The sequence below is a fragment of the Limnochorda sp. genome (assembly GCF_047459355.1).
In the GTDB taxonomy this organism is placed as follows: Bacteria; Bacillota; Limnochordia; order Limnochordales; family Limnochordaceae; genus Limnochorda.
Genome location: NZ_VSCV01000018.1, coordinates 1 through 48,839, shown reverse-complemented (window position 1 = coordinate 48,839; position 48,839 = coordinate 1). Strand labels below are relative to the sequence as shown.

General features: G+C 69.6%; 40 protein-coding genes, 1 tRNA gene and 1 pseudogene. 31 read left to right on the top strand and 11 right to left on the bottom strand.

Annotated elements, in window-relative coordinates:
• The 6 genes from FWJ67_RS07655 to FWJ67_RS07630 form a co-directional block, all read right to left on the bottom strand.
• The coding region (locus FWJ67_RS07655) for a TolC family protein (protein WP_414482678.1) at window positions 1-1,015 on the bottom strand (1,015 nt) is incomplete at its 3' end.
• A 107-nt stretch (window positions 1,016-1,122) separates the two neighbouring features.
• Complete coding sequence (locus FWJ67_RS07650) at window positions 1,123-2,289, bottom strand: TolC family protein (protein WP_414482679.1); 1,167 nt, start codon at window positions 2,287-2,289, stop codon at window positions 1,123-1,125.
• The gene (locus FWJ67_RS07645) at window positions 2,289-5,420 is read right to left on the bottom strand and encodes an efflux RND transporter permease subunit (RefSeq protein ID WP_414482677.1); all 3,132 of its coding nucleotides are present in this window, start codon (window positions 5,418-5,420) and stop codon (window positions 2,289-2,291) included. Before FWJ67_RS07645 ends, FWJ67_RS07650 begins: the two co-directional genes overlap by 1 nt.
• A gap of 6 nt (window positions 5,421-5,426) precedes the next feature.
• Window positions 5,427-6,746 (bottom strand): efflux RND transporter periplasmic adaptor subunit, encoded by a 1,320-nt coding sequence (locus FWJ67_RS07640; RefSeq protein ID WP_304172664.1) that lies wholly within the window; start codon window positions 6,744-6,746, stop codon window positions 5,427-5,429.
• Window positions 6,747-6,970: 224 nt separating this feature from the next.
• The gene (locus FWJ67_RS07635; protein ID WP_304172665.1) at window positions 6,971-8,095 is read right to left on the bottom strand and encodes a rhomboid family intramembrane serine protease; all 1,125 of its coding nucleotides are present in this window, start codon (window positions 8,093-8,095) and stop codon (window positions 6,971-6,973) included.
• Between the two features lie 178 nt (window positions 8,096-8,273).
• Window positions 8,274-9,494, bottom strand: coding sequence for an S-layer homology domain-containing protein (locus FWJ67_RS07630; protein ID WP_304172666.1), 1,221 nt, complete (start codon window positions 9,492-9,494; stop codon window positions 8,274-8,276).
• A gap of 323 nt (window positions 9,495-9,817) precedes the next feature.
• Here FWJ67_RS07630 and polA point away from each other — a divergent pair, with 323 nt between their 5' ends.
• From polA to FWJ67_RS07490, 28 genes and pseudogenes are all read left to right on the top strand, one after another.
• Window positions 9,818-12,580 (top strand): DNA polymerase I, encoded by a 2,763-nt coding sequence (gene polA, locus FWJ67_RS07625; RefSeq protein ID WP_414482676.1) that lies wholly within the window; start codon window positions 9,818-9,820, stop codon window positions 12,578-12,580.
• Window positions 12,581-12,590: 10 nt separating this feature from the next.
• Entirely contained in the window at window positions 12,591-13,400 is an 810-nt protein-coding gene (gene mutM / locus FWJ67_RS07620; protein ID WP_304172668.1) for a bifunctional DNA-formamidopyrimidine glycosylase/DNA-(apurinic or apyrimidinic site) lyase, read from the top strand.
• A gap of 38 nt (window positions 13,401-13,438) precedes the next feature.
• On the top strand, window positions 13,439-14,062 hold the full coding sequence (coaE, locus tag FWJ67_RS07615) for a dephospho-CoA kinase (RefSeq protein WP_304172669.1): 624 nt from the start codon (window positions 13,439-13,441) through the stop codon (window positions 14,060-14,062).
• A pseudogene (locus FWJ67_RS07610) lies at window positions 14,034-14,381 on the top strand (methylglyoxal synthase); the annotation flags it as partial. The gene coaE and the pseudogene FWJ67_RS07610, both read left to right, overlap by 29 nt.
• A gap of 118 nt (window positions 14,382-14,499) precedes the next feature.
• Window positions 14,500-15,114: a lytic transglycosylase domain-containing protein gene (locus FWJ67_RS07605; RefSeq protein WP_304172671.1), complete on the top strand. Its 615-nt coding sequence runs from the start codon at window positions 14,500-14,502 to the stop codon at window positions 15,112-15,114.
• Window positions 15,107-16,144: a nicotinate phosphoribosyltransferase gene (locus FWJ67_RS07600; RefSeq protein ID WP_304172672.1), complete on the top strand. Its 1,038-nt coding sequence runs from the start codon at window positions 15,107-15,109 to the stop codon at window positions 16,142-16,144. The genes FWJ67_RS07605 and FWJ67_RS07600 overlap by 8 nt, the downstream gene beginning before the upstream one ends.
• Window positions 16,145-16,378: 234 nt before the next feature.
• Entirely contained in the window at window positions 16,379-18,052 is a 1,674-nt protein-coding gene (locus FWJ67_RS07595) for an ABC transporter substrate-binding protein (RefSeq protein WP_414482675.1), read from the top strand.
• Window positions 18,053-18,197: 145 nt separating this feature from the next.
• Window positions 18,198-19,124, top strand: coding sequence for an ABC transporter permease (locus FWJ67_RS07590; protein ID WP_304172674.1), 927 nt, complete (start codon window positions 18,198-18,200; stop codon window positions 19,122-19,124).
• 12 nt (window positions 19,125-19,136) lie between these two features.
• On the top strand, window positions 19,137-20,057 hold the full coding sequence (locus tag FWJ67_RS07585; protein ID WP_304172675.1) for an ABC transporter permease: 921 nt from the start codon (window positions 19,137-19,139) through the stop codon (window positions 20,055-20,057).
• 116 nt (window positions 20,058-20,173) lie between these two features.
• The gene (locus tag FWJ67_RS07580; protein WP_304172676.1) at window positions 20,174-21,178 is read left to right on the top strand and encodes an ABC transporter ATP-binding protein; all 1,005 of its coding nucleotides are present in this window, start codon (window positions 20,174-20,176) and stop codon (window positions 21,176-21,178) included.
• A gap of 1 nt (window position 21,179) precedes the next feature.
• Window positions 21,180-22,268, top strand: coding sequence for an ABC transporter ATP-binding protein (locus tag FWJ67_RS07575; protein ID WP_304172677.1), 1,089 nt, complete (start codon window positions 21,180-21,182; stop codon window positions 22,266-22,268).
• Window positions 22,269-22,289: 21 nt separating this feature from the next.
• Window positions 22,290-22,697 carry a YkvA family protein gene (locus FWJ67_RS07570; RefSeq protein ID WP_304172678.1) on the top strand — a complete coding sequence of 136 codons (408 nt, stop codon included), beginning with the start codon at window positions 22,290-22,292 and terminating at the stop codon, window positions 22,695-22,697.
• A gap of 203 nt (window positions 22,698-22,900) precedes the next feature.
• The gene (gene extP / locus FWJ67_RS07565) at window positions 22,901-23,671 is read left to right on the top strand and encodes a selenite/tellurite reduction operon b-type cytochrome ExtP (RefSeq protein WP_304172679.1); all 771 of its coding nucleotides are present in this window, start codon (window positions 22,901-22,903) and stop codon (window positions 23,669-23,671) included.
• 63 nt (window positions 23,672-23,734) lie between these two features.
• Window positions 23,735-24,523, top strand: a complete 789-nt coding sequence (locus FWJ67_RS07560) for a hypothetical protein (RefSeq protein ID WP_304172680.1) — start codon at window positions 23,735-23,737, stop codon at window positions 24,521-24,523.
• A 78-nt stretch (window positions 24,524-24,601) separates the two neighbouring features.
• Window positions 24,602-25,150, top strand: coding sequence for a ubiquinol-cytochrome c reductase iron-sulfur subunit (locus FWJ67_RS07555; RefSeq protein WP_304172681.1), 549 nt, complete (start codon window positions 24,602-24,604; stop codon window positions 25,148-25,150).
• A 24-nt stretch (window positions 25,151-25,174) separates the two neighbouring features.
• Complete coding sequence (locus FWJ67_RS07550) at window positions 25,175-25,297, top strand: hypothetical protein (protein ID WP_304172682.1); 123 nt, start codon at window positions 25,175-25,177, stop codon at window positions 25,295-25,297.
• A gap of 54 nt (window positions 25,298-25,351) precedes the next feature.
• Complete coding sequence (locus FWJ67_RS07545) at window positions 25,352-26,182, top strand: c-type cytochrome (protein WP_304172683.1); 831 nt, start codon at window positions 25,352-25,354, stop codon at window positions 26,180-26,182.
• Window positions 26,183-26,213: 31 nt separating this feature from the next.
• The gene (locus FWJ67_RS07540) at window positions 26,214-26,912 is read left to right on the top strand and encodes a hypothetical protein (RefSeq protein ID WP_304172684.1); all 699 of its coding nucleotides are present in this window, start codon (window positions 26,214-26,216) and stop codon (window positions 26,910-26,912) included.
• Window positions 26,913-26,972: 60 nt separating this feature from the next.
• Complete coding sequence (locus FWJ67_RS07535) at window positions 26,973-27,398, top strand: 4Fe-4S binding protein (protein WP_414482674.1); 426 nt, start codon at window positions 26,973-26,975, stop codon at window positions 27,396-27,398.
• Window positions 27,399-27,470: 72 nt separating this feature from the next.
• A tRNA-Leu gene (locus FWJ67_RS07530) sits at window positions 27,471-27,554 on the top strand.
• A 781-nt stretch (window positions 27,555-28,335) separates the two neighbouring features.
• Window positions 28,336-30,078 (top strand): flagellar assembly protein A, encoded by a 1,743-nt coding sequence (locus tag FWJ67_RS07525; protein ID WP_414481890.1) that lies wholly within the window; start codon window positions 28,336-28,338, stop codon window positions 30,076-30,078.
• 202 nt (window positions 30,079-30,280) lie between these two features.
• The gene (locus FWJ67_RS07520) at window positions 30,281-31,543 is read left to right on the top strand and encodes an ROK family protein (RefSeq protein WP_304172687.1); all 1,263 of its coding nucleotides are present in this window, start codon (window positions 30,281-30,283) and stop codon (window positions 31,541-31,543) included.
• A gap of 70 nt (window positions 31,544-31,613) precedes the next feature.
• Window positions 31,614-32,885 carry a hypothetical protein gene (locus tag FWJ67_RS07515; RefSeq protein WP_304172688.1) on the top strand — a complete coding sequence of 424 codons (1,272 nt, stop codon included), beginning with the start codon at window positions 31,614-31,616 and terminating at the stop codon, window positions 32,883-32,885.
• 131 nt (window positions 32,886-33,016) lie between these two features.
• Complete coding sequence (locus FWJ67_RS07510; RefSeq protein WP_304172689.1) at window positions 33,017-35,185, top strand: hydantoinase/oxoprolinase family protein; 2,169 nt, start codon at window positions 33,017-33,019, stop codon at window positions 35,183-35,185.
• Between the two features lie 28 nt (window positions 35,186-35,213).
• On the top strand, window positions 35,214-35,900 hold the full coding sequence (locus FWJ67_RS07505) for a hypothetical protein (protein ID WP_304172690.1): 687 nt from the start codon (window positions 35,214-35,216) through the stop codon (window positions 35,898-35,900).
• Between the two features lie 14 nt (window positions 35,901-35,914).
• The gene (locus FWJ67_RS07500; RefSeq protein WP_304172691.1) at window positions 35,915-37,291 is read left to right on the top strand and encodes an FAD-dependent oxidoreductase; all 1,377 of its coding nucleotides are present in this window, start codon (window positions 35,915-35,917) and stop codon (window positions 37,289-37,291) included.
• A 54-nt stretch (window positions 37,292-37,345) separates the two neighbouring features.
• Entirely contained in the window at window positions 37,346-38,035 is a 690-nt protein-coding gene (locus FWJ67_RS07495) for a hypothetical protein (RefSeq protein WP_304172692.1), read from the top strand.
• A gap of 32 nt (window positions 38,036-38,067) precedes the next feature.
• Window positions 38,068-38,760, top strand: coding sequence for a hypothetical protein (locus FWJ67_RS07490; protein WP_304172693.1), 693 nt, complete (start codon window positions 38,068-38,070; stop codon window positions 38,758-38,760).
• A 22-nt stretch (window positions 38,761-38,782) separates the two neighbouring features.
• Here the strand turns inward: FWJ67_RS07490 and FWJ67_RS07485 are convergent, their stop codons facing one another.
• From FWJ67_RS07485 to FWJ67_RS07475, 3 genes are read right to left on the bottom strand one after another with little or no spacing between them, the layout of a single operon-like run.
• Window positions 38,783-41,929, bottom strand: a complete 3,147-nt coding sequence (locus FWJ67_RS07485) for a DNA polymerase III subunit alpha (protein ID WP_304172694.1) — start codon at window positions 41,927-41,929, stop codon at window positions 38,783-38,785.
• Between the two features lie 20 nt (window positions 41,930-41,949).
• A complete protein-coding gene (locus tag FWJ67_RS07480) occupies window positions 41,950-42,249 on the bottom strand; it encodes a DUF6504 family protein (RefSeq protein WP_414482673.1) in 300 nt (99 codons plus the stop codon).
• Window positions 42,234-43,472 carry a hypothetical protein gene (locus FWJ67_RS07475; RefSeq protein ID WP_304172696.1) on the bottom strand — a complete coding sequence of 413 codons (1,239 nt, stop codon included), beginning with the start codon at window positions 43,470-43,472 and terminating at the stop codon, window positions 42,234-42,236. The genes FWJ67_RS07480 and FWJ67_RS07475 overlap by 16 nt, the downstream gene beginning before the upstream one ends.
• A 150-nt stretch (window positions 43,473-43,622) precedes the next feature.
• Here FWJ67_RS07475 and FWJ67_RS07470 point away from each other — a divergent pair, with 150 nt between their 5' ends.
• Complete coding sequence (locus FWJ67_RS07470) at window positions 43,623-44,498, top strand: DUF72 domain-containing protein (protein ID WP_414482672.1); 876 nt, start codon at window positions 43,623-43,625, stop codon at window positions 44,496-44,498.
• Between the two features lie 164 nt (window positions 44,499-44,662).
• Here FWJ67_RS07470 and FWJ67_RS07465 read toward each other — a convergent pair whose 3' ends face one another.
• Complete coding sequence (locus FWJ67_RS07465) at window positions 44,663-46,006, bottom strand: NCS2 family permease (RefSeq protein WP_414481892.1); 1,344 nt, start codon at window positions 46,004-46,006, stop codon at window positions 44,663-44,665.
• A 120-nt stretch (window positions 46,007-46,126) separates the two neighbouring features.
• Window positions 46,127-47,068 carry a carbamate kinase gene (locus FWJ67_RS07460; RefSeq protein WP_414481893.1) on the bottom strand — a complete coding sequence of 314 codons (942 nt, stop codon included), beginning with the start codon at window positions 47,066-47,068 and terminating at the stop codon, window positions 46,127-46,129.
• Between the two features lie 237 nt (window positions 47,069-47,305).
• On the opposite strand from FWJ67_RS07460, the gene groES reads away from it, so the two are divergent.
• Together groES and groL are read left to right on the top strand one after the other, a co-directional pair.
• On the top strand, window positions 47,306-47,596 hold the full coding sequence (gene groES, locus FWJ67_RS07455; RefSeq protein ID WP_304172700.1) for a co-chaperone GroES: 291 nt from the start codon (window positions 47,306-47,308) through the stop codon (window positions 47,594-47,596).
• A gap of 51 nt (window positions 47,597-47,647) precedes the next feature.
• The coding region (groL, locus tag FWJ67_RS07450) for a chaperonin GroEL (protein ID WP_414482671.1) at window positions 47,648-48,839 on the top strand (1,192 nt) is incomplete at its 3' end.

The window sequence follows — 48,839 nt, the reverse complement described above, 5'->3', positions numbered from 1 at the left end:
GCTCGACCTCGGACTCCACCCGGGTGAGGGTGGCTTGGAGGAGGGCTCGGTCATCCAAGGACAGGCTGAGGGAGTTCTCGGCTCCCTCGGGCGTGTAGCTCGCCTCCAGGGAGAGGCGGGGCCGCTTCTGGATCCGGGCCTGCTCCACCTGCAGCCGGCTCTGCTCCAGCCCCAGCCGGGCTTGGACCAGCTCGGGCCGGCCCGCCCGGGCCTGGGCCTTCAGCGCCTCCGGGTCCAGGCCTGCCAGGAGCGCGTCGGCCGGCAGCTGGCTCAGGGGCTCCAGGGCAGGAAGCTGCTCCGGCCGGGGCACGCCCATGATCTGGTAGAGGGCCTCCCAAGCCAGCTCCAGCCCGTCCTCTGCCGCCTGGCGGGCCTGCCGGGCCTGGAGCGCGCCCGCCTCCGCGGCCAGCCTGTCCAGCTCGGTGGCCACCCCCAGCTCCACCCGGTCCTGCACCACCCGGAGGGCCTCTTGGGCGTTCCGCTCGAGGAGCCGGGCCCACTCCAAGGTGGCCTGGGCCTCCAGCACGCTCAGGTACGCGTTCTCCACGTCCCGCAGGAGCTGGGCCCGCTCCAGGGCCTCCTGAGCCCGGGCCACCTCGGGCGCGAGGCGGGCCTGCTCCAGCTGGATGCGGCTCTCCCCCAGAGGCCAGATGAGCTGGGTGTAGCTCATTCCGACGGCTCCAGAGGTTACGGAGTCGCCGTGTGTTGCCAGCGAGTGGCTGGCGAGGTTGGGGTCCTTGCCTCCCAGGCCCGCGGGGAGGTCGCTGGTGGTCTGCTCTGAGATGGTCCCAAACACATCAACCCGCGGCTTCAGGAGGCTCTCCGCCTGGTCCACCTGGGCCAGGGCCTGGCGGGCGCGGCTCTGGGCAATGCCGAGGCGGGGGCTGTGCTCCAAGGCCAGCTCCAGGCTCTCGGCCAGGGTCAGGACCGGGGTCGCCTCGGGCTGGCTGGCCGCCGCCGGGCTCACCGAGAGAAGGCCCGCCAGGACCACCAGAAGGGCGGTGCACACCGCCACCAGGGCAAGCGGCCTGCCCGCAGGCCACAGCCGCCGCGCCCGGGGGCGAGCGTGTCCACCCCGTCCGACGAAGCGGGGCATCACAGGCGCCTCCATTGGTCCGGTCCTCATCGCTCAGACCCACCCTCGGCCAGGGCCCGGGCCACCGCGTGGGCGTACCGCACCTGGGCCTCCCGGTGATCGAAGCGGGCGTTGACCAGGTTGGTCTTGGCCTGGATGAAGGCCGTTTGGGCGCTGAGGAGCTCCAGGTCCGTGGCCACCCCCGCCTCGTACATCGCCTCGGTGATCCGCAAGCTCTCCTCCGCGGCGGCGACAGCCTGCTCCAGCACCTCCACCTGGCGCTCCGCGTCGAGGAGGGTCTGGTAGAGCTGGCGGATCTCCAGGGTGATGCCATCCCGCACCTGCTGGAGGGCCAGCTCCGCCTTGCGCAGGCCCACCCGGGCCCGCTCGTGGCTGAGGCCGGGGGTGTAGTCGTTGTCCGTCAGTTCCACCGACGTGCGGGCCGCCTCAATGCCCGCCAGGGCCTGGAGGACCTCCACCCGGTTCTCCAGGGCGAAGGCCAGGTCTGCCTCCAGGTCGATGGGGATGGGCTCCACCTCCACCGGCTGGCTGGCGGGGCGGATGGGCGTGTCCAGGTCCACGCCCAGGGTCTGGCGGAAGGCGAGGAGGGCCAGCTGGACCGCCCCCTCCACCTGGAGGAGCTGGGCCCGGGCCGAGGAGAGCTGGCTTTCGGCCCGGATGGCATCCACCGGCGCGGCCGCGCCGGCCGCGACCCGATCCTGGGCCACCGCCAGCTGTCGCTCCGCCAGGGCCACCCCTTCCCGGGCCACTTCCGCCAGGTTCTCCGCCCGCAGGACCCCGTAGAAGGCCTGCTCCACGCTGAGGCGCACCTGGCTCCGGGTGAGGATCAGGTTGCGGCGGGCCAGCTCATACCCCGTCTCGGCCTGCAGGAGGGTGACGGGGTTGGGCTGCATCAGGTGCCGGGCCCGGGTCTCCTCCAAGACCAGCCGGGCCTCTTCCAGGTCGGCCTCCGCCTGGCGGATCTGGGCGTTCCGCTCCAGGGCCAGGGCGACGGCCTCCTCCAGGGTCAGCTCCCGCAAGGCGCCGGCCCCAGCGTCGGGGCTCCCGGCGGAAGCCGGGCTGGGGGCGCCCGCCTGGCTGGCCGCCGGCTGGGCGGCCAGGCCCAGGGCCAGGAGGACCGCCAGCAGGGTCCAAAGGGTCGTCCCGCCTCGACGACCAGCGTACCAACGAGCCATCCCATGCCAGCGACGCATCACGCTCTCGACTCCTCTCCAACAGTCTGGTGGCCACCAGGCACGGGCCCGGGCAGCTCCCGCTGCGGCTTCCGGCGGGAGAACCGCCGGCCCAGGTCGTCGGTCCACTGGTAGGCCAGCGGGATGATGAACAGGGTGAGGAAGGTGGCGAAGGTGAGACCGAAGACCACCGCCACCGCCAGCGGCGCCTGGATCTCCGCGCCCTCGCCGATCCCCAGGGCCAGGGGCAACATGCCCAGGATGGTGGTGAGGGCCGTCATGAGGATGGGGCGCAAGCGGGTGCGGCCCGCCTCAATGAGGGCCTCCTCCCGGGCCATCCCTTCTCGCCGCAGGAGGTTGACGTAATCCACCAGGACGATGGCGTTGTTCACCACGATGCCCGCCAGCAGGATGATGCCGATGAGGGAGGGCACGTTGATGGTGTGGCCCGTCACCCACAGGCCGAAGAGGACACCGATGACGGCCAAGGGCATGGTGAACATGACCGCCAGGGGATGACGGAGCGACTCGAACTGGGAGGCCATGATGGCGTAGACCAGGAAGACGGCCAGGATCAGGGCCAGGCCCAGCTGCTCGAAGGCCTCGGCCATCAGCTCCACCTGGCCGGTGTAGTCCACCTGGATGCTGGCGGGAATGTTCATCGCCTCAATCTCCCGCTGGACTTCCTGCATGACGCTCCCCAGGTCCCGGCCCACCACCTGGCCCGTCACCGAGATGACCCGGGCCTGGTTGCTCCGGTTCAAGGAGAGGGGGGCGCTGGTCAGGGTGAGGGTGGCCGCCTCGCTCAAGGGGATCATCCCCGCCACGGGCGAGGCGATGGGGATCCGGCTCAGGGCGTCCAGGTTCTGCCGGGCCTCGGGCACCAGCCGGACCAGCACGTCCACCTCCTCGCCGCCGCCCCGGAAGCGGGTGGCCACCTTGCCGTCCACGGCCGTCTGCACCGCGGAGGCGATCTGGGGGGCGGTGAGGCCCAGCTCCCCGGCCCGCTCCCGCCGGATCTGGACGGTGTACTCGGGCCGCTGGGTGTCGATGCTCGTCTCCACCTCCCGGGTGCCGGGGATGGCCCGGATCCGGGCGGCCAGCTCCTCGGCCACGGCCATGAGCTGCACCTCGTTCTCGCCCCGAAGCTCGATGGAGATGGGGCTGCCGCCCAGGCTGACCATCATGTTTGCGGCGGAGACCGAGTACTCGATGCCCGGCACCCGGCTGGCCAGCATGCGGATCTCCTCGGCCACCTCGGTGCTGGAGCGGGAGCGTTCATCCAAGGGGACCAGGGTGATCTGGAGGGTGGCCTGGTCGCCGCCCGTCCCGCCGCCGAGGCTGAAGCCCAGGTTGCTCGAGCCGCTCCCCATGGTGCTGTAGACAGTGGCCACCTCCGGGATGGCCCGGATCTCCGCCTCCAGCCGCTCCATCACCTGGGAGGTCTCCGCCAGGGGCGTGCCCACGGGCATGGTGACCGTCATGGTGATGATCCCCTGGTCCGTTTCGGGAATGAACTCGGCGCCGATGCGGGGCACCAGGGAGAGGCTGCCCACCACGGCCAGGGTGGTGAGGAGGGCCACCAAGCGCCGGTGGCGCAAGGTCCAGGCCAAAGCCCGGCCGTAGACGTCCTTGATCCGCTCCAGGGGCGTCCGGGTGGCGGGGGGCTTGGCCACCGAGGGGTCCGCCAGCATCCGGCTGGAGAGGAGAGGCACCAGCGTCACCGCCACCACCAAGGAGGCGGTCAGGGAGAAGGCGACGGTCAAGGCCAGATCCCGGAAGATCTGGGAGGCGATCCCCTCGATGAAGAGCACGGGGACGAAGACGGCGACGGTGGTGAGAGTGGAGGCGGTGATGGCCATGGCCACCTCCCGCGCGCCCACGTCGGCCGCCTCCCGGGCGGGCTTGCCCTCGGTCCGGTGGCGGAAGATGCTCTCCAGCACCACGATGCTGTTGTCCACCAGCATCCCCACGCCCAGGGCCAGGCCGCCCAGAGAGATGATGTTGAGGCTGATCCCGGCGAAGTAGACCAAGACGAAGGTGGCGATGACGGAGATGGGGATGGAGAGCACCACCACCAACGTCGCCCGCAGGTTGCGCAAGAAGAGAAGCAGGACCAGCCCCGCCAAGACGGCCCCCACCAGGGCGTTCTCCACCAGCTGCTGGATGGAAAGCTCGATAAACTCCGCCTGGTCGAAGACGGTGAGGAGCCGATACCCCGGCCCCAGGTCCGCCTCGATCCGCTCGATCTCCGCCCGGACCCGCCGGGCCACCTCGACGGTGTTGGCCTGGGCCTCCTTCTGGATGGAGAGCCCCACGCTGGGATTGCCGTTCAGGCGGGTGATCTCGGTGACATCCGCGAAGGTGTCCTCTACCCGGGCCAGGTCCCGCAGGGCCACCTGGGCGCCGGTGGCGGTGGGGATCCGCAAGGCCGCGATCTCCTCCACCGACTGGAACTCGCCTGAGGTCCGGAGGAGGTACTCCCGCCCGCCTTCAACCACCGAGCCCCCCGGCAGGTTGATGTTCTCCGCGGCCAGGAGCTGGGCGATCTGCTCCAAGGTCACCCCATAGGCCTGGAGCGCGCTGGGCCGGGCCAGCACCTGGATCTGCCGCTCCTGGCCGCCAGCGGTGCCCACGGAGGCCACGCCCTCCAACCGCTCCAGCCGGGGCGCCACCACGTCGACGGCCAGCTCCCGCAGGCGCTGGGGAGAGGCGTCGCCCTCCAGGACCAGGGCCATGACGGGGATCTGGGCGGGATCGAAGGTGACCACCATGGGCTTGTCGGCCTCATCGGGCAGGAAGCCGGAGACCAGGTCGATCCGCTCCCGCATCTCCAGGGTGGCGAAGTCCATGTTGGTCCCCCAGTTGAACTCCACCACGACGATGGACTGGCCTCTGGAGGAGGTGGAGTAGATGTTGGTCACGTTGCCCACCGTGGCCAGAGCCTGCTCGATGGGCCGGGTGACCAGGTTCTCCACCTCCCGCGGTCCCGCGCCCGAGTAGGACGTGATCACCGCGGCGACGGGGAACTCCAGGGACGGCAGGAGGTCCAGGGGCAGGCCCCGGAAAGCGACGAAGCCCAGGGCCAGGACCACCGCGGTGAGCATCAGGACGGTGATGGGCCGGTTAATGGACAAGCGGGGGAGATTCACGCGCCGTCACCTCCCGGTTCCGGTGCTGGCCGAGGTCGTGGCCGGCTCCTGGGCCAGCTGGAGGCGGACCCGCTGCCCCGGCTCCAAGAACTCCACACCGGCCGTCACCACGATGGCGCCCTCGTTCAGGCCCGAGCGGGCCTCCACCCAATCGCCGTCCCGGAGGCCCACCTCGATGGGCTGGAAGCGGACCACGTCCTCTTCCACCACGTAGACGCCCCGCTGCTGGTTCCAGGTGACCACCGCCCGGGCGGGCACGGCCAAGGCCTCCTCCACCTGGCGCAAGGGGAGCTCCACCGTCGCCGTCAGCCCGGCCCGCAAGCGCTGGTCCTCATTGGGCAGCCGGACCTCCACGCCGAAGAGGTTGGTTTGGGGGTCGGCGACGGGGTTGATCCGGTGCACCCGCCCGGTGAAGGCGCCTTCCAGGCCTTCCACCCGGATGCGAGCCGGGGCGCCGGGGGTGAGGGCGAGGACCTCCCGGCCCGGCACCCGGAGCAAGATCTTCAGCTCCTCCAGATCCACCAGGGTGAACGCGGGGGCCCCGGGCGAGAGGAGCGCGCCCACTTCCGCCGACCTCTGGCTCACCACGCCGGAGAAAGGCGCCTCCAGGAGGGCATTGGCCAGCTGGGTCCGGGCCAGCTCGAGGCCGGCCTCGGCCTGGCGCAGCTGGGCCTGGGCCGCGCGCACGTCTTCCTCCCGGGCGCCGGCCTCCACCGCCTGCAGGCGGGCTTCCGCGGAGCGGAGGGCGGCCTCGGCCAGGGCTGCCTGGGTGCGGGCGTTCTCATAGGCCTGGGCCGAGACCCCGCCCTTCGCGTAGAGGGATTCCACCCGGGCCAGCTCTGCCTGGGCCTGCTCCAGCTGGAGGGCGGCCTGCCGGACCGCGGCCTGGATCTGCTCCAGCTCCTCTTCTGTCGCCCCGGCCAGCAGCCGGTCCAGCTGGGCCCGGGCGGCGGCCACCGCCGCCTCGGCCTGGCGGGCCTGGACTTCCGCTTCCGTGGTCTCCAGCCTGAGGAGGACCTGGCCCGCCTCCACCCGGTCGCCCACGTCGGCCTCGATGGCCGCCACCCGGCCCGCGGCCTTGGGCGTCAGGGTGACCATCCGCAGCGGCTGGAGGGTGCCGTGGTAGGTGGCCCGTTCCACCAGGGGGCGGGCCTCCACCCGGACGCCCTCAACCAGCATGGGCTGGGTCTCCTGCGCGAGGAGGCGGGGTTGGGACGGACCTGACGCCGGAACCGCCTCTTCCGGCGGGGGTGATGACTGCAGCGCGATGACGCCCGCCGCCACCACCAGGACCGCGACGAGGGCTAGCCAAGGCCAACGCTTCACGTGAACCCCTCCTGCGTCGTCAAACCCATGGTCCTGCCCCCAGGGGCAGAGGCCTCAGAACTGACCGGTCAGCCACTGCGATTATACGTGGGAATGACTGGCGAAACAAGGGAAGGTTTCCTGAGCACCGGTGAGAACCGCTTCCCGGCCACCGTGCACGCAGCGGCTTTGGCCGCGGCGAAGGCGGCTCGAAAGGCACCGTCCCACCCTCGATACGGACGGTCTCAGAAGAGGGCCCGCAAGGCAGGGTTGACCGCGATCCAGAGGAAGCCCCCCATCACCACCGTGGCCAGGACGGCCAACCCCAAGGGGCCCGGGCGGCCGCTCCGGTACAGCGCGAGGGGCGACGGACCGGGGGGGCCGGCGATGAACCCCGCGGCGAACCCGCCGATCAACCCGCCCAGGTGGCCCCAGATATCGATACGGGGCATGACGAAGGTGATGAAGACATTGAGCAGGAGAATGCCCAGCACCCACTGGCGCACCGAGTAGGGGACGGCCTGGGGGCGGCGCCAGTGGGCGAAGAGCAGGTAGCCCAAGAGACCGAAGATGGCCCCGGAGGCGCCCACGCTCAAGGTGAAGGGGGAGAAGAAGAGGCTGGCCCCCGAGCCCATCACGGCGCTCACCAGGTAGATGAGCAGGAACCGCCGGCCCCCTACCATCCCCTCCACCAGGGGCCCGATGATGTAAATGGAGAAGGCGTTGGTGGCAAAGTGCATCAGGTTGGCGTGGAGGAAGGCGGAGGTGAGGAGGCGGTACCACTGCCCGCCCCAGATGCTGGGCCCGAACTTGGCCCCCGCCAGGAGCAGCCAGTTGCCCGAGAGCAGGTCCAAGACGAAGACCGCGGCGATGATGGCCAGCAAGGTCTGGGTCATGGTCCAGCCGGCGCCGAGGGTGATCCGCCGCCGGGGCCGGGCCAGAGGTGAGCCGGGATCGGCCGTCCGCCGCTGGAAGCGCTCCCAGTGACGCTGAAACTCAGCCTCCAGCCGCTCCAGCTCGGCCAGCTCCTCCCGGATGGCCTGCTCCCGCCGGGGCAGGGCGGCCCGGCGGGCCTCCAGCTGCCGCCGCCAGCGGGCCAGCTCCGCGACCGGCGACGGGTTGGGGTCGGCGGGTGCTTCGGGCGCGGGCGGGCTCTCGGAGAAGGTCTCCCTGCTGAAGATGTGGACCGGGAGCGGGATCCCCAGGCGCTCGGCCTGGCGGGCCACCTCCCGCCGACGCTCGACCAGTTCCACCTCCAGAAGATTGAGCCGGATCTCCTGCCGGGAGATCTGCCGCTCCTGCTCTTCCAGGCGCCGGCGCTGGTAGTCGAGCCACCGCCGGCGGAGGTGGTCTCCAATGGATGTGGCCACGTAAGCCCCTCCCTCTGGAGTGGTATTCTACCATAGAGAGATGGGGGCGGCGAGCTTTGGGGGGCGCTGGCGAGCCGGGCGGGACGAAACGAGTCGGGCAGCTCCCGAAGGAGCTGCCCGACGCGGGTGGGTGGGGCCGCCGGCTCCCCGAGCCGGGGCTGGGTTGGGCCGTTGGGCTTCAGCCCTCGGGGAAGAGGTACCGTCCGAGAATCTCGGCTGCCGCCTCCGACTGGGCGAGCTCTTGGGCCCGGGCCCAGTTGCCGTCCAGGAGGGCCCGGGTCAGCTCTTCAGGCAGGGCCAGGTAGGCGGCCACCGCCGCGGCCAGCCGCTCCTTGCCCAGCTCGGTCAGGGTGGCCCAGTCCTCCTGGAGGATCGCCTCGGCCTCGAAGGGGGTGGCGCCCCGCTCGATCATGAGGTCGTACAGGGTGAGGCGGAGCTCCTGGCCGGCCCGGGTCCAGTCGCCGGCGATAAGGGCCTGGAGCTGCTCCTGGGTGAGGAGCTTCCGGGCCACCTGGAGGGCCTCGTCGGTGATGCGGGCGGTGGACGAGGGGGTGGCCGCCTCCACCAGCCGGGCCCGGCCGTAGGGATCGGCGATCACCCGAACGGCCACCTGGCTCACCAGCTCATCGGCCGTCACCAGCTGGTCCCCCTGGATGAGCCGGGCATCCGAGGGCAGGATCAGGCTGCGGGGGCCCTCCTCGGTCTCCAGGACCAGGGCCTGGCTCTCGCCGTCGGCCTGGGTGAGGGTCCCCTCGAGCACCTCCAGGTTCAGGGAGCGGGCCACCATGTAGGCCGTCTCCGCCCGGGTCGCCTCCTCGTCGGGCTGGAAGCCTTCCTCCCGCACGTAGGGCGGCAGGATGCCCTCCTGGTAGGCGAGCTCCGCGGCGGCAAAGGCCCAGTGGTCCGAGCCCAGGTCGCTGAAGGTGGGCTCCCACCCGGCGGGCAGCTGCTCGGCCAGCCCATGGAGGCTGTTCACCGCCCGCTGGACCATGGCGGTCATCTCGGCCCGGGTGATCTGCTCATCGGGCCGGAAGGTGCCGTCGGGGTAGCCTTCGATGATGCCGGCCACCGCGAGCTTCTGGACGGCCTCCCGGGCCCAGTGGCCCTGCAGGTCGCGGAAGGTCGGGCGTTCCTCGACCGTCGGCGCCAGCTCAAAGGCCCGCGTGAGGATGGTGGCAAACTCCGCCCGGGTGATGGGCCGGTCCGCCTTGAAGGTGCCGTCGGGGTAGCCGGTGACGATGGCTTCTTCGGCCAGCTGGAGGATCTCATCCTCGGCCCAGTGGCCCTCCACGTCGGCCAGCTGCTCTTGGGCCTGGCCGGCCGGTGTCCCCAGGTTGAGTCCCGCGGCCGCCAGGACCGCCAGGACCACGAGCATGGCGAGAAGACGCGTCTTGTGCACGTTGGTATGCCTCCCCGATCCCCACCCCATGCGCCACAGGGAGGGTCCGCTTCAGCCAAAGCTGGCTGGGCAGGCTGGGGATGAACACCATCCTCCCTCCTGCGCTGAGGGAGGCTTCGTGCTCCCGTCCTGCGACCCTGCCAGCAATGGTCGGGAGTGGAGGGAGGGCATGGCCCATGGGGAGGGCCTTTCCAGCACCGGGGCCAGCCGGCAGAGCAGGGTTTGCTCGGAGGGTGTTGAATAGGGGACGTGTTCTCGCGGGGCACGGCCCGGGTTGGGCCCAGCCCGGGTGGCCGGGGCTCGCGAGGGCGAGGGGGAGCGTCATGGCCGAAGGGAACGGAAGACGTCGAGCCGGCAGGCTGGTCCTGGTGGACGGCCACAGCCTCATTCACCGGGCGTACCACGCCCTCCCGCCCCTCTCGACCCGGAGCGGCCAGCCCACCCACGCGGTCTACGGCTTCACCTCCATGCTGATCAAGCTCCTCCAGGAGGAGCGGCCCGAGTACATGGCGGTCGCCTTCGACATGAAGGGGCCCACCTTCCGTCACGAGGCCTTTGCAGCGTACAAGGCCCAGCGGGCCCCCATGGAGGAGGATCTGGCCTCCCAGATCCCTCTGGTCCACCAGGTGGTGGAGAGCCTCGGTTTGCCCATTTATATGGAGGAAGGCTTTGAAGCCGACGACTGTCTCGGCACCCTGGCCCGCCAGGGTGAGGCTCTGGGGCTGGAGGTGCTCATCGTCACCGGGGACCGGGACCTGCTCCAGCTGGTGAGCCCGTCGGTCACCGCCCTCTTGACCCGGAAGGGGATCAGCCAGCTGGACCGGCTGGACCCGGCGGGCGTGGAGGCGCTCTTGGGGGTGCCGCCCCAGCTCGTTACCGATTATAAGGCGCTGGTGGGCGATCCTTCCGACAACATCCCCGGGGTGCCCGGGGTAGGCCCTAAGACGGCCACCCGTCTCCTGGCCGAGTACGGCAGCCTGGAAGCCCTATTGGAGCAGGCAGGCCAGGTGAGGGGCAAGACGGGTCGGGCCTTGGCGGAGCACCGGGAGGCGGCCCTCCAGGGGAAGCTGCTCACCACCATCCGTTGCGACGTGCCCATCGAGCTCGATCTGGACCGGGCCCGGGTGGCGCCTCCCGAGGGCGAGCGGGTCCGGGCCCTCTTCCAGGAGCTGGAGTTTGGCTCCCTCCTCCGGCGGGTGGCGGAGCTTTTCCCGGGAATAGACCTGGCCCCAGGGTCGCCGGGGCCTGAAGGCGTGGCCGCCGGTTCAGGGGCGGCGGGCGGGCCCCGGGCGGAGGCCCTCCTCCTGGAGAGCCCCGAGGCCCTGGCCCGCTGGCTGGCGGCGCTCCCACCCCAAGAGCCCGTCGCCTTCGAGTGGCTGGTGGAGGGGAGCGACGCCCTGGCGGGGCCCTTGGTGGGGCTGGCCGTGGCCCGGCCCGGCCAGGTGGCCTTCCTGCCCCTGCCGGGCGAGCTCCCGGAGGATGGGCCTCTCCGGGAGCAGCTCGCTGCCTTCCTGGCGAGCCCCCGCCCCAAAGTGGTCCACGACGTGAAGCGGCAGATCCTCATCGCCGGCCGGTGGGGCCTCACCCTTGAGCCGCCCGCCTTCGATCTGATGCTGGCCGGGTACCTCCTCCGGCCGGGGGAGGGGGGCTACGAGCCCGAAACCCTGGCCCGCACCTGGCTGGGGGAGGAGCTCCCGTCCCTGCAGGAGCCGGCGGCGGGGCGGGGGAAGCGGCGGGAGCCCCTGACGGAGGTCGTGCCGCCGGTGCTGGCCGAGCGGCTGGCCGCCCGGCTAGGCCGGTACGGCGCCCTGCAGCGGCGGCTGGAAACCCAGCTTGAGGCCGATGGCCTCCTGGAGCTCTTCCGGGAGGTGGAACTGCCCCTGGCGTGGGTCCTGGCGGGCATGGAGGCCCGGGGCATCCGGGTGGATGCGGAGGTTTTGGCGGGCTTGAGCCAGGAGCTGGACGGCCGCATCGAGGCCCTGGCCCAAGGGATTTACGGGCTGGCCGGGGAGGAGTTCAACCTCAACTCCCCCAAGCAGCTGGGGGCCATCCTCTTTGACAAGCTGGGCCTGCCCGTTCTGCAGCGGACCAAGACGGGTCCCTCCACCTCGGCGGAGGTTCTGGAGGAGCTGGCCGAGCAGCACGAGATCGCCGCCTTGATCCTGGCCTACCGGCAGCTGGTCAAGCTGAAGGGGACCTACATCGACGCGCTGCCCGAGCTGATCCGGCCCGAGACGGGCCGGGTCCACACCACCTTCCACCAGGCGGTGACGGCCACCGGGCGGCTCTCCAGTTCGGATCCCAACTTGCAGAACATCCCCATCCGGTCCCAGGAGGGGGAGCGGATCCGGGGCGCCTTTGTGCCGGGCGAGCCGGGCTGGGTGCTCCTCACGGCTGACTACTCCCAGATCGAGCTGCGGGTGCTGGCCCACATCTCGGAGGACGAGGGCCTCATCGAGGCCTTCCGGAGCGGGGACGACATCCACACCCGGACGGCGGCGGAGGTCTTCGGGGTCCCGCGGGAGCAGGTGACGCCCACCATGCGGAGCGCGGCCAAGGCCATCAACTTTGGGATCGTCTACGGGATCTCCAGCTACGGCTTGGCCCGGGGGACGGGGCTCTCCCGGGCCGAAGCCCAGGCCTACATTGACGGCTACTTCGCCCGCTACCCCGGCGTGAAGCGGTACATGGACCAGGTGGTGGCCCAGGCCCGGGAGCGGGGCTACGTCACCACCCTTCTGGGGCGGCGGCGCTACCTGCCGGAGCTGCGCGCCCGGGACCGGGCCCGCCGGAGCTTTGGCGAGCGGACCGCGATGAACACGCCCATCCAGGGGAGCGCGGCGGACATCATCAAGCTGGCCATGCTCCGGGTGGACCGGCGCCTGAAGGAGTCGGGCCTGCAGGCAAGGATGCTCCTTCAGGTGCACGATGAGCTGGTCTTCGAATGCCCCGAGGAGGAGGTGGCAGGGGTGGCCCGGCTGGTCCGGGAGGCGATGGAGGGGGTGGTCACCCTGAAGGTGCCCCTCCGGGTTGACGTGAAGGCGGGCCCCAACTGGCTGGAGACCCACCCCGTGACCGATTCCTGAGCTGCCCGAGGTGGAGCGGATCCGGCGGGAGCTGGCCCAGGTTCTCCCGGGGCGGCAGATCGCCCGGTTGGAGCTCTTGGAGGAGCGCTTGCCCCAAAGGACCCGCCCGGAGGCCCTCCAGGAGGTGGTGGGCCGGCGGGTGGGGCGGCTCCGGCGGCGTGGGAAGTACCTTCTCATCCAGCTCGAGCCGGAAGGCCTGCTGGTCCTCCACCTTCGGATGAGCGGCCGCCTCCTTTGGCAGGAGTCGGGGGGTGAGGGGCCCGAACACCCCCATCTGAGGCTCAGGATCACCTTTGCCGAAGGTGGGCAGCTCCTCCTGGTCGATCCCAGGCGGTTTGCCACCCTCTTCTGGATCCCCCACGGCGACGAAGGTCAGGTGCCGGGGCTGGCGGCCCTGGGGCCCGAGCCCCTGAGCCGGGGCTTCACCAGCCGGCATCTGGGGGCGGCGCTGGCCGGGCGGCGGGCGCCGGTAAAGGCGGTCTTGCTCGACCAGCGCCGCTTGGCGGGCGTCGGCAACATCTACGCGGACGAGGCCCTCTTCCGGGCCGGCATCCGGCCCGACCGGCGGGCGGGCAGCCTGACCCCGGCGGAGGTGCGCCGGCTCCACCGCGCGCTGCGCCACGTCCTGCGGAAAGGGATCGAGTTGGGGGGCGTGACCGTCCGGTCCTACACGGGGATTGACGGCGCGGCGGGGCGGTTTCAGGAGACCTTGCAGGTGTATGGGCGCCGGGGCGAGCCCTGCCGGCGGTGCGGCGAGACGTTGGCCGGAATGCGGATCGGCGGGCGGAGTACGGTCTACTGCCCCCGATGCCAGGAGTAAGGGTCCAGCGGTCGGGGAAGGAGGGGTGGGCCCTGGGCGTGCGGGTTCTGGGGCTGACGGGCGGGATCGCGACGGGGAAGAGCCTGGTCGCCCGGACCTTTCAGGAGCTGGGGGCGGTTGTGGTCGATGCCGACGAGCTGGCCCACCAGGTGACGGCGCCGGGGGAGCCAGCTCTGGAAGAGATCCGGGAGGCCTTCGGACCCCAGGTCTTCACCCCTTCGGGACAGCTGGACCGGCGGGCCCTGGGGCGGGTGGTCTTTGGCAATGCTGAGCTGCGCCGGCGGCTGGAGCAGATCGTCCACCCCCGGGTCCGGGAACGGCTGGAAGAGGTGGTGGCCCGGCTCAAGGCGACCGAAGTGCCTTTGATCGTGTTGGAGATCCCGCTCCTGTTCGAGACGGGGGAGCCCCTGCTCCGCCTGATCGACCGGGTGGTGGTGGTGACGGCGCCGGAGGCGGTCCAGCTCCAACGGCTCATGGCGCGCAACGGTTTCACCGAGGAGGAGGCTCGGGCCCGCATCGGGGCCCAGATGCCCCTGGCCCTCAAGGTGGCCCGGGCCGATTATGTGATCGACAATGGAGGGAGCCCCGAGGAGACCCGGCGCCAGGTGGAGCACTTATGGGAGGCGCTGCGTCGTGAGAATTGCACTGATCGCCCACGATAAGAAGAAGGCGGAGATGATCGAGTTCGTCAAGGAGTACCGGGAGGTCTTGGCCCAGTACGAGCTGGTGGCCACCGGCACGACGGGGAAGCTGATCCAGCAGGAGACGGGGTTGCCCGTGGAGCGGATGCTGTCGGGGCCTCTGGGCGGCGACCAGCAGATCGGCGGCCGGGTCGCCTCGGAGACCATCGACGCGGTCATCTTCCTGCGGGATCCGCTCACGGCCCAGCCCCACGAGCCGGACATCACCGCGCTCCTGCGGGTTTGTGACGTCCACAACGTGCCGTTGGCCACCAACCGGGCTTCGGCGGAGTTGCTCCTTCTGGGGCTGGCCGTCGGCCTGCCCAAGCAGTGGCGGGCCCGCCGGAGCCAGGAGACCGACGACGGGGGCCCTGCCGTGGCCGCTGGCGGTGAGGGCGCACCCAGGCGGGAGTGAGGGGATGGCCGGCTCCCGCGGTGACGGGTTCGTCCGGCAAGTGCTGCCCGCCTTGGCGATGGGCCTGGTGGTGCTGGCCGTCCTCTACTGGCGGCCGGTCGGCCGGCTCATCTACCCCTTCCCCTACCGCGCCACGGTGGAGCGCTGGGCGTCCGAGTACGGGGTGGACGCCCGGCTGGTGGCGGCGGTGGTCCGGGTAGAGAGCCGGTATGTGCCGTCGGCCCGCTCCTCCAAAGGGGCCCGGGGCTTGATGCAGCTCATGCCCGACACAGGAGCCTGGGTGGCGGAGCGGCTGGGGCTGGGCCCGGTGGAGCCCGACGAGCTGGAGGATCCCGAGCTTAACTTGCGGCTGGGGACCTGGTACCTGGCCTACCAGATCCGGGCCTTCAACGGGGACCTCACCCTGGCCCTGGCCGCCTACAACGGTGGGGGGGCCAACGTGCGGCGGTGGCTGGAGGAGGAGCGGTGGACCGGGTCGGTGGACGACCTGCACCAGATCCCCTTCCCCGAAACCCGGGCGTACGTGCAGCGCGTCCTGGCCGCCTATGACCGGTACTGTTTGCTTTACCCTGAGTTGGGCGCTTCCAAGGATGGGGGAGGCTGGTGGACCCGTGGATGAGTTGGAACGGTTGCAGGATGTGACGGCCTGGAAGGTGGAGCCGGGCCGCCGGTTCTTTTCGGCTACCCACGAGGAGATCGCGGCGGGGCTGACCAGCGACGTCTACTTCGTCAAGACCCGGGAGATCCTGCGGGCCGAAGGGCTGGGCGACACGCCGGTCGTGGCGGAGATCTTCCCCAGGGCGGACGGGGTGCTGGCAGGCCTCCCCGAGGTGGAGGCGCTCCTGCGGGGGCGGGGCGTGAAGCTCTGGGCCCTGCCTGAGGGGAGCACCTTCAGCGCCCGGGAGGTGATCGCCCGGATCGAAGGCCCCTACGACCGGTTCGGCATCTATGAGACGGCGATCCTGGGCTTCTTGGCCTCGTCCAGCGGCTGGGCGACTGCGGCCCGCCGGGTCCGGCTGGCCGCGCAGGGGAAGCCCGTCTACGCCTTCGGGGCGCGTCACGTCCATCCCGCGGTGGCGCCCGTCATGGAGCGGGCCGCCTTGGTGGGCGGGGTGGACGGGGCGGCCTGCATCCTGGCGGCCAAGCTCATGGGCCGGGAGCCCGTGGGGACCGTCCCCCACGCGCTCTTTCTCATTGTCGGGGACACGGTGGAGGGGGCCAAGGCGTACCACCGGGTGATGCCTCCGGAGGAGCCGCGGACCATCCTGGTGGACACCTACAAGGACGAAGTAGAGGAGAGCCTCCGCCTCGCCGAGAGCCTGGGCCAGGTGCTGGCCGGCGTCCGATTGGACACGCCCGGCGAGCGGGGGGGCGTCACCCCCGAGCTAGTCCGGGAGCTCCGGGCCCGCTTGGACCAGGCGGGGTACAACCACGTGACCATCTTCGTCTCCGGCGGCCTCAACCCGGAGCGGGTGGCGGCTTTGGCCGAGGCGGGGGCCGACGCCTTCGGGGTGGGGAGCTACATCTCCTCTGCCCCGCCCATCGACATGACCATGGACCTGAAAGAGGTCAACGGCCAGCCCCGGGCCAAGCGGGGGCGGGTGCCAGGCCGCACGCCCAATCCGAGACTCGTCCCTATTTTGACGTGAGCCTGATCTCTCCCTGGAAGGTGCAGGAAAAGCTCTCCAGGGCAGGAGAACCGAGGAAGTCCTCGAAATAAGGTTGCTATAAACGTGACGGAAAGCGCACCGATCAGGCTCAAAGGCGGCGAAGTTCAGCGGGCTTTGGGTCTGTCGGGCGCGGCGGGTCAGTCGGGTGGCCCGCCGGGGAAGATCGATCTCTTCAATGCTTGCGAGGTTCGAAGAAAGGGGCGTTGTAACACGATGCTGCGGCGCACGACCAGGCTGCTCCTGGCCTTGGCGCTGGTGGCCGCCATGAGCGGTTTCGCGGCGGCTCAGGCTCCCAAGTATGGTGGGATCTGGTACGATGCTCTGCCGAGCAACCCTCCGCACCTGGATCCCGTGTTCTCGACCGACACCACCTCGGCTGAGGTGGAATACCAGATCTTTGAGACGTTGTTGGAGTATGCTCCCGACGGCACCCTCCAGCCCCTGCTCGCCGAGTCCTACGAGGTGAGCGAGGACGGCCTCACCTTCACCTTCCACCTCCGCCGCGGGGTGCACTTCCACGCGACCACCGAGGGCGGCACGCCCACGGCCAACGGCGGGCGTGAGGTGACGGCCCACGACTGGGTCTGGACCTTCAACTACATCACTGACCCCAAGACCAACTCGCCCCGGGCCTACTTCGTCGACATGATCAAGGGGTACGAGGAGTACCGGAACGGCGAGGCTGACCACCTGGCGGGTGTCCGGGCGCTGGACGACTACACCCTCCAGATCGAGATCACCTACCCCTTCGCCCCCTTCGTGCAGGTGCTCGCCTACAACACCTTCTCGGTCCTGCCCCGGGAGGATGTGGAGAAGTGGGGGACGGCCGACTTCAACTTCCACCCCGTGGGGACCGGTCCGTTCAAGTTTGAGGAGTGGCGTCAGGACGATGTGATCCGCCTCTCCCGGAACGAGAACTACTGGATGAAGGACGAGGACGGCAACCAGCTGCCCTACCTGGACGGCATCGAGTTCCGGATCATCCCCGGCGGCGGCGCCACCGAGTGGGCCGAGTACCAGCTGGGCAACATCTACGCGACCCGGGTGGATGACCCCTACTACCGCCAGGTGACTGCCGGTAAGGAGACCGAGATCCGCCCGGGCGTCCGGACCGTGGAGACCCAGCACGGCGTCTTCTGGGAGGGCCCGCAGCCTGGGGTCTACTACTACGGCTTCAACGTGGAGAAGATCACCGACAAGCGGGTCCGGCAGGCGCTCAACTACGCCATCAACCGTGAGGCGCTCATCAACCTGGTGATCAACGGGCGCGCCCTGCCTGCCACGGGGATCCTGCCGCCGTCTATCCCGGGCTTCAACCCCGACCTGGAGGGCTACACCTACAACCCCGCCAAGGCCCGCGAGCTCCTGGCTGAGGCTGGCTACGGCCCGGACAACCCGCTGGAGCTCACCCTCCAGTACAACACGGACCCCGGGCACCAGCGGATCGCCGAGGCCATCCAGGCTCAGCTGAAGGCGGTCGGTGTCAACCTCTCCCTGCGTGAGGTGGAGTGGGGCACCCACCTGGACACCACCGAGCGGGGCGAGGTGCCGTTCTTCCGCCTGGGCTGGGTCGCGGACTACCTCGATGCGGACAACTTCCTGTACGTCCTGCTCCACTCGGACAACATCGGGCCCGAGGGCAACTACAGCCGGTTCAACAACCCGACCTTCGACATGCTGACCAAGGCGGCCCGGCTCTCCACCGACGAGGAGGAGCGGATCCGGCTCTACCGGGAGGCGGAGAAGATCGCGGTCGAAGAGGCGCCGTGGCTCTTCATCTACTTCTACACGGACCACAACCTGGTCAAGCCCTTCGTCCGGAACTACGATCTGCCGGCCTTCGGCCAGTACTCCAATAAGTTCCGGAACGTCTGGCTCGATCTGTAAGGCCCGCCTCTGCAGGAAGATCGCTCGACGCGTGTAAATGGAAAGACGGAGGGCCTGGTGCCATGGTCCCAGGCCCTCCTTTCCTGTAAGAGGCCGGACGAGCTGGGTCAGTCCGGCCCTGCTTGCAGGTTGAGGGGTGACTCAAGTGGCTCGGTATGCGCTGCGACGGATCGTGGAGGCCATCCCGGTCTTCCTCGGGGTGGTGCTGGTGGTCTTCCTCCTCTACAGCGTCGTCCCCGGGGACCCGGCCCGCCTCCTGGCAGGGCAGCGAGGGGACCCGGAGACCATCGCCCGGATCCGGGCGGATTGGGGGCTGGACCGGCCCCTCCACGAGCAGTTTTTCAGCTTTGTCTGGTCGGCCATCCGCTTCGACTTGGGGCGCTCGTACCGGAACAACATGGACGTTCTGGACGCCATTCTTCTGAGGGTTCCAGCCACCTTGGAGCTGGTGGTGGCGTCGCTCCTCTTGGGCGGGGTGGTCGGCATCAGCGTCGGCATCATCTCCGCCGTGCGCCAGAACACGTTCTTGGACTACCTGGCCATGACCGGCGCGGTCATCGGCATCTCGGCGCCCACCTTCTGGATCGGGCTGTTGCTCATCCTTGTCTTCGCCCTGAAGCTCGGCTGGATCCCCGGGATGGGCTACGGTGACGGGAGATGGATCTACCTGGTCTTGCCGGCGGTGACGCTGGCGACCCGGCCCATGGCCCTCCTCGCCCGGATCACCCGTTCGGCCATGCTGGAGACCATCCGCCAGGATTACATCCGGACCGCGCGGGCCAAGGGCCTGAGTGAGTGGGCGGTGACCGTGAAGCACGCCCTCCGGAACGCCCTCATCCCCGTGGTGACCATCCTGGGGACGGAGACAGCCGCCATGCTGGGGGGCGTGGTGGTGACCGAGACGGTCTTCGCCTGGCCGGGGCTCGGGCGCCTCTTCGTCGAAGCGCTCACCTTCCGGGATTATCCGATCATCCGCGGGCAGGTGCTCTTCCTGGCCACCGTCTTCATCGTGGCCAACTTGATCGTGGACCTTTCCTACGCGCTCTTCGACCCGCGGATCCGGTACGAGTGAGGGGTGGTCGGTTTGCACGCGAGTGTTGAGGCGGTCGCAGCCACCGCGACGCCCGAGGTCGTCCCAGGGAGGAGCCTCTGGAGCGACGCGCGGCGGCGCTTCTTCCGGAACAAGCTGGCGGTTCTGGGGCTGATCATCGTGGTGGGGCTGGTCTTGGTGGCCATCTTCGCGCCCTACATCGCCCCCTACGATCCCCTGGAGCAGCTGGCCTGGGAGGACTTTTCCAAGAGTCTCGCCCCCCCGTCGTGGGAACATCCGTTCGGGACGGACCTGTACGGGCGGGACATCTTCTCCCGGGTCATCTACGGGACCCGGATCTCCCTCTCCATCGCGCTGATGGCGGCGGTGGTCACGACGGCCATCGGGATCACCTTGGGGGCCCTGGCCGGGTACTTCGGCGGTTGGGTGGACTCCTTCATCACGTGGCTGATCAACGTGGTCTGGTCCTTCCCCTTCTTGCTCTTCGTCCTGGCCATCATCACCATCTTCCCTGAGGCGAGCCTCACCATCATTTTCATCGCCATCGGCGTGGTCTCGTGGCCTGACATCGCCCGGATGACCCGGGGACAGTTTCTGGCCGCGCGGGAGAACGAGTACGTGGAGGCGGCGAAGGCCATCGGGGCGAGCGACTTCATCATCATCTTCCGCCACATCCTGCCCAACATCATCGCCCCGATGCTGGTCCAGGCGACCCTGGCCATGGGGAGTTACATCCAGCTGGAAGCCTCCCTCTCCTTCCTGGGCTTTGGGGTGCCGCCACCAACGCCGAGCTGGGGACGGATGGCCTCTGAGGGCCAGAACTACCTGTTCTCGGGCCAGTGGTGGTGGTCCATCATGCCGGGTATCGCCATCATGGTGACCGTTCTCGGCTTCAACCTGTTGGGCGACGGCCTCCGGGACGCGCTGGACGTCCGCCAGCAGACGGACGGGTAAGGCCCTGAGCCAGGCGGGTCGGGCCGCCTGGCTGGATCGGCCTGAAAGAGGATTCGGGGCCTGCTCAACGAACGATTGGGTTCAAGCCGGTACGGGTTGAAAGAGGAGGCGTCGGCGTGGCAGAGAAGCTTCTCGAGCTCCAGGACTTGAAGACTTACTTCTTCACCGAAGACGGCGTCGTGCCGGCCGTCGATGGGGTCAGCTTCGGGGTGGACCGGGGCGGCAGCCTGGGCGTGGTGGGGGAGTCGGGCTGCGGCAAGAGTGTGACGGCCCTCTCCATCATGCGGCTCATTCCCCAGCCCCCCGGCAAGATTGTGGGAGGCAAGATCCTCTTCAACGGCGAGGATCTGGTGCAGAAGAAGGAAAGCGAGATGCGCCGGATCCGCGGCAACGAGATCTCCATGATCTTCCAGGAGCCGATGACCTCCCTCAACCCGGTCTTCACCGTCGGCGACCAGATCATGGAGGCGATCATCCTCCACCAGAAGCTCTCGAAGAAGGAGGCCCGGGAACGGGCCATCGAGATGTTGCGGCTGGTCGGCATCCCGGACCCCCACCGCCGGGTGGATGAGTATCCCCACCAGATGAGCGGCGGCATGCGCCAGCGGGTGATGATCGCGATGGCGCTTTCATGCAACCCCAAGTTGCTCATCGCCGACGAGCCGACGACGGCCCTGGACGTGACCATCCAGGCCCAGATCTTGGACCTGATGCGGCGGCTGCGGGAAGAGGTGGGGGCGGCCATCATCCTCATCACCCACGACCTGGGTGTGGTGGCCGAGCTGGTGGAGCATGTGGTGGTCATGTACGCGGGGAAGGTGGTGGAGAAGACCGACGTCCGGTCCATCTTCGCCAAGCCCTCCCACCCGTACACCGAAGGGCTGTTGGAGTCCATCCCCAAGCTCCATGAGGAGCGGGAGCGGCTGCAGACCATCGAAGGGGTGGTGCCCAGCCCCTACAACATGCCCGCTGGGTGCCGCTTCCACCCCCGGTGCCCGCTGGCCCGGGACATCTGCCGGGCCCAGGAGCCGCCGCTTATGGAAGTGGACCCGGGCCACTGGGCGGCGTGCTGGAAGCATACCGATTTCGAGCCCATCGAGCCCATGAAGGAGGTGGGCTGAGGTGGCGGTTCAGCTGGAAGAACGGCCCCAGGCCCAAACGGAAGCCCCCTTGCTGGAGGTCCGCAATCTGGTCAAGCATTTCCCCATTACCCGGGGGATCATCTTCTCCAAGCAGGTGGGGGCCGTCAAAGCCGTGGATGGTGTGTCCTTCACCCTCAACCGGGGGGAGACCCTGGGGCTGGTGGGTGAGTCGGGGTGCGGCAAGTCGACGACGGGCCGGCTCATCCTCCGCCTGATCGAACCCACCTCGGGCGAGGTCTACTTCGAGGGCCGGGATGTCCTGGCCATGAAGCGGGATGAGCTGAGGGCCCTCCGGCGGGAGATGCAGATCATCTTCCAGGACCCCTACGCCTCCCTCAACCCGAGGATGACGGTGGCGGACATCATCGGCGAGCCCCTGGAGATCCACGGCCTGGTGAAGAACCGGAAGGAGCGGGACGACCGGGTCCGCCAGCTCCTGGAAGTGGTGGGGCTCAGCTCCTACCACCTGCGCCGGTACCCCCACGAGTTCTCGGGCGGGCAGCGGCAGCGGATCGGTATTGCCCGGGCCCTGGCCGTCAACCCCAAGATGATCGTCGCCGACGAGCCGGTGTCGGCCCTGGACGTTTCCATCCAGTCTCAGGTGATCAACCTGCTCCAGGACCTGCAGGAGGAGTACGGCCTGGCCTACCTCTTCATCGCCCACGACCTGGCGGTGGTGAAGCACATCGCCCACCGGGTGGCGGTGATGTACCTGGGCAAGCTGGTGGAGCTGGCTCCCAAGAAGGAGCTCTACAACAACCCCCAGCACCCCTACACCCAGGCGCTCCTTTCGGCGGTGCCCATCCCCGATCCGACCATCAAGCGGGAGCGGATCATCCTGGCCGGCGACGTGCCCAGCCCCAGCCGGCCGCCCTCGGGCTGCCGCTTCCACACCCGCTGCCCGGTGGCTGAGGAGATCTGCAAGCAGGTGGATCCGCCGGTGGTGGAGGTCTCGCCGGGCCACAAGGTGGCCTGCCATCTGGTCAAGCCTGGCCAGCCCGGCCCGCGGCTGATCAAGAACCCGACCGGCGTGCCGGCGGGCGAGCCGGGGGACCAGAAGGCGAGCTGACGCGGAAAGGGTCCCGTAGCGGTGCGGTGTCCTGAGTGTCAACAGGAGGTGGTCCTGGCCCGGACCTGCCCCTACTGCGGCGCCTCGGTGCCGCAGGAGCAGGGGGCAGAGCGGGCCGAGGACCGGGAACGGGAGGCGCCGCGGGGGCGTTTTCAGGGGCGACTCGATGGAAGCCGGTTCGAAGGGGCGGGGGATGGGCCCGGGGAGAGCCAGGTCGCGCCCGGCGGCTTCTTCGGCCGGTTGTTCCGGTACATGACCCATCCCCAGGTGCCGGCCGGCGCCAAGCTCCTGGTGATCCTGGCCGCCCTCTACCTCCTGAGCCCCGTGGACCTGGTCCCGGTCTTCTTCCCCGGAGGCTGGTTGGACGACCTGGGCCTCCTCGGCATCCTCTGGTTCTGGCTCAACCAGGAGTTCAAGCGGTATCTCTAAGCCCTGTCCCGGCCTCAGGCCGGGGTCCCACCATAGTCGCCAGAAAAGCGCGACAAAACCGGTCCCAGCCGGTCTTCCCCCTTCCATGGGAGGAGATCCCTCAAAAGGCACGAACTCTAATTGTCGGCCAATAAGAACGCGAACGGGTGGCAAAAAGGACCCACCCAGGGCAGGCAGAGCTGACGGCCACCAGGAGGGTTCCCATGTCGCGCCTTGGCAAGTGGATTACCCAGAACCGGGTCTACCGGTCCATTTACCGGAACAGTTACCCCACCGACGATCGGAATCGGGTCCTGGTCATCCTCAACAGCCTGGCCCTCCACCTGCACCCCACCCGGGTGCCCAAGCGGGCGACGGACGTCTCCTACACCTGGGGGTTGGGCGGGCTCTCCATCTTCATGTTCGTCATCCTGACCATCACCGGGATCTTCCTGATGTTTTACTACATCCCGTCCGTCGACCAGGCGTACTGGTCCATCGTGGAGCTGGAGCGGAACGTGACCATGGGTTCCTTCATGCGGAACCTGCACCGGTGGGCCGCGCACGCCATGGTCATCTTCGTCTTCCTCCACATGACCCGGGTCTTCTACACCGGGTCCTACAAGCCGCCCCGGGAGTTCAACTGGGTGGTGGGGGTGGCCCTCCTCGTCCTCACCTTCCTCTTGAGCTTTACTGGCTACCTGCTCCCGTGGGACCAGCTGGCCTACTGGGCCATCACCGTGGGGGCCAACATCGCCAAGTCGACGCCCTTCATCGGCAAGCAGGTGGAGTTTGCCCTGTTGGGGGGCTATGAGATCGCCCAGCCCACCCTGATCCGGTGGTACACCCTCCACGTAATCTTCTTGCCGATGGCCCTGATCGTGGTGGTCTCGTTCCACTTCTGGCGGGTCCGGAAGGATGGGAACATCTCCACGCCCGTCTACGAAGACGAGGAGGATGAGGTGGAGCCGATCAGCCGTACCCAGGCCGGGTAGGAGCGCTCAACCGCTGCAGCGATCGAACCGGTCATCTTGCCTGACGCAGAAGGAGGCCCTGCCATGGAGATGAAAGAACCGCTCCGGCCGCTCCGGAAGGGGGCTCCCCGGGCTCGCTCGGCCGCCGCGGTGGCCGCGGTGGAACGGCGGGAAGAGCGGGTCCACACCTGGCCCCACTTGGTCAGCGTGGAGCTGATGGCCGCGCTCATCTTCTTGGTCCTGCTCTCCCTCATGTCGGTGGTGGTGAAGGCGCCCTTGGGCAGCCTGGCCAACCCTGAGGTGACGCCAGACCCGGCCAAGGCGCCCTGGTACTTCCTGGGGCTCCAGGAGCTCCTCCTCCACATGAACCCCTCCCTGGCGGGAGTGATCGTGCCCACCGTGGTGCTCGTCGGCCTGGCCGCCCTGCCCTACATCGACCGGCGGCGCAAGGGCACGGGGATCTGGTTCAGCGGGCCCAAGGGGAAGGCGATCACCGCGTTCGCGGCCTTCTACACGGCCGTCTGGGAGCTGGCCCTCATCTTCCTGGATGAGTGGCTCCCGGTGCCGGGGAGCGAGGCGCGCGGGGTGGCCCCCTATCTCGAGTACCTGCTGCGCCCGCTTGACCTGCCGCCGGTCGTCATCGACGTGTTGGGCGGTTGGCTGGTGCCCATCTTCTTCATGACCTTCATCCCCTTCTCCCTGGCCGTCATCGTTCGGCGCCACTGGAAGGCGGACACCCGCGAGGTGGCCATCGCGCTCTACACCTTCTTCGTGGCCTCCTTCGTGGTGCTGACCATCATCGGCACCGCCTTCCGGGGCTACGGCATGCAGCTCATGTGGCCCTGGGAGATTGGGCGGCCCATCGGATTCTAGCCCCTGGGGAGCTGGCCGGCGTGCCGGCTTGACGAGCGAAACACCTGCAGACGCGGCAGCTGGTGAGGGGGAAGAGGAATGCCCGATCAGCCTGACAAGAACCTGGAGACCAACGTCGAGGCGGGCGCCGGGGGCGGCGAGATCCAGGCGACCGGCCAGGGGAAGGCCCACTCCCGCCGGCAGTTCATGCGGAGCCTCATGTGGGGCTCGGTTGGCCTCTTTGCCTTGGAGGCAGGGGTGGCCGGGCTCGCCCTCTTCTGGCCCCGGAACGTGCGGGGGTTCGGGGCGGAGATCCGGGTTGGGCCCGTGGAGAACTTCCCCGTGGGCAGCGTCACCCGGGTGCGGGAGGGGAAGTTTTACCTGGCCCGCCTGGAGGAAGGCGTCATCGCCCTCTACTGGCGGTGCACCCACCTGGGCTGCACCGTGCCCTGGCGGGAGGATGAGCAGCTCTTCCACTGCCCCTGCCACGGCTCGATCTACGAGCGGACCGGCCAGAACATCGCCGGCCCCGCGCCGCGGCCGCTGGACTACATGGAGACCCGCATCGAAAACGGCGAGATCATCGTCAACACGGGGCGGATCATCGAGCGGGACCGGTTCGATCCCTCTCAGATCACCCCGGTCTAAAGGCGCGGTGGGAGGGGACGGCGTATGTTCGAGGTTTCTGAGTCGGTGGAGCTGGGGTTGGTCTTTCTCCTGATCGTTATTGGGCTGGGGCTGCTCTACGGCCTGCAGAAGTGGGTTCGGAAGGCAGCCGAGGACGAGGATTCGTAGGCCGGCCCGGCAGAGGCCAGCGCTGCAAGCGTCGCTGAAAGGGGTCGTCCGCTCGTGCGCTACCGGAAGTACGTGGTCGTCATCGTCTCCGCCTGGCTCCTCATCCTCATCTGGACGGGCTACCTCCTGCTGGAGAACCGGCGGATGGCCATCGCCCGGGAGGAACACCTCCACAACTTGGTGAGCCGGGGGCTGCAGATCTTCGCCAGCAACTGCGCCACCTGCCACGGGCCTCTGGGGGAGGGGGTCGTGGGGCCGCCCTTGAACCGGGAGGAGTTCCGGGGCGATCCTGACGAGGAGACGGATGTGTACGACTTCCTCTACACCACCATCGACCAGGGCCGGCCGGGCAGCACCGATCCCCGCTGGGTCCGGCTCGAGACGGGGGAGTGGGCCTCCTTCACCGCCATGCCCGCGTGGGGCCAGGCCCACGGCGGCCCGCTCAACCCGCAGGAGCTCCGCGCGGTGACTACCTTCATCATGATGGGGGATTGGAACGAGGTGGTCAGCCACATCCCCGCCGCCCGGCTGGAGGGCGAGCTCCCCGATGCCCAGGTGCCTGACGAGGTGAACCAGCGGGCCAAGGAGATCATCCAGCTCAAGGGGTGCCTGGCCTGCCATACCATCGGCCAGGTGGGCGGCTTCCAGGGCCCCGACCTGACCAAGGTGGGCACCTGGGGGCTGGATGAAGCCTTCCTGAAGCAGTGGATCAGCGATCCCGCCGGCACGGAGCACCGGGCGCCGGTCTACTGGTCCAACTACGGCGATCCCACCGCGGTGCCGGCCAACCCGCCCATCGCCCTGGGCCCGACCCAAATGCCCCAGCTTGCCTTCACCGAGGAGGAGCTGGATCTGGTGGTCGAGTACCTGCTGGGTCTGAAGTAGAGCTGGGGCAGGGGGAGGGGGTGAAGAGGGCGTGCGCCTCGGGGTTTGGATCCAGTTGGGTGTGATGGCCTTCGTCGGCGGCAGCCTCCTCCGGATCGCCGCCGAGACGGGCGTGGCCCTCTTCACCATGTTCGGGATGATCGCCTTCGTCCTCCTGGGGCTCCGGGCCCTGGCGGAGGTTCACGCGCTCCAAAGCGAGGCGGGCCTCCGGGACCTGGAGCGGGTCCTTCGGGAGGTGGCGGCCCGCTGGCCAGTGCTGCGGCTGCCGGCCCGGAGGCCGGGGGCCGTCCGGTACCTGGTCCACGCCGGCCGCTCCTGGGTGGCCGTCGGGGTGGACACCAGCTCCGAGGCCAGCTTCTGGAGCCTGGTCCGGCCGGGTTTGGTGGCCCGGACCCGGCGCCTCGAGGCGGAAGCAGCCCGCCTGCCTGTGGGAGACGGGGCAGCCTTGGGGGACGGGGCAGGAGCCGTCACCCCGGTCCTGGTCCTCCTGCGGCGGAGGGTCCGGGCCCGAGAGGAGGCCCTGGGGGCCAACCTGGGGGTCCCGCTGGTGAACGCCGAAGGGCTGGCAGACCTGTTGGCCCGCCTGGCGGGGCCAGCGGCCAACGCCCAGGCGGAAGAGCGGGGGGCCGTCCCCCAAGGCTCGAGCATAGAAAGCTTTGAGGCCCTGGCCCGGCGGCTGGAGGCCCGGATCTTGCGGCCCCGGGCGGAGCGGGTGGAGGCCCAAGGCTGAGCCAGGCGAAAGGGAGGCCAACGGGAGCCTGGAGCAGGCTCCGGCGAGGAGGGAAGCTTGATGGCCCACTTTATTCGGGAGACATGTATCGGCTGCACAGCCTGCGTCAAGGTTTGCCCCACCAAGGCCATCAGCGGGGAGCGGCAACAGCTCCACGTGATTGCGCCCGAGCTCTGCATCGACTGCGGGGCCTGCACCATGGCCTGCCCTGTCGAGTGCATCGAGAACGAGCTGGGGGAGATCCTGCCCCGCATCCGGAAGCGGACCGATTGGCCCAAGCCCGTTATCGATCCGGTCAACTGCACGGGCTGCCAGTTCTGCGTGGATGTCTGTCCCTTCCACTGCTTGGAGCTGGAAGGGGATGCCTTCCAGAGCGTGGCGGTGCTGGTCGACTCCAAGTCGTGTGTGGGCTGCGGGCTCTGTGAGGAGGTTTGCGCCAAGGACGCGATCGACGTCCGCTTCCCCAGCGGGGAGCAGGTGGCCTGAGGCGTGATGGGGAGACCCTCTTGACGCCCCCGAGCGTCTGTGATAAAGTCGTTTTTGCCGTAAGGCCATCGTGCCCGGATGGCGGAACTGGCAGACGCGCACGTTTGAGGGGCGTGTGGTTCATCCGTGTGGGTTCGAGTCCCACTCCGGGCACCAACGATCAATAGGGCCTTGCGACGGGGTCACCCGTCGGCAAGAAGCGTATGATCCTGATAGCGGCAAGAGTGATCGCACCACTCTTGCCGCTTTTTCTGTCATCGTGTCTGGCAGTGCCATACCGAACTCGGGACGGCCCCACGGCAACCGGACCGGTGGCCAGAGGGCGTGGCGGCTGTCGTGGGTTCAGCGTCACACCTCCATGCGAGCCCCGTTCCTAGAGGTCGGGCGTGGGTCAATATTCACAAAAAACATGAGAAAAGGGACAGGCGGATCGGCGCCGAAAGGAGAAATCGGTGTCGCCCCGAAGAGGATTTGGAGGCGACAGGGGAGATCGGCCTGCCGTCGGAGGAAGCCTCGGGCCTACAGGCCAGACCACCGATGTCCGGGAGGCGGGGTGGGCCTGGCCTGTGCTGAACCACCGGACACCCACGCTCGGTCTGGTGGGCCCCACAGACCCGTTCCCAGTTCATGATATCGGACGGTCCCCTACGCTTCTGGAGAGCCGCTCTCCCCATCCTGAGCCAAAGGTGGGTCCGAGCCGCCACACCTTCACCACCCTCAGGGAACCACGAGGAGAAGCCGGCCGATGAAAGCCAGAGGCTGACGCCCTGGGCCTAGTGGGTCCTGGCGCAGGCCTTGGGCTGGCCGCGGCGTGGTCTCTTTGGGGTGGGCAAGACAAGGCAAAGGGGGGACTGGAACCTTGGGGACCACTCCGGATGGGTTGGCGCGCGTCGCGGTCGGATTGTCAGCCAGCTACGCCTGGGTTGAAGGCGGTCAGGTGAGGATCCACCATGAGCCGGGAAGCCGGTGCCACCCCGTGCTGCGTCCTGGGCCGAACGTGCGCCTCTGGGTCAATGGCGAGCTGGTGTCGCACGCCCGGGTGATCTTACCGGGCGATGAGGTTACGGTGGAGGTCAGCGGCGAGGATCAGCCCCCGCGGCTGGACCATCGGGTCACCCCGGATGGGATGCACTGTTTCTTGAGCTTCAAGGGGGGCCGCATGGGACGGATGCGGCTGATGGACCAGCTTCCCTCCCGGGAGCTCACCCTCGTTGCCGTCCCCGATTTCTCCGATCCGGCCTTGGGTCTCTCCACGGCCGATCTGGTCCGGTACCTCCGGGAGGAGGTGGGGATCCGGGCGCCCATCGACGAACAGGCCGTGAACCGCCTCCTCACGGGGCTGGAAGCAGAGGTGGAGGTAGCCACCGGCACGCCGCCCGGCCCCACCGTCGACGGCTGGATTGAGTACTTGGTCCCCTTCTCCGTCGAACGGGTGCAGGTGAGCGACGAGGCGGCGGAGCCCGTCGACTACCTGGATCTCCGCCGCATCCCCACGGTGAAGGCCGGGACCACCTTGGCCGTGGTTCATCCAGGCCAGCGGGGCACGCCGGGGACCGATGTGTACGGCCGAGTGGTGGAGGCCCCGGAACCCCAGGAGCCGGTCCTCCGGGCGGGGCCGGGGGTGCAGCTCGTCGGGGACGGCCGGGCGGCGGTGGCCCTGCAGTCGGGCCGTCCTGCCCGGCAGGACCACCTGCTCATGGTCTTGCCTACCTACACCGTTGAGGGGGATGTGGATGTGGAGACGGGCCACATCCGCTTCGACGGGGATGTGGTGGTCCTAGGGAGCGTCAAGGAAGGAACCAAGGTGCTCTCGGGGGGCCGGGTGATGGTGGCGGGAACGGTGGATGGCGGCACCGTCCGGGGACGCCTCGGGGTGCAGGTGGCGGGCAGCGTGGTCAGCTCCACGGTGATGGCCGGCGGCTCGGCGGCCGCGGCCCGGACCTTGCTCAACGAGTTGCAGCCCCTGCTCCAGATGTTGGAACGCCTGGTGGCTTCCCTCCGCTATCTCAAAGAACAGCCCCAGTACCACCAGATTGGGGACCGGCGGCCCCCGGACGGGGTGCTGATCAAGCGGCTGCTGGAGTTGAAGTTTCCCAGCCTCCCGAAGCAGGTGCAAAGGCTCTTCGAGCGGAGCAAGACCTTTGACGAGACCGATATGGCTTTGGAAGGGGCCGTGGCCGTGCTCATCCGGGCCCTGGTCACCCCGGGGCCTCTGATCCTGGCCGACGGGACGGAGCTGGAAGAGGCCGTGGAGCAGCTCAAGGCCGCGTCCTACCGGCTCGAAGCCGATGCGTCCATGGAAGCCGACATCGGCGTGCGTCATGTGCAGAATGCGGCCTTGCACGCCTCGGGGCGGATCTCGATCCGGCACGGGTCCATCTTCAACTCGGAAGTGGTGGCCGGCACGGGCATCACCGTCTACCGGGGGGTGGTCCGGGGTGGGAGCCTTCAGGTTTTCCGCGGGGCCATCAGCCTGGACGAGGTGGGAAGCCCCTTGGGGGCCCGGACTCGCCTGAAGGTCATCGACGGTGGGACCGTGCAGGCCAGGCTCGTCCACCCCAATGTGGTGGTGGAGATTGCTGGGCGGCGCTATGTGGCTGACCGAGTCCTCCGCCATGTCCGCTTCTCCCTGGACGACCGGGGCGAGTGGCACCAGAGCCTCTTTCGAGCCCCGGCGTAAGGGCCGCCCAGGCCCTCTTCTTTATGGTGCTGCCCACGGCCCAGTTCCCGGGGTCGTGGGCATCTTTTCTTGTCCTGGATGGCCTTCCTTTTTTCACACCGAGCAGGATAGATGTCAACTCTGTTGAAGAAGTCCTTAGAAGCTGGGGAGGACGAGGTCCCCCGGCTTCTCCGGTACCCGTCGCCAAGGAGGCGAGCGCCCGGTGAGGATCGACCCGCGCCGGTCCCGGCAGCTCAACCGGACGATCATTCTCCAGCTGTTGCGGGAGCACGGCCCGCTCTCCGGCTACGATGTGGCCAAGCGGACGGGCCTGAGCCGGACGGCCGCCTACAACGTGATGGATGAGCTGGTGGCCGCCGGATTGGTCCAGGAGCGGCTGGGGCGCTCCCGGGGCGGGCGGCGGCCAGTCCTCTACCAGCTCCGGGCGGAGGCGGGGTTTGTCATCGGAGTGGATTTGGGTGGCACCCGGATTCGGGCGGAAGCCTTCTCCCTCCGGGAGGAATCGGTCGCTGTCTCCGAGGTGCCTGTGACCGGTGGCGGCGAGGGGAGCGTTCTGGGAAGCGTCGTGGAGGCAGTGACCAACGTGGGCGGCCACCTGCCCGGACCCGTGCTGGGTCTGGGGGTGGCCGCTCCTGGTCTGGTGGACGCCGTGGAGGGGAGGGTCCTGCAGGCGGCCCATCTGGGCTGGTACGATCTCCCCCTCGCCCAGATGTTGAACGCCCGGTTCGGGTGGCCCGTCATCGTCGAGAACGACACCAATGCGGCGGCCCTGGCCGAGACCCGTTTCGGCGCCGGGCGGGGCCACCGGCATGTGGTCTACGTCCGGGCGGGCACGGGGATCGGGGCGGGGCTGGTGCTCGATGGCCAGCTCTACCGGGGCGAGTGGGGCGTGGTGGGTGAGTTGGGCCACATGGTCATGGAGCCCGAGGGAGCCCTCTGTGCCTGCGGCCGGCGCGGCTGCCTGGAGACCCTGGCCTCCGTGCCGGCGGTGCTCCACCGGTATCAGACCCTTCGGGGCGACGAGGAGAAGCCGCCCTTCAAGGACCTGGTGGCCCGGGCGTACAACGGCGACGCCCATGCCCGGGTGGCCCTGCGGGAGGCAGGGCGCTGGTTGGGACGGGCCCTGGGTAATGTGGCCAACCTGCTGGGCCCCTCGGCGGTGGTGCTGGCCGGGCCCCTCGCGGGCGGCGGGCCCCTCTTCTGGGAGCCGTTGCTCGCCGAGTTCCGCCATCGGGTGCTTTCCCGGGCCGCCGGCCAGATCTGGGTGGCTCGGGGTGAGCTGAAAGAGCGGGCGGCGGTGGTGGGCGCGGGCCAGTTGGTCTTTGAGCGGGTCTTCTCCGATGAGCACGAGGAGTGGTTTGCCTCCCTGCGTGAGGAAGACGGCGCACGCGGGGAGCCTTCCAGCCTCGAGGATGACGACGGGGGTGAGAACGGAGGCGACGCACAGGCGAGCGTTGGGCGCTGAGGTTTGGCTGTCTGGCTGACGAACGGGGCGACCCGCAGGTTGCCCAGTCGAAAAAAGGGGGTAGGGAACGATGTGGACGGCAGTGGCTATCTTGGCCATTTTCTTGGTCTTCGCCTTCCTCATGATTACTCAGAGGCTCTCGACCGTTCTGTCCCTGATCTTCATGGCCATTCTGATCCCGCTGGTGGCCGGAGTCCCCTTCGGAGGGGAGCAGGGGATCCTCCAACGGGTCATCGAGGCCGGTTCCATCCGGATGGCCTCGGCCATCGCCGCGGTCATCTTCGGGGCGTGGCTGGGGCAGCTCATGGTGCAGACAGGCATCTCCCAGTCCATGATCGCCAAGGCGGCGGAGCTGGGAGGCGACAAGCCCATGGGGGTGGCTGTGGCCCTGGGCGTGGTGGTCGCCATTCTCTTCACGGCCGTCGGGCATCTGGGCGCGGTGATCATGGTGGGGACCATTGTCCTCCCCATCCTCATGTCGGTGGGCATTGACCGCCAGAAGGCGGCCACCATCTTCCTCTTCTCCATGGCCACCGGCATCGCCATGAACCTCTCCAACTGGCAGACCTACGCCTCCATGGCCAATGTGGAGATCGGGGTCATCCAGCAGTTCGGCGTCATCCAGTTCGTCCTTACCGGCGTGGTGGCCCTGGTCTACATCGTCCTGCAGACCCGGTCCGTCGCGTCGGAGTGGGCCGTCGGGGGGACGGCGGCGGCGCCCAACAAGGTGGAGAGCAAGCAGGTCCCGCCCCTGGCCCTCCTGACCCCGCTCATCCCGCTGGTGCTGGTGCTCGGCTTCAAGTGGCCCATCGTGCCCAGCATGCTCACCGGGATCCTCTACGGCGCGGTCACCGTCGACTTCCGGAACGCGCCGGCCAACCTGACCCGGTCGGTGATCGACGGGCTGCGGGAGACGGCGCCGGCCATCACCCTGATGGTGGCCATCGGCATGGTGCTCAACGCGGTCTTCCTGCCCCAGGTGGCCGAGGCGATGAGCGGGCTGCTCCGGGCCATCATCCCGTCGACGCCCGTGGCGTACGTCCTCTTCTTCGCCCTGCTGGCGCCGCTGGCGCTCTACCGAGGGCCGCTCAACATGTGGGGCCTGGGCAGCGGCATCGTGGGCCTCATCATCAGCCTGGGCATCCTCAGCCCCCAGGCGGCCATGGCGGCCTTCATGTCCACCGAGCGGGTGCAGATCGCGGGCGACCCGACCAACACCCACAACGTCTGGACAGCAGACTTCACCAAGATCGACGTCAACTCCATCACCCGGAAGCTGCTGCCCTACCTGTGGCTGGTGGCGGCGCTCTCGGCTCTGATCGCTGGCATCCTCTACGTCTAAGGTGAGGACGGGGACTCGGGAGCGTGGGCTCCCGAGTCCCCCGGCACAGCCGCTCCTGGCTCCATCGCAGTGACTGGATCAAGGCTGCTCCCGCACACGGCCGCGGGGGTTGGCCGGGGAGGGGACCGGACATGGCAGAGAAGAATCAGCCGGGCCGGCGGGTCCGGATCGGGATCGACGTGGGGGGCACCTTCACCGATGCGGTGGCCATTGATGACGAGACCCTCGAGATCCTGGCCCAGCTCAAGATTCCCACCACCCACAACGACCCCCACGGTGTGGCCGCCGGGGTGATTCAGGCGGTGCAGGGGGTGTTGGAGCGGGGTGGCATCGACCCGGCCGAGGTGGTCTTCATCTCCCACGGCACCACCCAGGCGACCAACGCCCTCCTGGAGGGGGACGTGGTCCCGGTAGGGATCGTTGGCATGGGGAGCGGCCTCGACGGGGCCCGGGCCCGGAACCAGACCCAGATCGAGCCCATCCCGCTGGCCCAGGGGAAGGTCCTCCAGCCGCTCCATACCTTCCTCGACACGGGCAACGGGCTCACCCCCGAGCAGGTGACGGAGGCGCTGCAGGCCTTGGTGGCCCAGGGGGCGGAAGCGGTGGTGGCCGCGGAGGCGTACAGCGTCGATGATCCCTCCCGAGAGCTCATGGTGCAGCAGGCGGCCCAGGCGATGGGGCTGCCGGCCAGCGCCTCCTACGAGATCTCCAAGCGGTACGGCTTGAAGGTGCGCACCCGGACCGCCGTCATCAACGCCTCCATCCTCCCCCGCATGACCCGCACCGCGGATATGACCGAGGCGAGCGTCCAAGCCGCGGGGATCACCGCGCCCCTGATGATCATGCGGGGCGACGGCGGCTCGATGATGGTGGGCGAGATGCGGCGGCGGCCCATCCTCACCCTGCTCTCGGGGCCGGCCGCGGGAGTGGCGGGCGCCCTCATGTACGCCAAGGTCTCCGACGGCCTCTTCCTCGAGGTGGGCGGCACCAGCACCGACATCTCCCTCATCAAGAACGGCCGGGTGATGGTGGACTACGCGGAGGTGGGCGGCCACCGGACCTACTTGCGCTCCCTGGACGTGCGGACGGTGGGCGTGGCCGGCGGGAGCATGATCCGGGTGCGGGATGGCCGCCTGGTGGAGGTGGGGCCCCGGAGCGCCCACATCGCCGGGCTGGAGTACGCGGCCTTCGCTGACCCGGAGGCCCTGGACGGCGCCGAGCTGGAGATCTTCGCGCCCCTCCCCGGGGATCCGGAGGAGTACGTGGCCGTCCGCACCGCCCGGGGTGAGCGGTACGCTCTCACCCTCACCGACGCGGCCAACCTCCTGGGACGCGTGGGGCCCGACGACTACGCCCGGGGGAACCTGGACGGGATCCGGCGGGCTTGGGCCCCCCTGGCGGCCGCGCTGGGCACCACGGTGGAGGAGGCGGCCCGCCAGGCCCTGGATCTGGCCGCCCAGAAGGTGATCGAACCGATCGAGGCCCTCCGCCGCAAGTACGCCCTCGAGGACTCCAAGGTGGTCCTGGTGGGCGGCGGTGGGGGCGCGGCGGCGGTGGTGCCCCATGTGGCGGCCACCATGGGCGTGCCCTACCGGATCGTGGAGAACGGGGCGATCATCTCCACCATCGGGGTGGCCCTGGCCATGATCCGGGAGACCATCGAGCGCTCCATCACCAACCCCACCGAGGAGGACCTCCTCCGCATCCGCCGGGAGGCCCAGGAGGCGGTGATCGCCCTGGGGGCCGACCCGGCCACCGTCGAGGTGCAGATCGAGGTGATCCCCGACGAGCACCTGGTCCGGGCCGTGGGGACAGGCGCCACCGAGCTGCGGACGGGGACGGGCCGCCGGGTCCAGCTGAGTGTGGATGAGCGCCGGGCGGTGGTCGCCCAGAGCCTGGGGGTGCCCGAGGATCAGGTGGAGCACCTGGGCGGCAGCCAGGGGCTGGAGGCCTTCGGCCACACGGTGGAGCGGCGCCAGTTCTTCGGGCTCTTCAAGAAGCGGGAGCAGCGGGTGCAGGTGTGTGACCAGGAGGGGATCATCCGCTTGAAGCTGGCCCACGCCGTGGTGCGAGGGGGCACCGCGGGCGAAGGACGTCACGCGGCCCAGCTCATCCTGGAAGAGGGTTCGACCATTAAGGACACCGGGCGGGTCCTGCCTAACCTCTTCGTTCTGGTGGGCTCCCGGATTGTGGATCTCTCGGGCATTGCGGATGAAAACCTCATCCTGTCCATGATTGAGACGGAGCTGGCCGGCTTGCCTGAGGAGACGCCCATCCTCCTGGTGGCCGAACCGCGCTAACGAAGACGACCGTGAGGGGGAATGGATGATGAGCCGTTTCTTGCAACTGCTGGAAGGGGGCCGCTTCGGGCTGATTGTCGCCCTGCCGGCCAACAGCGTGGAGATGGCCCGGGCCGCGGAAGAGGGCGGCGCGGACGCCATCAAAGTGCACCTGAACATCACCCACCGGGCGACCAAGCGGACTTTCGGCTCCCTGGAGGCGGAGCGGGCGGTCCTGGAGGAGATCCTGGAGGCGGTCAAGATCCCCGTGGGCCTGGTGCCCGCCGCGGAGAAGGCCGACCGCGACGAGATCACCGCCGCGGCGGCCATGCCCTTCGACTTCGTCGACATGTTCGCCCACTTCATGCCTGCCTGGCTGCTGGGCGTGGGGACGTGGAGCCGTATGGCGGCCGCCGATGCCAGCTTCAACGAGGAGCTCCTCCGGGGCCTGGGCCAGGTGCCCGGGATCCACATGGCGGAGCTCGCCCTCATCCCGCCCGAAGGGTACGGCCAGCCGCTGAACGTGCGGGATCTGGCTCTCTACCGGCGGGCGGTGGAGGCCTTCGGCAAGCCGGCCATCATCCCCAGCCAGCGGCGGCTGGAGCCGGCGGACGTGCCCGCGCTGCGGGCGACGGGGGCGGCGGGGCTGATGATCGGGGTGCTCTCGGTGGGCGAGGATCCCAAGGAGATCTACGAGATGACCCGGGCCTTCCGCGAGGCCATCGAGCGGAGCTGATGAGGAGGGATCGGATGGTACCGGTGTCCACCTACGATCTGGTGGTGGTTGGCGGGGGCAGCGCGGGCGTGACGGCCGCGGTGGCGGGCGCCCGCATGGGGCTCAAGGTCGCCTTGGTGGAGCGGTACGGTTTCCTGGGCGGCACCCTGACCGCGGCCATGGTGGGGCCCATGCAGTCCTTCCACGCGGGCGAGACCCAGGTGGTCAAGGGGCTGGCCCAAGAGGTGGTGGACCGGCTCCGGGCCACGGGGGACTCACCCGGGCATGTGCCTGACCCCATCGACTACTGCTCCAGCATCACCCCCTTTGACTACGAGGGGCTGAAGCGGGTCCTCCAGGAGATGTGCGTGGAGGCGGGCGTCGATCTCTGGCTCCACACCCTCTTTCTCGATGCGGCGGTGGAGGGCGGCACGGTCCGCCACATCCGGGTCTGGCAGAAGGATGGGGTGAAGGAGCTGGCCGCCCGGTTCTTCATCGACGCCTCCGGAGACGGCGACCTGGCCGCCGCGGTGGGGGTGCCTTTCCAGGTGGGCCGGGAGGAGGACCGCCTGCCCCAGCCCATGACCATGATCTTCTCCGTAGGCGGCGTCAACTGGGACCGGGTCTTCGACTACTTCCAGGAGCATCCTGAGGAGCTCCAGCACCCGGTGGCCATCCACGGGACCATCGACCCCGAGCGGCTCCGCCGCCTCCCCTTCCGGGGCTTCTCCGCCTTCCCCACCCTCCTGGAGGAGGCCCGGGCGGCGGGGGAGTTCACCATCCCTCGCCAGCGCCTGTTGGTCTTCGAATCCTTGCGGCCCGGCGAGGCGGTGGTGAACACCACCCGGGTCCAGGGGCTCTCCTCCCTCAAGGGGCGGGAGCTGGCCCGGGCGGAGGTGGAGGGCCGCCGCCAGGTCTGGGAGCTGGTCGACTTCCTGCGCCGGCGGGTGCCCGGCTTCGAGGAGGTCTACGTCATCGCGGTGGCGCCCCAGATCGGTGTGCGGGAGAGCCGGCGGATCCAGGGCGAGGCCCAGGTGACCCAGGAGGACATCCTGGCGGCCCGCCACTTCCACGACGGGGTGGTCTACGGCGCGTACCCCATCGACATCCACGATCCGGCCACGGCCAAGAACAAGACCCGGCGCCTGCCCGAAGGGGAGTACTACTCCATCCCCTACCGGGCCCTGGTGCCCCAGGGCACGGCCAACCTGCTGGTGGCGGGGCGGTGCATCTCGGCCAGTCACGAGGCCCTGGCCGCGCTGCGGCTCTCGCCCTTCGCCATGGCCATGGGCCACGCGGCCGGTGTCGCCGCGGCCCTGGCCCTCAAGGACGGGGTGGCCGCCCGGGAGGTGGACGCGGACGCCTTGCGGGCCACCTTGGCCGAGCAGGGCGCCTTCCTGCCGGAGGCGTAGCAGCCGGACCGCTTGGCCTGGGGGCTGGGCGGTCTGGAGGGAGGAGGAAGGAACATGAGCCTTGACCTGTACGGGCGGGGGACGCTGGTGGTCAGCCTGCCCAAGAACGACCCGGAGCTGGCCCGGGCGGCCCAAGAGGGCGGCGCGGACCTGCTCAAGGTGCACGTCAACGTCCACCACCGGGCCAGCGGCAACGGCTTCGGCTCCCTGGAGGAAGAGGGAGAGCGGATCCGGCAGGTGGCGGCGGTGGGGCTCCCGGTGGGGTTGGTGCCGGGCGAGGAGGCGATGATCACCCCCGAAGAGACGGAACGCCTCAGCCAGTGGGGCATCAGCTTCATCGATGTGTACCTCTCCCACCTCCGCCTGTACCTGTACCGGTCGGGCCTGCCGGTCATTCCGGCCATCAACGCGGGGACGCCGCCCCACCTTTGGACGGGCCTGCGCGCTCTGCCGGGCGACTGGCTGGAGGCTTCGGTGGTCCCCAAGGAGGGGTACGGCCAGGAGGCTCGAGGGGAGGATCTGGCGGTCTTGGCGGCGGTGGGCCAGGCGACGGGACGGAAGCTCTTGGTCCCGTCCCAGCGGGCGATGGATCCCGAGGATCTGGGACTCTACTTCCGGGTTCCCGAAGTGCACGCCATCATGATCGGCGCGGTGGTGACGGGCCAGGAGCCCGACAGCCTCTACCAGGCGACGGCCGCCTTCCGGCGGTCCTTGGACCGGCTCCGGGCCAAGGGCTGGGTGTGACCGCCGGCGGGCACGGGGAAGGGGGAGGGCGGATGGGACGGGGGCGGGCCGCCGGGCTGGACCGCCTGGCCGAGGAGGCGGGCCTCTTCCTGGTCCGGGCCTCCCCCCGGTGCTACCCCCTGCCCGAGGCGGCCCTCCGGGACCGGGTGGCCGCCGCCCTGCAGACGGGCGCGGCGGCCAGTGAGGCCCTCCGCCGGCGCTGGCCGGCGGCCCGGGCGGACGAGGTGGCGGAGGCCCTGGGGGTGCCGGTACAGGAGCGCCCCACCAGCCCCGAAGGGACCCACCCCTCCCGCCTCCGCCTGGCCGGGTTCCGCCCGGGGCGCGGCATCACCCTCTACCAGGACGGGCTGGCCGCCCTGGCCCGGGGGCTGGCCGCCTGGCTTGCGCCGGGCGCCCGGGCCGAGGAGCTGGCCCGGGAGGTGGTGGTGGCCCACGAGCTCTTCCACGCCCTGGACCGGGGAGCCGCCCGCTCCCGGCTTGAGGGGGTGGAGCTTCCCCCCTTGGCTGTCGCCCGGCGATTGGGGTACCCCGCCCGGCTCCTGGGCTTCCCTTTTCGGGCGGCCATCCCTGAGCTGGAGGAGGTGGCGGCCCACGGCTTCAGCACGGCCTGGAGCCGCCTGCCCGTGCCCGCGCTGGTCCTCCATGGGGTGCTGGCCGCCCAGTACGATCCCCGGTGGGCCGCCTGGTGCCGCGCGCAGGGGCTTGGGTGTGGGGCCGAGCCGTGAGGCGGCGCCTGCTCCCCGTGGTTCAGCCAGCTGCGCCCCCGGGCGCCGCCGGGGCGAGCTTGGGGCTCCGGCGGAAGGCCCGGACCCGGGTGGCTTCCACCGACACCCCCTTCCCCCGCCAGGCGACCCGGCCGTCCACCACCAGGACGGGGTAGCCGCCGAAGATCGCCTCGCCGTCCCGCTGGTAGACATGCTCGAAGACGGTGGCATCCACCAGGCCAGTGGGGTCCTCCAAGGTGAGGAAGATCACCGTCCGCCCGCTCCGGGTGGGGGGCCGGTGGGGCCGGATGAGCAGGCCGGCCACCCGCACCGGCTGCCCCGCCTCCATCTGCCGGAGCTGGCGGGCGGGGGTCACCCCCATCCGCCGCAGCTCAGGCTCCAGCAGGGTGAGGATGTGGCGTTGGGTGGTCAGCCCCAGGGCTTCGTACTCCAGAAGGAGCCGCTGGTCGGGGGAGAAGTCCTCCACCTCGGGCCGGGGGCCGCGGGGGGCCAGGTCCAGCCGCTGCTGGGCCGGCCCTGACCCGCCGGGGGTCAGGGGCTGCTCCCGGTGGCGCAGGGCCTCCTCCAGGCTGAAGAGGAGGCGGCGCCGGTTGGGATCGAAGCGGTCCAAGGCGCCGGCCAGGATCAGGTAGGTGAGCCCTTCCCGGGTGAGGCGGGTCCGCCGGCAGAGATCCTGGAGCGAGGTAAAGGGGCGGCTAGCCCGCGCCGCGAGGATCTCCTCCACGTCTGTTTCCCCCAGCTCCCGGACCAGCGAGAGGGAGAGGCGGATGCGGCCCTCCTCCACGGTGCAGTGCTTCTCGCTCCGGTTGATGTCGGGCGGCAGCACCGCCACCCCCCGGCGGCGGGCTTCGTGGACCAGGGTGTTGGGCGGGTAGAAGCCCATGGGCTGGTGGGAGAGGAGGGCCGCGTAGAACTCGGCCGGGTAGTGGCGGACGAGGTAGGCGGTCTTGTACGCGGTGTCGGCGAAGGCGGCCGCGTGGGCCTCGCAGAAGCCGTAGCCCGCGTAGCCCACGATGTAGGAGAAGATCACCTCGGCCACCTCCCGGGGGGTGCCCCGGGCCACCGCCTTCTCGATGAAGTGGCGCCCGATCCGCTCCATCTCCTGGTGGGAGCGGTAGTGGGTCATCACCCGGCGGAGCTGGTCGGCTTCGCCTGGGGTGAAGCCGCCGATGACGGTGGCGATCTCGATCACCTGCTCCTGGTAGAGGACCACCCCGTAGGTCTTCTCCAGGATGGGTTCCAGGCGGGGGTCCACGTAGGTGACCGGCTCCAGGCCCCGCCGGCGCCGGAGGAAGGGCTCCACCATATCCCCTTGGATGGGCCCAGGGCGGATGAGGGCGACGCTGGCCACCACATCCTCGATGGAGTCGGCGCCCAACCGGGCTTGCAAGGCCCGCTGGGCGGGGCTCTCCAGCTGGAAGACGCCCACCGTCTCCCCCTCCCCCAGCATCTGGAAGGTGGCCCGGTCGTCGAGCGGGATGGCCTCGTAGCGGAAGGAGGGCTCCCGCACCTGGATGGCCCGGGTGGCCGTCCCCACCGCGGAGAGGGTCCGCAAGGAGAGCAAATCCAGCTTGATCAGCCCCAACGCCTCCACATCGTCTTTGTCAACGGAGAGGATGGTCACCCCCTTGGCCGCCCGCTCCAGGGGCGCCACCCGGGCCAGAGGCTCCCGGCTCAGGACCAGCCCGCCCAGGTGGGTGCCGATGTGCCGGGGAAAGCCGGCCACCTGGGCGGCCAGCTCGAAGAGGAGCTGGTACCGCTCCAGGGGGAGGCGGCTCTCCCGGAGCTCGGGGAGCTCCTGGATGGCCTGGGGGATCCGGTCCGCGGGGATGTGGGGGAAACGCTTGGCCAGGGGGCCGATCTCCTCGTCGGAGAAGCCGAGGACCTTCCCCAGATCCCGCAGGGCGGAGCGGGCCCGGTAGGTTTGGAAGGTGCAGACCGAGGCCACGTGGTCGGCGCCGTACCGGCGGGAGACGTAGGCCGCCACCTCATCCCGCCGCTCGGCCTCAAAGTCCAGGTCGATGTCGGGCTTCTGGGCCCGCTCCAGGCTGAGGAACCGCTCAAAGAGCAGCCCCCGGCGGATGCTGTCCACCTCGGTGAGCCCCAGGCAGTAGGCGACGGCCGAGTCGGCCGCGGAGCCCCGGCCTGCGTGGCGGATGCCCCGTGCCTGGGCGAAGCGGACCAGGTCCCAGGCGACCAGGAAGGCATCGGCCACGTCCAGCTTCTCGATCACCGCCAGCTCGTGCTCCAGGCGCCGGCGGATGGCGGGGGTGAGGCGGCCGTACCGGCGCCACGCGCCCTGGTAGGTGAGGCGCCGCAGGAAGGCGATGGTGCTCTCCCCCCGGGGGGTGGGGAAGGCGGGGAAGCGGTTGGGGGGCTTTTCCGGCAGGGCGGGCCGGCAGCGCCGGGCGATCTCCAGGGTGTTCTGCAGGGCCCGGGGGTCGTCGGGGAAGAGGGCGGCCATCTCTTGGGGGCTGGTCAGGTAGTTGGTCCCGTTGAGGCGCCGCTCGGGGTGGACGTCGGGCAGGCGGGTGCCGGTCCGCACGCAGGTGAGGGCGTCGTACACGGGAAAGCGGTCCGGGGTGGCGTAGTGGACGTTCTGGGTGGCCACCCACTCCAGCCCCGCTCTTTGGGCGATCTCCCGCAGGGCCGCATTCAAGGCCCGGCCGCCGGGAAGGCGGTTGTTCTGCAGCTCGATGTAGAAGTTCTCCCGCCCGAAGAGGCTGGCGTACCGCTGGGCGGCCCGGAGCGCGCCGGAGCGGTCCCCCCAGAGGAGCCGCCGGGCGATCTCCCCCCGGCGGCAGCCGGAGAGGGCGATCAAGCCCTGGTGGTGCTCTTCCAAAGCCTCCGGGGAGACGGCCGGCTCCCCCCGGGGCCGGCTCAGGTGGGCGTGGGTGAGGAGCTGGGAGAGGGTGGCATACCCTTCGGGCCCATCGGCCAGGAGGGTGAGGTGGGTGCCGTCGGTGAGGGTGACCTCGGCGCCCAGAAGGGGCCGGATCCCCGCCGCGCGGGCGGCCCGGGTGAAGGCGACCGCGCCGCTCAGCCGGTTCCGGTCGGTGAGGGCCAAGGCCTCCATCTCCAGCGCGGCGGCCTGGTCGACCAGATCCTGAATGGAGCTCCCCGCCTCAAGAAAGGAGTAGGGGCTGTGGACGTGGAGGTGGACGAACACCCCAAACCCCTCCTGAATGCTCAATCATCGATCCGATCCAGCACCCACGGGCCCCGGGGCTGGCGGAAGAGGAGGATGCCGGTGCCGCCCCCTTGGAAAGCCACGTGGAAGCCCTCGGTGACCGGCTCGCCTTCCCACCAGCAGCCGGCCTCCTGCCAGCTGTCCAAGATGGCCTCGATCACATACCGCCGGCCCCGCCAGCAAAAGGTGCTGCCCGGCAGGGGGAGGACCGCCGGCACCGCCCCGGCAGGCGGGGCAGGGTGGGACGCGCCCGCCTGGCCGGGCAGGGTGAGGGTGATGGGGGCTACGATCCGCCGCATGGCCGGGGTTCAGGCGGCTTGAGCCAGAGGTGGAGCATCCGCTCCCGGCGGGAGAGGGGGAGGGTGCTGGCGGGGACCGGTGCGGCCTGCCCGAAGCGCTGCTGGGCCGCTTCCAAAAGCTCCGCCAGGCCAGGGGCGGCGGGCCCCTGGCCGGCAGGGGTTGGAGCCGCCTCGGCGGTGGGGACCAGGCCCTTGGTCTGGCGGGCGGCGGCTGGAGCCAGATCGGCCGCCTCCACCAGCAGCCGGCTGCCCGGCAGGGGTGGGGCGAGCAGGAGCCGGCGGGCCAGGCGCTCAGCCTCCCGGGCCAGCCGCTGGGGATCGCTGAGGGGCTCGGAGAAGCGGCGGGAGGCCTGCCGGGAAGCCCCGGCCGTTTCGGAGCCGCGAGCTCCGGCCGGCGGCAGGAGCCGGAGGGTGAGGCGGGACGCCCCCCGGCCTTGGCCGGCCAGCTCCTGGGCGAGGCTGGCGGCCAGGGGCGCCAGGAGCCCGGGGAGCTCCGAGCCGTCGAACCCGTCGGGAAGGGAGACCTCCCGCTGGAGGCCGGGATTGGGGAAGGCGATCCGGACGGGCGTGGGATCGCGGCCCAAGCTGGCCTCGACCAGCTGGTGGGCCAGGGTCGCGCCCAGGGCGTCGACCAGAAGGCTTGAGGGGATGGGGGCCGCCTCGGCCCTCCCGCCCGGCGCGGGAGGCTCCGGGCGGGCGTCAGCTTCAGGCCGAAGCCCTGAGATCTGGCCGATCCGCCACAGGCCCAGGCGCTGGAGCACCTCCAGGTGCGGGGCGAGCGTCCACAGGTAGACCACAGGAAGGGGCGCCAGGAAACGGGCCGGATCGAGCAGGCGGTAGAAGCGGGGGGCGGGCTGGCTCCAGGTGTCCCCCCGGCCCGGAGGCAGCGGCCGGCAGAGGAAGCGGACCCCCGCCGCCCGGGCCGCCAGCCGGGAGGGCGCCAGCACGGCCAGGGCCTGGGGCCCGGCCTGGAGCTGCTCCAGGAACGAGTCCAACCGGGAGAGGTCATGGGGGTTCAGGCCGGCGAAGAACTCCTCGCTGGAGAGGGGCTCCACCCGGGGCGTCAAGGCGGCGGCCGCTTCCAGGAGCGGGCGCAGGGGATGCCGGTCGTCCACGGGGTCCGGCGGTGATGCCGGAAGCTCCAGGAGCTGGGCGACGGTCCTGGCGTCGGTGCTGGCGGGTGCCAGCCGGCCTGTGAGCCGCACGTGGAGAACCCAACCCATAGCCATGCCTCCATGGGGTCAAGTGTTCGGTGCCCCCATTGTACGAACAGGTGATCGCCACGTCAACTGGAAAGGCGTGGAACCCCCGTTGACCGGACGGGCTCGGGCCGCTATGATGGGGGCACCCAGCGGTGGGAAGGGGGCGGGTTGGTGGGGGGCATCCGGGTCGGCACCTGTGCGTGGTCCGATCACGAAAACTTCTACCCCCGGGGCCTGAAAGCGGGGGATCGCCTGGCCTACTACGCCCAGCACTTCAACCTGGTGGAGGTGGACGCCACCTACTACCACCTCCAGCCCCGCCGCAACTTTGAGAAGTGGGCCCGGGTGACACCCCCCGATTTTGTCTTCAACGTCAAGGCCCACCGCTCCATGACCCTCCACGACCGGCCCCGCCCGCCGGAGGCGACCCTCGTGGAGACCTTCGCCCTCTTCCGCGAGGCGGTCCAGCCCCTCCAAGAGGCGGGCAAGCTCAGGGCCCTCCACTTCCAGTTCCCGCCCTGGTTCACCCGCAGCCGGGAGAGCCTCGATTACCTCCGCTGGATCCGGGAGCTGCTTCCTGAGGCGACCATCGCCATCGAGTTCCGCCACCGGAGCTGGTTCCGGGGGCCTGAGGAGACGGCCGCCACCCTGGCCTTCCTCAAGACCCTGGGGTACGTCCACACCATCTGCGATGAACCCCAGATCGGCTCGGGAACCGTTCCACCGGTGGTGGCCGCCACCCACCCGCAGCTGGCCATCCTCCGGCTCCACGGGCGGAACGCCGAGACCTGGTACCGGAAGACCCGGACCAGCGGCGAGCGCTTCGACTACCTCTACTCCCGGGAGGAGCTAGCGGAGTGGGTCCCGCCTCTTGAAGCCCTGGCCCAGCAAGTGGCCGAAGTGCACGTCCTCTTCAACAACAACCGGGCCGATTACGCCGTCCGGGGCGCCCGGATGATGCAGCAGCTCCTCCAGCTGGTGCCACCCGGGGACGAAGGCCCAACCCCGCCCTGGCAGAACCTGGACCTCTTCTCCACCTCCTCCTAACCCCCGGCGCCCGCACGGGCGCCGGCGCCACCTCCTGGGCAGGTGGGCGATGGACGGGGCCTGAGAGGCGAAGGCCCCGGGCGGTGACCCGGGGCCTTCCGAGGCCAGGTTGGTCCTCGCTTCAGGGTTTCCCTCGCTCCCGAGGGGCTCGTCTCCGGCAGGGGCTAGCTCAAGAAGACGAACCGCAGGATGAAGAGCACGCCCAAGAGGTAGGTGAGCCAGTGGACCTCCCGCCCCTTGCCCATGACCAGCTTCAGGAAGGGGTAGAGGATGAAACCCAGGGCGATGCCGGTGGCGATGCTGTAGGTGAAGGGCATGGCCACGATGGTGATGAAGGCGGGGAGCGCCTCGCTGATCTCCTCCCAGCGGATGCCCTCCACCTGGCGGATCATCATGGCCCCCACCACCACCAGGGCCGGCGCGGTGGCCGCGGCGGGCACGATGGCGATGATGGGCATGAAGAAGAGGCTGAGGAGGAAGCCGGCGGCCACCACCACGCCCGCCAGCCCTGTGCGGGCGCCGGCCGCCACGCCGCTGGCCGACTCCACGTACGAGGTGACCGTCGGGGTGCCGAAGACGGCGCCGGCCATGGTCCCCACCGCATCGGCCATTAGGGCCCGGTTGGCCCGGGGCAAGTTTCCCTTCTCGTCCAGGAAGCCGCCCTGGGAGGAGACGCCGATGAGGGTGCCCACGGTGTCAAACAGGTCCACAAAGAGAAAGGCGAAGATGATCTCCAAGAAGCCCAGCCGCACGGCCCCCATGATGTCCAGCTGGCCCAGGACGGGCGCCCAGGTGGCCAGGCTGGGCCACCGGAAGAGGCCCTCGGGCCGGGGGGTGACCCCCATGAAGATGCCGATGACGGTGGTCACCAGAATCCCCACCAGGATGGCGCCCGGAACCCGCCGGGCGAGCAAGAGCCCGGTGACCGCGAGGCCGATGATGGCCAGCAGGGTGTGGGGGTCCGCCAGGGTGCCCAGGGCGACCATGGTGTCGGGGTTGGCCACCACGATGCCCGCGTTGCTCAGGCCGATGAGGGCGATGAAGAGGCCAATGCCCGCGCCAATGGCCTTCTTCAGGGTCATGGGGACCGCGTCGATGATCATCTCCCGCACCCGGCTCAGGGTGAGGATGACGAAAACGGCGCCCGAAAGGAAGACCGCCCCCAGGGCCGTTTGCCAGGGAATGCCCATGGAGCCGACCACCGTGAAGGCGAAGTAGGCGTTCAAGCCCATGCCGGGCGCCAGGGCGAAGGGGTAGTTGGTGAGGAAGGCCATCAGAAGGGTGGCGAAGGCGGCGGAGAAGATGGTCGCCATCACCACCGCCTCGAAGGGCATGCCGGTGGTGCTGACCAGGCTCGGGTTGACAAAGATGATGTAGGCCATGGTCATGAAGGTGGTGAGGCCGCCCACCACCTCCCGCTTCCAGGTGGTGCCCGCCTCTTCCAGGTGGAAGAGGCGCTCCAGGAGGGGCTCGCTGGGCGAGGCCGCCGCTCGCAGCGTTTGGTCCATCGGTTCCTCCGCTCCTCGTCGGGGTCTCGGGGCTAAATCCGAACATTTTCAGCCCCAGTGACATATATTGTACGTGTTCTGTGCTTCTCCTGCATGGTTGGAGCCCCTCTTTTCCGGGGTTCATGCCGTGGGCACCACCCGGGTGCCGGCCCGCCCCGCCACGATGAGCTCCGCCGCCTCCAAGGCTCCGATGGCGGCCTCCCCGCCCGCCTCGGCGAACTCGGCCGCCGCCCGCACCTTGGGGGCCATGTTCCCCTGACCCAGCTCGTCCGACGCCAGGAGAGCCCGAGCCTCCGCCGCGGTCAGGCGGGGGAGGGGCTGGGCCTGGGGCGTGCCGAAGTCCCGGTAGACGGAGTCCACGTCGGTGAGGATCAAGAAGCGGTCCACGCCCAGGGCCCGGGCGAGGAGGCTGGAGGCCAGGTCTTTGTCGATGACCGCCTCCACCCCCCGCCAGGAGCCGTCAGGCTCCTGCACCACCGGAACCCCGCCCCCGCCCGCGGCGATGGGGATCGCCCCCGCCTCCAGCAGGTTCCGGACCGCCGCCACCTCCAGAATCTCCAGGGGCGTGGGGGAGGGGACCACCCGGCGCCACCCCCGGCCCCGTTCCTCCGCCCACACCTCGCCCCGGGCCTGGCCGGCCGCCGCCTCTTCCGGACCGGCCACGGGGCCGACGGGCTTGGTGGGCCGGTGAAAGGCGGGGTCGCGGGGATCCACCCGCGTGTGGGTGATGAGGGAGACCACCGGCCGGTGGATCCCCCGGCGCTGGAGCTCGGCCTGAAGGGTCTGCTGGATCATGGCGCCGATCACCCCTTGGGTGGCGGCCACACACAGGTCCATGGGCCAGGGCGGGACGGCCTCCCGGGCGAGGTGCTGCTGGATCATCAGGTTGCCCACCTGGGGCCCGTTGCCGTGGGTGAGGACCAGCTGGTGGCCGGCGGCGATCAGGTCCGCCAGGGTCCGGACCGTCCCCTTCAAGGTCTCCAGCTGCTCGCTGGCCCACCCTTTCTGGCCCGGTCGCAGGAGCGCATTGCCGCCCAAGGCGACCAGGAAGCGTTCGCCCATACCTTTCCCCCCTGCGCAGGATCTTCCCGGGAGATTTTTGCCTGCCCCCGGGGAACCCTGCCGGTGGCGGGAGGCTTTTCACCCGGCCGAGGGCGGGTGGGGGCCACTCTTTTGGAGGAAACCTCTTGACAGGGATTGCCGGGGGAGGCATATTAGGTACCGGGTTAGCACTCGCAGGCAGCGAGTGCTAACAACATGACCACGAACGACCCGGGGTGTCATTGAGGAGGGGTTTCTGTGACGCTCAGGCCACTGGGCGATCGGATCGTCGTCAAGACGATCGAGGAAGAGGAACGGACCCAAGGCGGCATCTACCTGCCCGACACGGCCAAGGAGAAGCCGCAGCAGGGTGAGGTCATCGCCGTCGGCCCCGGTCGGGTCCTGGAGAACGGCCAGCGGGTCGAGCTGGAGGTCAAGGTCGGCGACCGGGTCATCTTCGCCAAGTACGGCGGCACTGAGGTGAAGCTCGAAGGGGAGGAGTACCTGATCCTCCGGGAGAGCGACGTCCTGGCCGTCGTCGATCGGTAAGGGCGGTTGACCTGACCGTTCCAAGAGTTTTCACCACGAGGAGGTCACTTCATGGCAGCCAAGCAGCTGGTCTTCGATGCTGACGCCCGAAAGGCGCTGGAGCGCGGCGTCAACGTCGTGGCCAATGCGGTGAAGGTCACCCTTGGTCCCAAGGGCCGGAACGTGGTTCTGGAGAAGAAGTACGGCTCGCCCACCATCACCAAGGACGGCGTCTCCGTTGCCAAGGAGATCGAGCTGAAGGATCCCTACGAGAACATGGGCGCCCAGCTCTGCAAGGAGGTCGCCTCCAAGACCAACGACGTGGCGGGCGACGGGACCACGACGGCGACGGTGCTGGCCCAGGCCATCGTCCGTGAGGGTCTGAAGAACGTGGCCGCCGGCGCCAACCCCATGCTCATCCGGCGGGGGATTGAGAAGGCCGTCCAGACCGCGGTCGAGGAGATCAAGAAGCTCGCCACCCCCGTGGAGGGCCGGCAGCAGATCGCCCATGTGGCCGCCATCTCCGGAAACGACCCCGAGATCGGCGAGCTGATCGCCGAGGCCATGGAGAAGGTCGGCAAGGACGGCGTCATCACCGTGGAGGAGGCCAAGGGGACCACCACCACCGTGGAAGTGGTGGAGGGGATGGAGTTTGACAAGGGTTACCTCTCGGCCTACTTCGTCACCAACACCGAGACCATGGAGGCCGAGCTGGAGGATCCCCTGATCCTCATCCACGAGAAGAAGATCTCCAGCGTCCATGACCTCCTCCCCGTGCTGGAGAAGGTGGTCCAGGCCGGCCGTCCGCTCCTGATCATCGCCGAGGATGTGGAGGGTGAGGCCCTGGCGACCCTGGTGGTCAACCGGATCCGGGGGACCCTGAACGTGGCGGCCGTCAAGGCGCCGGGCTTCGGCGATCGGCGGAAGGCCATGCTGCAGGACATCGCCATCCTCACGGGCGGCACCTTCATCTCCGAGGACCTGGGCCACAAGCTGGAGAACGTCACCCTCGACATGCTGGGCCAGGCCCGGCGGGTCCGGATCACCAAGGACAAGACCACCATCGTCGAGGGCAAGGGGAGCCCCGAGGCGGTCAAGGGTCGGATCGAGCAGATCAAGCGGGAGATCGAGGAGACCGATTCGGACTACGACCGCGAGAAGCTCGAGGAGCGGCTGGCCAAGCTGGCTGGCGGCGTTGCGGTGATCCACGTCGGCGCGGCCACCGAGGTGGAGCTGAAGGAGAAGAAGCACCGCATCGAGGACG

Coding starts and splice junctions, on each gene's coding strand:
- FWJ67_RS07650 (WP_414482679.1), bottom strand. CDS start 2,289: ATGCGTCGCTGGCATGGGATGGCTCGTTGGTACGCTGGTCGTCGAGGC.
- polA (WP_414482676.1), top strand. CDS start 9,818: ATGGCCGAAGGGAACGGAAGACGTCGAGCCGGCAGGCTGGTCCTGGTG.
- FWJ67_RS07605 (WP_304172671.1), top strand. CDS start 14,500: ATGGCCGGCTCCCGCGGTGACGGGTTCGTCCGGCAAGTGCTGCCCGCC.
- FWJ67_RS07595 (WP_414482675.1), top strand. CDS start 16,379: ATGCTGCGGCGCACGACCAGGCTGCTCCTGGCCTTGGCGCTGGTGGCC.
- extP (WP_304172679.1), top strand. CDS start 22,901: ATGTCGCGCCTTGGCAAGTGGATTACCCAGAACCGGGTCTACCGGTCC.
- FWJ67_RS07560 (WP_304172680.1), top strand. CDS start 23,735: ATGGAGATGAAAGAACCGCTCCGGCCGCTCCGGAAGGGGGCTCCCCGG.
- FWJ67_RS07555 (WP_304172681.1), top strand. CDS start 24,602: ATGCCCGATCAGCCTGACAAGAACCTGGAGACCAACGTCGAGGCGGGC.
- FWJ67_RS07550 (WP_304172682.1), top strand. CDS start 25,175: ATGTTCGAGGTTTCTGAGTCGGTGGAGCTGGGGTTGGTCTTTCTCCTG.
- FWJ67_RS07535 (WP_414482674.1), top strand. CDS start 26,973: ATGGCCCACTTTATTCGGGAGACATGTATCGGCTGCACAGCCTGCGTC.
- FWJ67_RS07515 (WP_304172688.1), top strand. CDS start 31,614: ATGTGGACGGCAGTGGCTATCTTGGCCATTTTCTTGGTCTTCGCCTTC.
- FWJ67_RS07510 (WP_304172689.1), top strand. CDS start 33,017: ATGGCAGAGAAGAATCAGCCGGGCCGGCGGGTCCGGATCGGGATCGAC.
- FWJ67_RS07505 (WP_304172690.1), top strand. CDS start 35,214: ATGAGCCGTTTCTTGCAACTGCTGGAAGGGGGCCGCTTCGGGCTGATT.
- FWJ67_RS07500 (WP_304172691.1), top strand. CDS start 35,915: ATGGTACCGGTGTCCACCTACGATCTGGTGGTGGTTGGCGGGGGCAGC.
- FWJ67_RS07495 (WP_304172692.1), top strand. CDS start 37,346: ATGAGCCTTGACCTGTACGGGCGGGGGACGCTGGTGGTCAGCCTGCCC.
- FWJ67_RS07490 (WP_304172693.1), top strand. CDS start 38,068: ATGGGACGGGGGCGGGCCGCCGGGCTGGACCGCCTGGCCGAGGAGGCG.
- FWJ67_RS07480 (WP_414482673.1), bottom strand. CDS start 42,249: ATGCGGCGGATCGTAGCCCCCATCACCCTCACCCTGCCCGGCCAGGCG.
- FWJ67_RS07475 (WP_304172696.1), bottom strand. CDS start 43,472: ATGGGTTGGGTTCTCCACGTGCGGCTCACAGGCCGGCTGGCACCCGCC.
- FWJ67_RS07465 (WP_414481892.1), bottom strand. CDS start 46,006: ATGGACCAAACGCTGCGAGCGGCGGCCTCGCCCAGCGAGCCCCTCCTG.
- FWJ67_RS07460 (WP_414481893.1), bottom strand. CDS start 47,068: ATGGGCGAACGCTTCCTGGTCGCCTTGGGCGGCAATGCGCTCCTGCGA.